At 71.1% G+C, this 57,522-nt stretch carries 47 protein-coding genes and 2 pseudogenes (2 of these 49 only partly in view); 31 read left to right on the top strand and 18 right to left on the bottom strand.

Going from position 1 to position 57,522, the window contains the following annotated elements; genetic code table 11:
- Both ACZ5GP_RS09600 and rfbB read left to right on the top strand, forming a co-directional pair.
- Positions 1-573, top strand: partial view of a glucose-1-phosphate thymidylyltransferase gene (locus tag ACZ5GP_RS09600; protein WP_468750292.1) — the 3' portion only. The gene continues 495 nt to the left of window position 1, outside the view; only the last 573 of its 1,068 coding nucleotides appear in the window; its start codon lies off the left edge, out of view; the stop codon is at positions 571-573.
- A gap of 332 nt (positions 574-905) precedes the next feature.
- Positions 906-1,871, top strand: coding sequence for a dTDP-glucose 4,6-dehydratase (gene rfbB, locus ACZ5GP_RS09595; RefSeq protein ID WP_468750717.1), 966 nt, complete (start codon positions 906-908; stop codon positions 1,869-1,871).
- Between the two features lie 10 nt (positions 1,872-1,881).
- On the opposite strand, the gene ACZ5GP_RS09590 is transcribed toward rfbB, so the two are convergent.
- Complete coding sequence (locus tag ACZ5GP_RS09590; RefSeq protein ID WP_468750291.1) at positions 1,882-2,919, bottom strand: LacI family DNA-binding transcriptional regulator; 1,038 nt, start codon at positions 2,917-2,919, stop codon at positions 1,882-1,884.
- Positions 2,920-3,256: 337 nt separating this feature from the next.
- Here ACZ5GP_RS09590 and ACZ5GP_RS09585 point away from each other — a divergent pair, with 337 nt between their 5' ends.
- From ACZ5GP_RS09585 to ACZ5GP_RS09545, 9 genes and pseudogenes are all read left to right on the top strand, one after another.
- The gene (locus ACZ5GP_RS09585) at positions 3,257-4,528 is read left to right on the top strand and encodes an extracellular solute-binding protein (RefSeq protein WP_468750290.1); all 1,272 of its coding nucleotides are present in this window, start codon (positions 3,257-3,259) and stop codon (positions 4,526-4,528) included.
- Positions 4,529-4,566: 38 nt separating this feature from the next.
- Complete coding sequence (locus ACZ5GP_RS09580; RefSeq protein ID WP_468750289.1) at positions 4,567-5,595, top strand: carbohydrate ABC transporter permease; 1,029 nt, start codon at positions 4,567-4,569, stop codon at positions 5,593-5,595.
- The gene (locus ACZ5GP_RS09575) at positions 5,589-6,479 is read left to right on the top strand and encodes a sugar ABC transporter permease (RefSeq protein WP_468750716.1); all 891 of its coding nucleotides are present in this window, start codon (positions 5,589-5,591) and stop codon (positions 6,477-6,479) included. The genes ACZ5GP_RS09580 and ACZ5GP_RS09575 overlap by 7 nt, the downstream gene beginning before the upstream one ends.
- A 94-nt stretch (positions 6,480-6,573) precedes the next feature.
- A complete protein-coding gene (locus ACZ5GP_RS09570) occupies positions 6,574-8,265 on the top strand; it encodes a glycoside hydrolase family 13 protein (protein WP_468750288.1) in 1,692 nt (563 codons plus the stop codon).
- Positions 8,253-9,320, top strand: a complete 1,068-nt coding sequence (locus ACZ5GP_RS09565) for a LacI family DNA-binding transcriptional regulator (protein WP_468750287.1) — start codon at positions 8,253-8,255, stop codon at positions 9,318-9,320. Before ACZ5GP_RS09570 ends, ACZ5GP_RS09565 begins: the two co-directional genes overlap by 13 nt.
- A gap of 383 nt (positions 9,321-9,703) precedes the next feature.
- Positions 9,704-11,101, top strand: a pseudogene (locus ACZ5GP_RS09560) (alpha-amylase); the annotation flags it as partial.
- Between the two features lie 291 nt (positions 11,102-11,392).
- Positions 11,393-14,101 (top strand): pullulanase-type alpha-1,6-glucosidase, encoded by a 2,709-nt coding sequence (pulA, locus tag ACZ5GP_RS09555; RefSeq protein WP_468750286.1) that lies wholly within the window; start codon positions 11,393-11,395, stop codon positions 14,099-14,101.
- Positions 14,102-14,194: 93 nt separating this feature from the next.
- Complete coding sequence (locus tag ACZ5GP_RS09550) at positions 14,195-14,938, top strand: alpha/beta fold hydrolase (protein WP_468750285.1); 744 nt, start codon at positions 14,195-14,197, stop codon at positions 14,936-14,938.
- Complete coding sequence (locus tag ACZ5GP_RS09545) at positions 14,935-15,486, top strand: hypothetical protein (protein WP_468750284.1); 552 nt, start codon at positions 14,935-14,937, stop codon at positions 15,484-15,486. Before ACZ5GP_RS09550 ends, ACZ5GP_RS09545 begins: the two co-directional genes overlap by 4 nt.
- Positions 15,487-15,554: 68 nt before the next feature.
- On the opposite strand, the gene ACZ5GP_RS09540 is transcribed toward ACZ5GP_RS09545, so the two are convergent.
- Both ACZ5GP_RS09540 and ACZ5GP_RS09535 read right to left on the bottom strand, forming a co-directional pair.
- The gene (locus tag ACZ5GP_RS09540; protein ID WP_468750283.1) at positions 15,555-15,692 is read right to left on the bottom strand and encodes a hypothetical protein; all 138 of its coding nucleotides are present in this window, start codon (positions 15,690-15,692) and stop codon (positions 15,555-15,557) included.
- 258 nt (positions 15,693-15,950) lie between these two features.
- Positions 15,951-16,793: a calcium-binding protein gene (locus ACZ5GP_RS09535; RefSeq protein ID WP_468750282.1), complete on the bottom strand. Its 843-nt coding sequence runs from the start codon at positions 16,791-16,793 to the stop codon at positions 15,951-15,953.
- A 389-nt stretch (positions 16,794-17,182) separates the two neighbouring features.
- Between ACZ5GP_RS09535 and ACZ5GP_RS09530 the strand changes: the two genes are divergently transcribed.
- Complete coding sequence (locus ACZ5GP_RS09530) at positions 17,183-19,054, top strand: protein-arginine deiminase domain-containing protein (RefSeq protein WP_468750715.1); 1,872 nt, start codon at positions 17,183-17,185, stop codon at positions 19,052-19,054.
- An 84-nt stretch (positions 19,055-19,138) separates the two neighbouring features.
- Entirely contained in the window at positions 19,139-19,528 is a 390-nt protein-coding gene (locus ACZ5GP_RS09525) for a cupin domain-containing protein (protein ID WP_468750281.1), read from the top strand.
- 87 nt (positions 19,529-19,615) lie between these two features.
- Here ACZ5GP_RS09525 and ACZ5GP_RS09520 read toward each other — a convergent pair whose 3' ends face one another.
- Positions 19,616-20,056 (bottom strand): MarR family winged helix-turn-helix transcriptional regulator, encoded by a 441-nt coding sequence (locus tag ACZ5GP_RS09520; RefSeq protein ID WP_468750280.1) that lies wholly within the window; start codon positions 20,054-20,056, stop codon positions 19,616-19,618.
- 92 nt (positions 20,057-20,148) lie between these two features.
- Between ACZ5GP_RS09520 and ACZ5GP_RS09515 the strand changes: the two genes are divergently transcribed.
- The 7 genes from ACZ5GP_RS09515 to ACZ5GP_RS09485 all read left to right on the top strand — a co-directional run bounded on the left by ACZ5GP_RS09515 (position 20,149) and on the right by ACZ5GP_RS09485 (position 28,428).
- Positions 20,149-20,790 carry a maleylpyruvate isomerase family mycothiol-dependent enzyme gene (locus ACZ5GP_RS09515; RefSeq protein ID WP_468750279.1) on the top strand — a complete coding sequence of 214 codons (642 nt, stop codon included), beginning with the start codon at positions 20,149-20,151 and terminating at the stop codon, positions 20,788-20,790.
- 133 nt (positions 20,791-20,923) lie between these two features.
- Positions 20,924-22,429 (top strand): MFS transporter, encoded by a 1,506-nt coding sequence (locus ACZ5GP_RS09510; protein WP_468750278.1) that lies wholly within the window; start codon positions 20,924-20,926, stop codon positions 22,427-22,429.
- Positions 22,430-22,713: 284 nt separating this feature from the next.
- Positions 22,714-23,187 carry a MarR family winged helix-turn-helix transcriptional regulator gene (locus ACZ5GP_RS09505; RefSeq protein WP_468750277.1) on the top strand — a complete coding sequence of 158 codons (474 nt, stop codon included), beginning with the start codon at positions 22,714-22,716 and terminating at the stop codon, positions 23,185-23,187.
- A gap of 459 nt (positions 23,188-23,646) precedes the next feature.
- Complete coding sequence (locus ACZ5GP_RS09500) at positions 23,647-23,805, top strand: azolemycin family RiPP peptide (protein ID WP_468750276.1); 159 nt, start codon at positions 23,647-23,649, stop codon at positions 23,803-23,805.
- A 266-nt stretch (positions 23,806-24,071) separates the two neighbouring features.
- Positions 24,072-26,273 carry a YcaO-like family protein gene (locus tag ACZ5GP_RS09495; protein ID WP_468750275.1) on the top strand — a complete coding sequence of 734 codons (2,202 nt, stop codon included), beginning with the start codon at positions 24,072-24,074 and terminating at the stop codon, positions 26,271-26,273.
- 146 nt (positions 26,274-26,419) lie between these two features.
- A complete protein-coding gene (locus ACZ5GP_RS09490; protein WP_468750274.1) occupies positions 26,420-27,631 on the top strand; it encodes a SagB family peptide dehydrogenase in 1,212 nt (403 codons plus the stop codon).
- A 143-nt stretch (positions 27,632-27,774) separates the two neighbouring features.
- A complete protein-coding gene (locus ACZ5GP_RS09485) occupies positions 27,775-28,428 on the top strand; it encodes a DUF6629 family protein (protein ID WP_468750273.1) in 654 nt (217 codons plus the stop codon).
- 223 nt (positions 28,429-28,651) lie between these two features.
- Here ACZ5GP_RS09485 and ACZ5GP_RS09480 read toward each other — a convergent pair whose 3' ends face one another.
- Complete coding sequence (locus tag ACZ5GP_RS09480; RefSeq protein WP_468750272.1) at positions 28,652-29,080, bottom strand: hypothetical protein; 429 nt, start codon at positions 29,078-29,080, stop codon at positions 28,652-28,654.
- Between the two features lie 251 nt (positions 29,081-29,331).
- On the opposite strand from ACZ5GP_RS09480, the gene ACZ5GP_RS09475 reads away from it, so the two are divergent.
- Positions 29,332-29,571, top strand: a complete 240-nt coding sequence (locus ACZ5GP_RS09475; RefSeq protein WP_468750271.1) for a hypothetical protein — start codon at positions 29,332-29,334, stop codon at positions 29,569-29,571.
- A gap of 251 nt (positions 29,572-29,822) precedes the next feature.
- Here the strand turns inward: ACZ5GP_RS09475 and ACZ5GP_RS09470 are convergent, their stop codons facing one another.
- Entirely contained in the window at positions 29,823-30,449 is a 627-nt protein-coding gene (locus ACZ5GP_RS09470) for a TetR/AcrR family transcriptional regulator (RefSeq protein WP_468750270.1), read from the bottom strand.
- Between the two features lie 113 nt (positions 30,450-30,562).
- Between ACZ5GP_RS09470 and ACZ5GP_RS09465 the strand changes: the two genes are divergently transcribed.
- The 3 genes from ACZ5GP_RS09465 (at position 30,563) to ACZ5GP_RS09455 (ending at position 34,733) form a co-directional block, all read left to right on the top strand.
- On the top strand, positions 30,563-32,119 hold the full coding sequence (locus tag ACZ5GP_RS09465; RefSeq protein WP_468750269.1) for an acyl-CoA synthetase: 1,557 nt from the start codon (positions 30,563-30,565) through the stop codon (positions 32,117-32,119).
- Between the two features lie 12 nt (positions 32,120-32,131).
- Positions 32,132-33,301: an acyl-CoA dehydrogenase family protein gene (locus tag ACZ5GP_RS09460; RefSeq protein WP_468750268.1), complete on the top strand. Its 1,170-nt coding sequence runs from the start codon at positions 32,132-32,134 to the stop codon at positions 33,299-33,301.
- Positions 33,302-33,425: 124 nt separating this feature from the next.
- Entirely contained in the window at positions 33,426-34,733 is a 1,308-nt protein-coding gene (locus tag ACZ5GP_RS09455) for an MFS transporter (protein ID WP_468750267.1), read from the top strand.
- A gap of 109 nt (positions 34,734-34,842) precedes the next feature.
- Here the strand turns inward: ACZ5GP_RS09455 and ACZ5GP_RS09450 are convergent, their stop codons facing one another.
- The 4 genes from ACZ5GP_RS09450 to ACZ5GP_RS09435 form a co-directional block, all read right to left on the bottom strand.
- Positions 34,843-35,700, bottom strand: a complete 858-nt coding sequence (locus ACZ5GP_RS09450) for a glycoside hydrolase family 16 protein (RefSeq protein ID WP_468750266.1) — start codon at positions 35,698-35,700, stop codon at positions 34,843-34,845.
- Between the two features lie 426 nt (positions 35,701-36,126).
- The gene (locus ACZ5GP_RS09445) at positions 36,127-37,092 is read right to left on the bottom strand and encodes a YihY/virulence factor BrkB family protein (protein ID WP_468750265.1); all 966 of its coding nucleotides are present in this window, start codon (positions 37,090-37,092) and stop codon (positions 36,127-36,129) included.
- A gap of 149 nt (positions 37,093-37,241) precedes the next feature.
- Complete coding sequence (locus ACZ5GP_RS09440) at positions 37,242-37,508, bottom strand: hypothetical protein (RefSeq protein WP_468750264.1); 267 nt, start codon at positions 37,506-37,508, stop codon at positions 37,242-37,244.
- A 262-nt stretch (positions 37,509-37,770) separates the two neighbouring features.
- Positions 37,771-38,367, bottom strand: coding sequence for an NAD(P)H-dependent oxidoreductase (locus tag ACZ5GP_RS09435; protein WP_468750263.1), 597 nt, complete (start codon positions 38,365-38,367; stop codon positions 37,771-37,773).
- A gap of 378 nt (positions 38,368-38,745) precedes the next feature.
- On the opposite strand from ACZ5GP_RS09435, the gene ACZ5GP_RS09430 reads away from it, so the two are divergent.
- On the top strand, positions 38,746-39,354 hold the full coding sequence (locus tag ACZ5GP_RS09430) for a hypothetical protein (protein WP_468750262.1): 609 nt from the start codon (positions 38,746-38,748) through the stop codon (positions 39,352-39,354).
- Between the two features lie 630 nt (positions 39,355-39,984).
- Here ACZ5GP_RS09430 and ACZ5GP_RS09425 read toward each other — a convergent pair.
- Complete coding sequence (locus ACZ5GP_RS09425; RefSeq protein ID WP_468750261.1) at positions 39,985-41,508, bottom strand: chitinase; 1,524 nt, start codon at positions 41,506-41,508, stop codon at positions 39,985-39,987.
- 668 nt (positions 41,509-42,176) lie between these two features.
- Between ACZ5GP_RS09425 and ACZ5GP_RS09420 the strand changes: the two genes are divergently transcribed.
- Entirely contained in the window at positions 42,177-42,893 is a 717-nt protein-coding gene (locus ACZ5GP_RS09420; RefSeq protein WP_468750260.1) for a DUF5995 family protein, read from the top strand.
- A 182-nt stretch (positions 42,894-43,075) separates the two neighbouring features.
- Positions 43,076-43,961 (top strand): annotated as a pseudogene (locus tag ACZ5GP_RS09415) (transposase); the annotation flags it as partial.
- Positions 43,962-44,022: 61 nt separating this feature from the next.
- Here ACZ5GP_RS09415 and ACZ5GP_RS09410 read toward each other — a convergent pair.
- From ACZ5GP_RS09410 to ACZ5GP_RS09400, 3 genes are all read right to left on the bottom strand, one after another.
- Positions 44,023-44,622 carry a hypothetical protein gene (locus ACZ5GP_RS09410; protein ID WP_468750259.1) on the bottom strand — a complete coding sequence of 200 codons (600 nt, stop codon included), beginning with the start codon at positions 44,620-44,622 and terminating at the stop codon, positions 44,023-44,025.
- A gap of 15 nt (positions 44,623-44,637) precedes the next feature.
- The gene (locus ACZ5GP_RS09405; protein ID WP_468750258.1) at positions 44,638-45,042 is read right to left on the bottom strand and encodes a DUF6192 family protein; all 405 of its coding nucleotides are present in this window, start codon (positions 45,040-45,042) and stop codon (positions 44,638-44,640) included.
- Between the two features lie 608 nt (positions 45,043-45,650).
- A complete protein-coding gene (locus ACZ5GP_RS09400; RefSeq protein ID WP_468750257.1) occupies positions 45,651-46,250 on the bottom strand; it encodes a TetR/AcrR family transcriptional regulator in 600 nt (199 codons plus the stop codon).
- Between the two features lie 178 nt (positions 46,251-46,428).
- Between ACZ5GP_RS09400 and ACZ5GP_RS09395 the strand changes: the two genes are divergently transcribed.
- Positions 46,429-47,355: an NAD(P)-dependent oxidoreductase gene (locus ACZ5GP_RS09395; protein ID WP_468750256.1), complete on the top strand. Its 927-nt coding sequence runs from the start codon at positions 46,429-46,431 to the stop codon at positions 47,353-47,355.
- 291 nt (positions 47,356-47,646) lie between these two features.
- Here the strand turns inward: ACZ5GP_RS09395 and ACZ5GP_RS09390 are convergent, their stop codons facing one another.
- Both ACZ5GP_RS09390 and ACZ5GP_RS09385 read right to left on the bottom strand, forming a co-directional pair.
- Positions 47,647-48,102, bottom strand: a complete 456-nt coding sequence (locus tag ACZ5GP_RS09390; protein WP_468750255.1) for a response regulator transcription factor — start codon at positions 48,100-48,102, stop codon at positions 47,647-47,649.
- Positions 48,099-48,725, bottom strand: coding sequence for a helix-turn-helix transcriptional regulator (locus ACZ5GP_RS09385; protein WP_468750254.1), 627 nt, complete (start codon positions 48,723-48,725; stop codon positions 48,099-48,101). Before ACZ5GP_RS09385 ends, ACZ5GP_RS09390 begins: the two co-directional genes overlap by 4 nt.
- A gap of 333 nt (positions 48,726-49,058) precedes the next feature.
- On the opposite strand from ACZ5GP_RS09385, the gene ACZ5GP_RS09380 reads away from it, so the two are divergent.
- The 3 genes from ACZ5GP_RS09380 to ACZ5GP_RS09370 all read left to right on the top strand — a co-directional run bounded on the left by ACZ5GP_RS09380 (position 49,059) and on the right by ACZ5GP_RS09370 (position 55,603).
- On the top strand, positions 49,059-52,292 hold the full coding sequence (locus tag ACZ5GP_RS09380; RefSeq protein WP_468750253.1) for a type 2 lanthipeptide synthetase LanM family protein: 3,234 nt from the start codon (positions 49,059-49,061) through the stop codon (positions 52,290-52,292).
- Between the two features lie 70 nt (positions 52,293-52,362).
- Positions 52,363-52,590 (top strand): hypothetical protein, encoded by a 228-nt coding sequence (locus tag ACZ5GP_RS09375; protein WP_468750252.1) that lies wholly within the window; start codon positions 52,363-52,365, stop codon positions 52,588-52,590.
- Between the two features lie 94 nt (positions 52,591-52,684).
- On the top strand, positions 52,685-55,603 hold the full coding sequence (locus ACZ5GP_RS09370; RefSeq protein ID WP_468750251.1) for a helix-turn-helix transcriptional regulator: 2,919 nt from the start codon (positions 52,685-52,687) through the stop codon (positions 55,601-55,603).
- 62 nt (positions 55,604-55,665) lie between these two features.
- Here ACZ5GP_RS09370 and ACZ5GP_RS09365 read toward each other — a convergent pair whose 3' ends face one another.
- Entirely contained in the window at positions 55,666-56,928 is a 1,263-nt protein-coding gene (locus ACZ5GP_RS09365; RefSeq protein WP_468750250.1) for an MFS transporter, read from the bottom strand.
- Positions 56,929-56,987: 59 nt separating this feature from the next.
- Positions 56,988-57,522 carry the final stretch of a cytochrome P450 gene (locus ACZ5GP_RS09360; protein WP_468750249.1) on the bottom strand. It continues 809 nt past the right edge of the window, so the window shows 535 of its 1,344 coding nt (coding positions 810-1,344); its start codon lies off the right edge, out of view; it ends in the stop codon at positions 56,988-56,990.

Raw genomic sequence — 57,522 nt, 5'->3', positions numbered from 1 at the left:
CTCGCCCTCATCGGCGTCTACGCCTTCGGGCCGCAGATCCACGCGGCGGTCCGGGCGATCAGCCCCTCCGGCCGCGGCGAGCTGGAGATCACCGACGCCGTGCAGTGGATGATCGAACAGGGCCTGCGGGTGTCCGCCGAGACCACCGAGCGGCCCTGGCGCGACACGGGAAGCGTCGAGGACCTCCTGGAGGTCAACCGCCAAGTGCTCGACGGCATGACGGGCCGCGTCGAAGGCAAGGTCGACCCGGACAGCACCCTCGTCGGACGGGTGCGGGTGGCCGAGGGCGCCGTCGTGCGCGGCTCGCGCGTGGTGGGCCCGGTGGTGATCGGCGCGGGCACCGTCGTCAGCGACTCCAGCATCGGCCCCTACACTTCCATCGCCGAGGACTGCCGGATCCAGGACAGCGCCATCGCCCACTCCGTGCTGCTGCGCGGAGCGCACGTCGAGGGCGCCTCCCGCATCGAGTGCTCGCTGATCGGGCGCGGCGCCGCCGTGTCCCCGGCGCCTCGGCTGCCCGGCGCCCATCGGCTCGTCATCGGAGACCACAGCAGAGTGCAACTGACCTCATGACCCCGACCCGCTTGGCGGCCACCCCCGCCTCCCTGCCCGCCGACTCCGCTTCCCCGGCCATCGGCTCCCGCCACGGCTCCCCGACTGCCGGCGCTGATGCCGACTCCTCACCCGCCGGCCCCGACCACGGCTGTGCCACCATCACCGCCGGCCACGGCACCCCGGCCAACGGCACCGGCTCCCGGTTCGCCGTCACCGGTCGCGGCTCGGCAACCGACAGCACCGGTCAGGGATCCCCGCCCGCCAACTCCGGCCATGGCGCCCCGACCCCCGGTCCCGGCACCCCGGCCCCCAACACCGCCCCCACCGCCGGCCCCCGCCGAGGCCCCCGCATTCTCGTCACGGGCGGCGCCGGCTTCATCGGCTCCGCCTATGTCCGGGCGCTGCTCGGGCCGGCGGGCCAGGCCGCGGCCGTGACCGTCCTGGACAGTCTCACCTACGCCGGCAGCCTCGCCCGGCTCGACGCGGTGCGGGACGACCCCCGCCTGACCTTCGTGCGCGGCAGCGTCTGCGACGCGGAGTTGGTCGACGCGCTCGTCGCCGACCACGGGCAGATCGTGCACTTCGCCGCCGAGTCCCACGTGGACCGCTCCATCGCGGACGGCACCGATTTCATCCGGACCAACGTGCTCGGCACCCAGACCCTGCTCGACGCCGCGCTCCGGCACGGCGCGGGCCCCTTCCTCCACGTCTCCACCGACGAGGTCTACGGCTCGCTCCCGCACGGCGCCGCCACCGAGGAGTCCCCGCTCGCGCCCAACTCGCCCTACGCGGCGTCGAAAGCGGCCGCCGATCTCGTCGCCCTCGCCCACCACCGCACCCACGGCCTGGACGTCCGGATCACCCGCTGCTCCAACAACTTCGGACCCCACCAGCACCCCGAGAAGCTCATTCCCCGCTTCCTCGCCGCCCTGCTGGAGGGGGAGAACGTGCCGCTCTACGGCGACGGACTCCAAATACGGGACTGGCTGCACACCGAGGACCACGTACGCGCACTGGAGCTGGTGCGCGCCGCGGGCCGGCCCGGCGAGATCTACAACATCGGCGGCGGCACCTCCCTGACCAACCTGGAGCTGACCCACCGGCTGCTCGCCCTGTGCGGGGCCGGGGCCGACCGCCTCACCCACGTCACCGACCGCAAGGGCCATGACCGCCGCTACGCCGTGGACCACACCAAGATCAGCACGGAACTCGGCTACCGCCCCCGCGTCGACTTCCACGAGGCCCTGGCCCGAACCGTCGGCTGGTACCGCGAGAACCGCGCCTGGTGGCAGCCGCTGCTGATCCGCCCCCGCTAGTCAGCGCCCGTCAGGCGGAGCGGCGGTCTTCCTGCCGCCCCGAGGCGGTCGACTCGCGTACGACCAGCTCGGGCAGGAACACGAACTCGTTGTGCGGGGCGGGCGTGCCGCCGATCTCCTCCAGGAGCGTGCGGACCGCGGCCTGGCCCATGGCCTGGACGGGCTGGCGGACGGTGGTCAGCGGCGGATCGGTGAACGCGATGAGCGGGGAGTCGTCGAAGCCGACCACCGAGATGTCCCGGGGCACCTCGAGACCTCGCTCGCGGGCGGCCCGCACGGCGCCGAGCGCCATCATGTCGCTGGCGCACACGATCGCGGTGCAGCCCCTGCCGATCAGGGTGCCCGCGGCGGCCTGACCGCCTTCCAGGGAGTACAGGGAGTGCTCGACCAGCTTGTCGGAGTCCTCGGCCTGCATCCCGAGACGCTCGCGCATGCCGAGCTGGAAGCCCTCGATCTTGCGCAGCACCGGCACGAACCGCCGGGGGCCCACCGCGAGGCCGATGCGGGTGTGGCCGAGTGAGGCGAGGTGGGTGACGGCCAACCGCGCCGCGGCCCGGTCGTCGGTGGAGACGAAGGGCGCCCGCACCTTGGGGGAGAAGCCGTTGACCAGGACGAACGGCACGCCCTTGCCGCGCAGTACCTCGTAGCGCTCCATGTCGGCGGTGGTGTCGGCGTGCAGCCCGGAGACGAAGATGATGCCGGAGACGCCCCGGTCCACCAGCATCTCGGTCAGCTCGTCCTCGGTGGAGCCGCCGGGCGTCTGGGTGGCGAGCACGGGTGTGTATCCCTGACGGGTCAGGCTCTGTGCGATGACCTGGGCCAGGGCCGGGAAGATCGGGTTGTCCAGCTCGGGAGTGATCAGACCGATCAGGCCGGCGCTGCTGCGCTGCCGCAGCCGCGAGGGACGCTCGAAACCGAGCACGTCGATCGCCGCGAGGACGGATTCCCGGGTGGCCGCTGCGACACCGGGCTTGCCGTTCAACACCCGGCTCACGGTGGCTTCGCTGACCCCTGCCTGCGCTGCGATGTCGACGAGCCGTGCGGTCATGGGGGGACTGTACCTGTCATCCGCGTGATTGCACACCAGCGGTGCAAGCTTGCGGAAGGCAGCCGTTCCTGCAAGGAACTTGCAGAGTTCACGGAGTGACCGACAGGGGATGAAGCCTCCTCACAGCGGTGTCAAGCATCCTGACGGCAACCGTAAGGACACACGGCAGTAACGATCAGCAGGTCTTGCAGAAATCTTCCGCAAGCTCTTTCGGTCGCTTTTCAATCCTGTTACGTTCCCTGGCAACCCGGCGCCGCGTCCAGTGCGGCTCACCGGAGGCGCACCCCGAGCGAGGGGCTCCGCCTCCCCTTTTCCGGGATCAGTCGAAGGAGTTCACATGCGGCGTGGCATAGCAGCCACCGCGCTGGTCGCGGCCCTGACCATGACGGCGGCGGCGTGCGGTGGAGACGACGGTGACAGCGGCAGCAAGGGTTCCGGCAAGCTCTCCGGGACCGTCACCTTCTGGGACACCTCGAACGACGCGGAGAAGGGGACCTACCAGAAGCTCGCCAAGGGCTTCGAGAAGCTCCACCCCGACGTCAAGGTGAACTACGTGAGCGTCGCGTTCGGCGAGGCCAACGCCAAGTTCAAGAACGCCGCGGGCGGCAACTCCGGTGCCCCCGACGTGATGCGCACCGAGGTCGCCTGGGTCGCCGACTTCGCGAACCTCGGCTACCTCGCCCCGCTGGAGGGCACCGCCGCCCTCGACAAGCCGGACGACTACCTCCCGCAGGCCGCTGCGAGCACCAAGTTCAAGGGCAAGACGTACGCCGTCCCGCAGACCATCGACAGCCTCGCCCTCTTCTACAACAAGAAGATGCTCAAGGACGCCGGCGTCAAGGTGCCCACCACTTTCGACGAGGTCAAGACCGCGGCGAAGAAGATCAGGGACAAGTCCGGCAAGACGGGGTTCTACCTGCGCGGCGACGACCCGTACTACTACCTCCCGTACCTGTACGGAGAGGGCGGCGACCTGCTCGACACCAAGAACAAGAAGATCACCGCCGACGACCCCGAGGGCGCCGCCGCGTTCAAGGTGATGAAGGACCTGGTCGACTCCAAGGCCGCCACCACCGACGCGAGCGACGGCTACAACAACCAGCTGAACGCCTTCAAGGACGGCGAGGTCGCCATGGCGATCGACGGCCCGTGGTCCATCGAGGGCGCCCTGCAGGGCAAGCAGTTCAAGGCGGACAAGGACAACCTCGGCGTCGCCCCGGTCCCCGGCGGCAGCGACCGGCAGGCCTCCCCGCAGGGCGGCTGGAACCTCGCCGCCTACGCCGGTTCCAAGAACCTCGACGCGAGCTATGAGTTCATCAAGTACATGAGCTCGGCCAAGGTGCAGCAGCAGACCACCGAGCAGTTGAGCCTGCTGCCCACCCGCAAGTCGGTCTACGACGTGAAGTCCGTCAAGGACAACCAGATGGTGCAGTTCTTCAAGCCGGCCGTGGACAAGTCCGTGGAGCGGCCCTGGATCCCCGAGGCCAACTCCCTCTTCGAGCCGATCCGCCTGCAGATGGGCAAGGTGCTCAGCGGCAAGGCATCGCCGCAGGACGCTGCGGACGGTGTCGGCGACGCCTACGGCAAGCTCCTCAAGGACTACAAGTAAGCAGCGGGAACGGGAAGAAGAGGAGGGCCGAGCGCCCCATGGCTGTCGAGAGCGGCCAGTCGGTGGTGAAGGCCGCGGGTGCCACGAGCATCCGCGGCCGCGGCCACCGCACCGGCAAGAACCACCGGACCGGCAAGACCCCGGGCCGCCTGCGCAGGGCCCTGTCCACCCACTGGTACGCCTGGAGCATGGTCGCTCCCGTGGTGATCGTGATCGGCGTGATCGTCGGTTATCCGATGGTGCGCGGCCTCTACCTGTCGACGACCGACGCCAACGAGGCGAACGTCGAGCGCACCATCGGCGTCAACCACATCCCCGCGACCTACGAGTCCGTGGGTCTCGACAACTACACCGCGATCCTCTCCGACGGGGTCTTCTGGGACCGGCTCACCTGGACCGTCATCTGGACCGTGTCCTGCGTCGCGCTCTCCTTCGGGCTCGGCCTGGTCCTCGCCAACATGCTCAACCGCAAGCTGGCCGGTCGCTCCTTCTACCGCATGGCGCTCATCCTGCCGTGGGCGGTGCCCGCCTTCGTCTCCGTGTTCACCTGGCGGCTGATCTTCAACGAGAAGAACGGCATCCTCAACAAGCTCCTCGCCGGCGGCGGCATCGACGCCATCCCGTGGTTGAACGACCCCACCTGGGCCAAGCTCTCGGTGATCACCGTCAACGTCTGGCTCGGCGTGCCGTTCATGCTGGTCGCCATGCTCGGCGGACTCCAGTCCATCCCGGGGGAGTTGTACGAGGCCGCCGAGATGGACGGCGCGAGCCCCTGGCAGCGCTTCCGGCACATCACCCTGCCCGGCCTGCGGTCCGTCAGCAGCACGGTGATCCTGATCAGCAGCATCTGGACGTTCAACATGTTCCCGGTGATCTTCCTGCTCACGCGGGGCGGCCCGGGAGACGCCACCGAGATCCTGGTGACGTACGCCTACCGGCTCTCGTTCGTCGTGAGCCCCCGCGACTTCGCGGGATCCGCGGCCTGGGGCGTGATCATTCTGTTGCTCCTTTCGCTCTTCGCGGTGGTCTACCGCCGCGCGCTCCGCAAGCAGGGAGAAGTCTGGTGACGACCGTGACGAACCGACCGACCAAGCCGGGCGCGGCGCCGAAGGCGAAGGTCAGGCCGCGCGGCGAGCGCGGGCGACTGGCCTCGGTGGGGCTGCACGCGACCCTGCTCATCGCCTCGGCCATCGCGGTCCTGCCGCCGCTGTGGCTGCTGGTCACCTCGTTCAAGCCGCAGAGCGAGGCGTTCTCCACCGCCCTGGTGAAGGACTTCACCTTCGGCAACTACGACCACGTCCTCAACGACACCGAGTTCCCGAGCTGGGTCGCCAACTCCCTGCTCGTCGTCGGTGTGACCACCGTGATCGGCGTCCTCATCTCCGCGACCACCGGCTACGCGGTCAGCCGTTTCCGCTTCCCCGGCATGCGGCCGCTGATGTGGCTCCTGCTGATCACGCAGATGTTCCCCGTCGCGGTGCTCATCGTGCCGCTGTACAACCTGCTCGCGAACCTCGGCCTGCTCAACCAGCCCATCGGTCTCGTCGTCACCTACCTGACGATCGCGGTGCCGTTCTGCGCCTGGATGATGAAGGGGTACTTCGACACCATCCCGGTGGAGATCGACGAGGCCGGCCGGGTCGACGGGCTCAATCCGTTCGGCACGTTCTGGCGGCTCATCGTGCCGCTGGCCAAGCCGGGACTGGCCGTCACCGGCTTCTACACCTTCATCACCGGCTGGGCCGAGGTGGCCTACGCCTCGGCCTTCATGACCGGCGAGGAGAACCTCACCCTCGCCGGCGGCCTGCAGACCTTCGTCAACCAGTACACCAGCGACTGGGGTTCGCTGACGGCCGCCGCGGTGATCGTCGCGGCTCCCGCCGCGGTGATCTTCGGCTTCGTCCAGCGTCACCTCGTCGCCGGACTGACGGCCGGCGCCACGAAGTCCTGACCGCCCGGCGCACGGCCCACCGCCCTGCGCCCCCTCCCGCCCCACGCAATCTCCCGGCCCATCGATCTCTCGATCTCTCGATCCCAGGGAAGACATGACCCAGCATCTCGCTGCCCCTGCCGCCCCCGCCGCCGGCACCCACACGGACTGGTGGCGCGGCGCGGTGATCTACCAGGTCTACCCGCGCAGCTTCGCCGACGGCAACGGCGACGGCATGGGCGACCTGGCAGGCATCCGTGCCCGGCTGCCCTACCTCAGGGACCTCGGCGTCGACGCCGTCTGGCTCAGCCCGTTCTACTCGTCCCCCCAGGCCGACGCCGGATACGACGTCGCCGACTACCGCGCGATCGACCCGATGTTCGGCACCCTGCACGACGCCGACGCCCTGCTGCGCGACGCCCACGAGCTGGGCCTGCGCGTCATCGTGGACCTGGTGCCCAACCACTCCTCCGACCAGCACGAGTGGTTCCAGCGCGCCCTGCGCGAAGGCCCCGGATCACCGCTGCGCGAGCGCTATCACTTCCGCCCCGGCAAGGGCACCGACGGCGAACTCCCGCCCAATGACTGGGAGTCCATCTTCGGCGGTCCCGCCTGGACCCGCACCCCGGACGGCGAGTGGTATCTCCACCTCTTCGCCCCCGAGCAGCCCGACTTCAACTGGGAGCACCCGGCCGTACGCGACGAGTTCCGCTCCATCCTGCGGTTCTGGCTCGACATGGGAGTGGACGGCTTCCGCGTCGACGTCGCCCACGGCCTGGTCAAGGCCGCGGGCCTGCCCGACATCGGCCGCCGCGACCAGCTCAGGCTCCTCGGCAACGACACCATGCCGTTCTTCGACCAGGACGGCGTGCACGAGATCTACCGGAGCTGGCGCGACGTCCTCGCGGAGTACGCGGGCAACGCCCTCGGGCCCGCCGGCGCGGCCGCGCGGGAGACGGGCGGACGCATCCTCGTCGCCGAGGCGTGGACGCCCACCATCGAACGCGCCGCCGCCTACGTGCGCCCCGACGAGATGCACCAGGCCTTCAACTTCCAGTACCTCGGCACCTATTGGGACGCCGCGGAGCTGCGCGAGGTCATCGACTCCTCCCTGGCCGCGATGCGCCCCGTCGGCGCCCCCGCGACCTGGGTCCTGTCCAACCACGACGTCACCCGCCACACGACGCGGTTCGCCAACCCGCCGGGACTCGGCACCCAGCTGCGCACCGCCGGCGACCGCGAACTCGGCCTGCGGCGCGCCCGCGCCGCGACGCTGTTGATGCTCGCGCTGCCCGGGTCGGCCTACGTCTACCAGGGCGAGGAGCTCGGCCTGCCCGACGTCACCGACCTGCCCGACGAGGTGCGCCAGGACCCCTCGTTCCTCCGCGCCAGCGGGCAGGACGGGTTCCGCGACGGCTGCCGGGTGCCCATCCCGTGGACCATCGAGGGACCGAGCCACGGTTTCGGCGCGGGCGGCAGCTGGCTGCCGCAGCCCGCCGGTTGGGGCGAGCTGAGCGTGCAGGCGCAGAGCGGCGACCCCGACTCGACCCTGGAGCTGTACCGGCGGGCGCTGGACATCCGCCGCACACAGCCGGGCCTCGGCGCGGGTGACTCGCTGGAGTGGCTCGACGCCCCCGAGGGTGTCCTCGCCTTCCGCCGTGAGTCCTTCGTGTGCACCGCGAACACGACCGGCGCGACGGTGCGGATACCGGCTCCCGGCCGGGTCCTGCTCGCCAACACCCCTGTGGAGGTGGTGGACGGCAAGGCCGAACTGTCCGCCGACACCACCGTCTGGTGGGCGGTGTGACCCTCTCCCCGTCGCAAGCCTCCGACTGGGCGGCCCGCGGTGCTCCGCGCCTCGCGGACATCGCGGTCCAGGCCGGGGTGAGCGAAGCCACCGCCAGCCGGGTGCTCAACGGCAAACCGGGGGTGGCGACGGGCACGCGGCAACGGGTGCTCGCGGCCCTGGACATCCTGGGCTACGAGCGCCCGCTGCGCCTGAAGCGGCACAGCGCCGGCCTCATAGGGCTCATCGTCCCCGAGCTGAGCAACCCCATCTTCCCCGCGTTCGCCCAGGTCATCGAGCAGGTGCTCGCCGGGCACGGCTACACCCCGATGCTCTGCACCCAGATGCCGGGCGGCGCGACGGAGGACGAGCTGGTCGAGCAGTTGGAGGAACGCCGCGTCAGCGGCATCGTGTTCCTCTCCGGGCTGCACGCCGACGCCACCGCAGACCCCGCGCGCTACCTGGAACTGGCGGGCCGCGGGGTGCCGTTCGTACTGATCAACGGCTACAACGAGCACATCCCGGTGTCGTTCGTCTCGCCCGACGACCGGGCGGCGGCCCGGATGGCGGTGCGCCACCTGGTCGACCTCGGTCACGAGCGCATCGGCCTGGCCATCGGCCCCACCCGGTACGTCCCCTCACGCCGCAAGGCGGAGGGGTTCACCGGGGCACTGCACAGCCTGCTCGGCCTGTCACAGGGGGAGGCCGAGCAGCTCGTGCAGCGCACTCTGTTCACGGTCGAGGGGGGTTACGCGGCCGCCGGCGCGCTCCTGGACCAGGGGTGCACGGCGATGGTCTGCGGCAGCGACATGATGGCGCTCGGCGCGGTCCGGGCGGCGCGCCGGCGGGGGCTCTCGGTGCCGGGGGACGTCTCCGTCGTCGGATTCGACGACTCGCCCCTGATCGCGTTCACCGACCCGCCGCTGACCACGGTGCGCCAGCCGGTGCAGGCGATGGCGACCGCCGCGGTGGGCGCCCTCCTGGAGGAGATCCAGGGAAACCCCGTACAGCACACGGAGTTCCTCTTCCAGCCGGAGCTGGTCGTGCGGGGTTCCACGGCGCAGTCGCCGCGCTGAGACAGGCTCTGGAGGGAGAGCCCCGGCGCCGGCCCGGTCGGGGCAGCGGGGAAACGATGTGGCCCCGGGGCCCCCGTTCCAGAGACCCGGCCCGAACGGCCGGGCGCGTGGGGCCCGTTGCTCAAGGCCCCCGGCTGCTCGGACCGGAGTCGTGGTTGAACGTAACACCGTCGCAATGTCTTGCGAAAGGTCTTGCGGCGAATGAAGTCCCGGGAACCGCAGCGTGACACCCGGTTGTGCCGGAAGGGTTGACCATGGTTCCGCGGGACCGTACGGTCCTGACCGAAATCGGCGTTGAAATGTTGCTGCAACATCCTTCAACGGCCTTACGGGCACGGCGCGTTGCCGGACAAGGCCATCCCTCACTGACGCAGGAGGCCGCCATGGCTGCCCGGAAGACCACAGTCCGCAGATCGCTCGCCGCCGCCCTCGCCCTCACCGCCGGAGCCGCCGGCAGCCTCGTCGCGGGAGCCCCGCAGGCGCAGGCCGCCCCGCCCGGCGGCAAGGACGTCACCGCCGTCCTCTTCGAGTGGAAGTTCGAGTCGGTGGCCAGGGCGTGCACGGACCAGCTCGGCCCGGACGGATTCGGCGCCGTCCAGGTCTCGCCACCCCAGGAGCGCCTCCAGGGTGAGGCCTGGTGGGCGGCGTACCAACCCGTCAGCTACCGGATCGGCACCCGGCTCGGCGACCGCGCCGCGTTCCGGGACATGGTCCGAACCTGCCACTCCGCGGGCGTCAAGGTCATCGCCGACGCGGTGATCAACCACATGACGAACGCCTCCGGCACCGGCTCCGCGGGCTCCCGCTTCACCAAGTACGACTACCCGGGCACGTACTCGGCCGCCGACATGAACGACTGCCAGGCGTCCATCAGCAACTACCAGGACCGTTGGAACATCCAGAGCTGCGAGCTGGGCGGCCTGGCGGACCTCGACACCGGCGAGGAGTACGTCCGCGGCAGGATCGCGACCTACCTCAACGACCTGCTCTCCCTCGGTGTCGACGGCATCCGGATCGACGCGGCCAAGCACATCCCCGTGGGCGACCTCAAGAACATCAGGTCGCGGCTGACCAAGCCGGACGTCTACTGGAAGCAGGAGACGCTGTACGGTGCGAACGAGGGGGTCTCCCCGAGCGAGTACACCGAGACCGGTGACGCGCAGGAGTTCCGCTACGCCTGGGACCTCAAGCGCGTCTTCAACGACGAGAAGCTCGCCTACCTGAAGAACTACGGCGAAGGCTGGGGCTACCTGCCCGGCTCCAAGGCGTCCGTCTTCGTCACCAACCACGACACCGAACGCCACGGCCAGACCCTCAGCTACAAGGACGGCGCGAAGTACACCCTCGCCCACGTCTTCATGCTGGCCTGGCCCTACGGCTCCCCGGACGTGCACTCGGGCTACGAGTTCAGCAACCCGGACGCGGGCTCGCCCGACGGCGGCCACGTGAAGGCCTGCTACAGCGACGGCTGGAAGTGCCAGCACGCCTGGCCCGAGATCCGGAGCATGGTCAAGTTCCGCAACGCCGCGCGCGGCACGGGCGTCACCAACTGGTGGGACAACGGCGACGACGCCATCGCGTTCGGCCGCGGGAGCAAGGCGTACGTGGTCATCAACCACGAGGGTGCCACCGTCGACCGGACCTTCCAGACCTCCCTCGCCCCGGGCAACTACTGCGACGTCCAGAGCGGCAGGAACGTCGTGGTGGACGGCTCGGGCCGGTTCCGGGCCGCCGTCGCGCCGGACACCGCGCTGGCCCTGCACGCCGAGGCCAGGAAGTGCTGACCACCACAGCCCCCGGTACGGCACCGCCGGCCGCCCTTCGGCACCGCTGACCGCCGCCCGGCGCCGCTGATCCACGCCCGATCCCTCGATCCCTGCGACACGGGTCGCCCGGCCCCGACCTCCCCGGCCGCCGGGCGGCCCGTCCGCTGCTCCAGGGCTCCACCCCGGACCCCGCCCCGCGGACGAAGCGGAGGCGTGCGGCATGTCCGGCGCCCGTTCCACGCATCCCGCACCTGTGATCCGCCAGCCGCAACTCCTGACCAGCCGCAACTCCTGAGGAGAAGCCCCTTGACCGGCTCCCCGCGCCGCACCCTCGCCACCGCGGCCCTCGCCCTGCTCGCCGCGCTCGCACCCTTGACGCCCTCGGCCGCCGCCTCACCCAGAGCGCCGGCCACCACCGCCGAAGCGCCCGACGAACTGGACCTGACCAAGGCCCGAGCCCAGTGGATCGACCGGAACACCCTCGCATGGGACCTTCAGGGCACCGCCGCGACCCACGAGCTGGTCTCCTCGCTCGACGGGCACCTCGCCGTGCGGGACGGCCGGCTCTCCGGCGAAGGCCGCCGCATCCGCCTGACCCCGACCCCCGGCGGCCTCACCGACGCGCAGCGGAAGAAGTACCCCCACCTGAAGGAGTACGAGGCCTTCACCGTCGACCCGCGCGACCGCGAGCGGATCCGCCGGGCCCTCACCGGACAGCTCGTCGCGGTCCGCGAGGACGCCGACGGAAAGCTGCTCACCGCCACCGGCGTCCAGACCCACGGCGTGCTCGACGACCTCTACGGCGCCACCGCGACCAAGGCGACGCTCGGTCCCCGCTTCCTCCACGGCCGCACCTCCCTCGCGGTCTGGGCCCCCACCGCCCAGTCCGCCGCCCTCGAACTGGACGGCAGGCGCGTGCCGATGCGGCGCGACGACGCGAGCGGCGTCTGGTCCGCGACCGGCCCCGGCGCCTGGGCGGGCAAGCCCTACCGGTACGTCGTCAAGGTGTGGGCGCCCAGCGTGCGCGAGGTCGTCACCAACAAGGTCACCGACCCCTACTCCACCGCCCTGACCGCCGACTCCGGGCGCAGCCTCGCCGTCGACCTCGGTGACCCGGAACTCGCCCCCAAGGGCTGGGACCGCCTCAGGAAACCCCGGGCCACACCCCTGCGCGACGCGCAGATCCAGGAACTGCACATCCGCGACTTCTCCGTCGAGGACCGCACGGCGCGCCACCCCGGCCAGTACCTCGCCTTCACCGACACCGCGTCCGACGGGATGAAGCACCTGCGGGAACTGGCCCGGGCCGGCACCTCGTACGTCCACCTCCTGCCCGCCTTCGACATGAGCACCGTTCCGGAGCGCGCGTCCGAACAGGAGCGGCCGCCCTGCGATCTGAAGGCGCCGGCTCCCGACTCCGAGGAACAGCAGGCGTGCGTGGCCCGGAGCGCCGCGAAGGACGCCTACAACTGGGGCTACGACCCGCTGCACTACACCGTGCCCGAGGGCAGCTACGCGAGCGACCCGGAAGGGCCCCGGCGCACGGTCGAGTTCCGGCGGATGGTCCAGGGCCTGAACGGCGCGGGGCTGCGGACCGTGATGGACGTCGTCTACAACCACACGGTGGCGAGCGGACAGGACGACAGGTCCGTCCTCGACAAGATCGTGCCGGGCTACTACCACCGGCTGCTCGCCGACGGCACCGTGGCCTCCTCGACCTGCTGCGCCAACACCGCGACCGAGAACGCCATGATGGGCAAGCTCGTCGTCGACTCCCTGGTCACCTGGGCCAAGGAGTACAAGGTCGACGGCTTCCGCTTCGACCTGATGGGCCATCAGCCCAAGGTCAACATCCTGGCCGTCAGAGCAGCCCTGGACGCACTCACGCCCGACCAGGACGGCGTGGACGGCAAGAAGATCATCCTCTACGGGGAGGGCTGGAACTTCGGCGAGGTCGCCGATGACGCCCGCTTCGTCCAGGCCACGCAGAAGAACATGGCCGGCACGGGCATCGCGACCTTCTCCGACCGCGCCCGCGACGCCGTACGCGGCGGCTCACCCTTCGACGGGGACCCCGGCATCCAGGGTTTCGCGAGCGGCCTCTACACCGACCCCAACGCCTCGCGGGCGAACGGCACCCCCGCCGAGCAGAAGGCCCGGCTCCTGCACTACCAGGACCTCCTCAAGGTGGGCCTCACCGGCAACCTCGCCGCGTACACCTTCACGGATTCCGCCGGCCGCGAGGTCAAGGGCGCACAGGTCGACTACAACGGCGCCCCCGCCGGATACGCGGCAGCCCCCGGTGACGCGGTCTCCTACGCCGACGCGCACGACAACGAGTCCCTGTACGACGCCCTCGCCTTCAAGCTGCCCCGGGACACGACACCGGCCGAGCGGGCCCGCATGCAGGTGCTCGCCATGGCGACCGCCACCCTCTCGCAGGGCCCCTCGCTCTCCCAGGCCGGCAGTGACCTGCTGCGCTCCAAGTCCCTCGACCGGAACTCCTTCGACAGCGGTGACTGGTTCAACGCCATCCACTGGAGCTGCCGGGACGGCAACGGCTTCCGCCGCGGGCTGCCGCCGGCCGCCGACAACAAGGACAAGTGGCCCTTCGCCCGACCCCTCCTCGGCTCCGCCGCCCTGACCCCGGGCTGCCGGCAGATCACCGGCACGTCGGCCGCGTACCGGGACCTGGTGAGGCTGCGCGCCGGCGAACCGGAATTCTCCCTCAAGACGGCGGGCCAGGTCCAGTCCCGCCTGTCCTTCCCGCTCTCCGGCACCGCCGCGGAGACGCCCGGCGTGGTCACCATGGTCCTCGGCGACCTCGTCGTCGTCTTCAACGCGACGCCAAACGCGCGGACGCAGCGAGTGGCGGACGTCAAGGGCACGCCCTACCACCTGCACCCCGTGCAGGCGAAGGGCGCCGACGCGGTGGTCAAGGCGGCCTCGTACCAGCGCGACACGGGAACCTTCGAGGTCCCCGGCCGCACCGTGGCGGTCTTCGAGCGCCGCTGAACCAGCCGCAACACCGTGGGGGCCTGTTGCGCGCCCCGTGTGTCGGACGGGGCGCGAAGTGGTGCGTGGGCCGATGGTGGGCAGGTGGATCACATGACTGACGTCGGCTTTTTCACCCGCCGGTACGGGCCCCCACCCCGCACGGACCGCCCCGCCGCGGTGCTCGTACACGGACTCGGACTCTCGGGGCGCTACTTCGTGCCGCTCGCGCGCAGGCTGGCCGCGAGCGGCACGCCCGTGCTGGTGCCCGACCTGCCGGGCAACGCGCGCTCACGGGCCGCCGTACGCCGCGCCCCCGAGATCGGCCGGCTCGCCGACGCCCTGGCCCGCCTGCTCCGGCAGCAGTCCACGGGCCCGAGCACGCTGGTCGCCAACTCGGTCGGCTGCCAGGTGGTCGCCGCCCTGGCCGCCCGTCACCCGCATCTGGTGAGCCACCTGGTGCTGATCGGCCCGGCGCTCGAACCCGGGGTCTCGGGCCCGCGCCAGTTCGGCCGGCTCGTCGCGGACGCGCCCAGGGAACCCCTGGGCCTGATCGCCCTGGCCGCGTTCGACTACCTGGTGACCGGCCCCCTGCGCTGCGCCGCCTCCTTTCGCCACGCGCTGCGGGACGCGGCCGAGTCCTTCGAGACCAACCTGGCCCAGGTCCGCGCGCCCACGCTCGTCGTGCGAGGGGCGGGTGACACCATCGCCTCCGGCGCCTGGACGCGGCGCGTGGCGGGCCTGGTCGCCGACGGACGCGCGCGGGACCTCGCGGGCGCGGCCCACGCGGCCCACTATGCCGCGCCGGACGCCATGGCCGCACTGATCGAGAAGTTCACGGCGGGAGAGCACGGATGAAGCCCTCGAAGACGACGCCCTCGAAGCCGGGGTCCTCGACGCCGAAGACCTCGAAGACGGCCGACCACGCGGCGTCCGGGCACGCGGGACGTCCCTCGCCCTGGCTGCGCCTGCTGCCGGGCATCTCCCCGAAGCGGCGGGGTTTCATCCTGGCGTGGTGGGGGTTCACCCTCACGTTCGGCGGGATGCGCCTGCTGACCTGGCTCATCCACATCGACGTGGCCGGGGTCGGCGACATGCAGGCGGGCGGGGTGCACCTGCACCACTACGTGTGGGGCATCGTGTTGCTCATGGTGGTGGGCGGGGCGGGCCTGGCCGAACGCTCGGCACGGGCACGCGCCTGGATGGGGCTGGCCTACGGCGTCGGCCTGGCGCTCGTCATCGACGAGGCGGCACTGCTGATCAGCCTGGAGGACGTGTACTGGGACACGGAGGGCGGAGTCAGCATCGCCCTGGCCATCGCCATGATCGCCGTGGTCGGCAGCGTTCTCGCGGTCACCCGCGGACGGCGCGCCTTCGCCGACGATCAGAACGACGACGAGGACTGAGCACGAAACGCGGGCACGGGCCGTACGAGGGACCGGCCCGCGCGACCGGCTCCGCTCAAGGTGATCGGCTACCGGGCGAGGCGGTACCGCAGGAGGCGGGACCTTGCGTCCGAGGGGGACACTCCGAGCGCCTGCCCGAGCGCCTCGTCCGAGGGAGCGTCATTCTCTGCGTACAGCGCGGCGACGCGGGCGACCTGCTTGTGCATGGTCTCCAGTAGGGCGACGGCCTTGAGGGCGGCGAGCGGAGCGTCCTCCGTACGAGCCTCTACCTCGCCGATGTGCCGGTCCCAGGCCGCGCGGGGCCCGGCCGAGGGAAACGCCGGAGTGAACCCGTCGATCTCTCGAACTCCGGACCGGCCTGTGGAGCGATTGACGGAGATTCCTCCTCCTGCCCTCGGACTGCCCTCGGACTGCCCTCGGGCGGAAGGAGGAACCTTCGTGGTCCACGTGGACCGGGGGAGTGGTCAGTCCTGATGGAGTTCGTTGCGGCCCGGACCGCCGGAGAGCTTGTCGGTCCCTGCGCCGCCCCACAGGATGTCGTCACCGCTGTTGCCCCACAGGGTGTCGTCCCCCGCCTCGCCGTACAGCTTGTCGTCGCCCTTGCCGCCGTAGAGGACGTCGGGACCGCCCTTGCCGCGCAGGACGTCGTTGCCGTCCTCGCCGTGCAGGGCGTTCGCCTCGCCGGTGCCGGTCAGGGAGTCGTTGCCGGGGCCGCCGAAGCAGTCCTGGCCGCAGTGGGTGAGGGTGTCGTTCCCGGCGTCGCCCCACGGCCCGAAGCCGAACGGGCCCCCGCCGCCGTCGAGGCGGTCGTCGCCGTCACCGCCGTGCGGGAGCGCGGACCGCGACGCCTTGATGACGTCGTTGCCCTTGCCGCCGTAGATCCCTGCCCAGGCCTGGCTGGTCGGCGCGAGGGTCGCGGTGTCGTTCTCGTCGCCGAGGTCGATGTCGTAGCTGTCGGAGTCGTCCGAGTTCTCCGGGATCTTGACCGCGCACCGCACGGCGGTCCGGTCGCCCTCCTCGGGGTACGCGCATTCGTCCCACTCCGCCGCGTCGGCGGAGATGGTGATGTCGTACCGGTCGTGGAAGGTGAGGACGTAGAAGGAGTCGTGCTCGCCGCGGTGGTCGATCTCCTCGTCGACCGTCACCTCGTTCTGCTGGCCGGGCGCGGCCTTGTACCAGAGCTCGCCGTCCGCGACGACGAGGGAGGCCGTGGCCGGGGCGGCCTGGGCGGTCGACGCCATTAAGCCGGTCGCACCGAGACTCAGGGCAAGGGTGGCGAGGGCTGCGGTGTTCCGGTGAATACGCATACGAAGATGCCCCTTCCGGGTGTGCGTGAGCAGTGATGTTCCTGGTCACCCGGTGAGACAAGAGGCCCGAGAAGGGCGTTGCCCGGCGGCACATGAACAGTGACGGACAGCCCGGTGACCGCTATATGACCACCACACCGCTGCTTCCGCCGGAACAGAGGGGACGCTCGGCCGGCCGGGGCGCCGACCACCCGGATCCCGGACGAATCCCGATGCCCTGACAACCTCACCGGTCCCATATGCCTCCTTAACGTCAACGGCCCTCGCTGACTGATGACCTGACCAGAGGGCCGGGGACAAGGAGGGGAACTGTGCGTACGCACAGATGGACGAGCGTGGCTGTCGCGACCGGCGTGGCCGGAGTGCTCGCGGCCACGGGAGCCACGGCCATGGCGGAGACCGGTGGCCCGGAGGCACCGCTGAACGTGCCTGATCTGCGCGCCGATGTGAACCGGGACGGCAGCGTCGATGTGGAGGGGACGAGCGACTCGGCGGGCGAGAACACCTGGACGGCGCGGCGCGGAGCGATCGTCCTGCCGAACATCGACGACGACGCGAAGCGCTGTCCGGTCAAGGACGCCCACGGCAGGCCCCTGCCGGACGCGAAGCTGGCCCGGTGCAACGACGGGTCCGACACCCAGGTCAACGGCGCGCGTGACGCGGACGATCTGGCCCGCCTGAGGACCGTGCCGCTGAGCGGGGCCCCGGCGGGCAGCCACGGCACCGTCAAGGCGATCGGCGCGCACGCCGAGAAGTCGCACCTGTTCATCAAGCGTGCCGGCCGCTGGTCCCCGCTGCGTCCCGCCGACCGGCTCTCCGCCGAAGAGCTGCGCACGGGGGTCGAACTGGGCGTCGAGGCCACGGACGTGGTCCGCGACAGGCAGAAGTGGAACGGAGAGGTGAAGGTCCGGTTCACGCTCACCGGCGGCCGCACGTCCCGCTCCGACGACGTCGTACTGCGCACCGCCCCTGTCCTGACCCACCATCAGCTGCAGCGCGCCGAGGAGGTCCTGGTCACCAAGGTGAAGGGCGCCGGTGCCTACGGCCGTGACCAGCGCAAGTTCGTGGCGGAACTCGCCAAGCAGGTCAAGGACGCCGGCATCGCCAAGCCGCTGACCACCTTCACGAAGTACGGCGACCCGTGGGCGCAGGACTTCGTCGAGCCGGCTTACGCGAGCATGCCGGGCCCGGACGGCGGGCAGCACACGATGCGGGTCATGATCCGGTCGGCGCAGCCCGACCGGGACGCGGGCCGTGAGCTGTTCGAGAAGCTGCGCGGCCCGGACGTGGGCGTGGTCCAGGTCGGCAAGCCGACGGTGCGCGAGGAGTGGACGCTCAACTCCATGGGCAACCTGGAGACCATTCCGCCGTACACGCTCAACGGCAAGAGCTACCCGGCGGGCCGCATCATCCAGGGCTACCGCGCCGACTCCGGCTCCAAGCCCGCCAAGTCGATGCGTACGTTCCTGTCCTCGCAGGGCGTGCAGGCACCACTGCTGCTCGACACGTCGTGGCTGGCGGTCGGGCACGTGGACGAGTTCATCCAGTTCCTGCCCGCCGACACCGAGCGCGGCTGGCGCATCGGTGTCGCCGACCCGGCCGCCGGGGTGGAACTGCTGCGCAAGGCGAAGCGGGACGGACACGGCGGCTCGAAGATGTTCTCCGTCCCGCGCGGCAGCGACATCCCCGCACCCAAGGAGACCATCGACCAGGTGCTCGCCAAGGCCTCGTTCCACGCCGACAACAAGCTGGCGGCGGCACGCATCAAGGCCAACCTGGACATCCTCAAGCGCGAGACCGGCGTCACCGACGCCGAGATGGTGCGGGTGCCCGGCCTGTATACGCGGGACTCCGACGAGGGTGCGGGCCTCAGCGGCAGCCGCAAGCTGCGCCGCATGGGCCCAGAGGCCCTGGAGAAGTTCAGCCAGCTGCGCGGCGCCGACCAGAGCCCCCGCGCCGGGGATGCCGCAGGCGGTGCCGGAGCCGGCGCCACCGCCGTCCGGCCGAACAGCGCTTACATACCGGGCGCGGTCAACGGCGTCCTGCTGAGCCCGACCCGCTATCTGGCACCCCGGCAGTGGGGGCCGGTCATCGGCGGCCGGGACATCTTCACCGAGGCGGTGAACTCCGTCTACGCCAAGGCGGGATTCACCACGGCCTACATCGACGACTGGTACACCTACCACCTCGGCATGGGGGAGGTGCACTGCGGCACCAACACGCTGCGGGACGCCCGCGCGCCGTGGTGGCCGACGGCGTAACGCCTTCGGGCGGGGCCGGTACGCCCACACGGGTGCCGGCCCCGCTCCCACGCGGGGCCCCTCTCTCCGCTAGCGTCCGACGACGTGAAGGACAGCGTGTACGTGGGCAACGCGGGCAAGGACGCGGCACTGGACCGGGGATGGCTCCTCGGGCACTTCAAGGACGCCGACGACCCCCGTCACAGCGAGGCCGTGGAGATCAAATGGGGTGTCCACCCCCGCGCCGACGAGCGCGCGCAGTGGGTGAAGGGCGAGGAACGCACGGCTCTGCTGGTGCTCATCAGCGGCCGCTTCCGCGTCGAACTGCCCGGCCGCAGCGTCCTCCTCCAAGAGCAGGGTGACTACGTCCTGTGGGGGAGCGGGCTCGATCACTCGTGGTTCGCGGAGGAGGAGTCGGTGGTGCTGACGGTTCGGTGGCCGTCCGTACCCGGCTACGCGGTGGCGGAGAGAGCCCCGGCGCACTTGCGGGGCTGACACGCGAAGGCGAGGGTCCCAGCAGCTGCGGGCCCGCTCGGGAACCGGGGCGTCCGGCGGGCCGATGTCCGACCGCCCGACGGGCGGTCACGCCCAGGGGTCGGTGATCTCGCGCAGTGACGCCAGCGACTCCCGCAATTGCTTCATGCGCCGCTTGCCGAGATGCGCCTCCCACTCCTGTTCCACCTCGGCGACGACCGCGTCGGCGACCCGCTTCGCCGCCCACGCCCTGTCCGCCCCGCACACCAGCCGGGCCCGCTTGTCGGTGGGGTCCGGCACCCGCCGCGCGTAACCGGCCTTCTCCAGCTGGTCGACCAGGAAACCGGCCGTCTGCTTCGTGATCTGGGCCTGGGCGGCCAGTTCCGTCAGCCGGGTGCCGTGCGGACCCACCCGCTGCATGACCCTCGCCTGAGCGGGCGTGAGGTCATCCAATCCGGCCGCTGCGAGCGCGGCGAAGACACGGTCCTCCAGAGCCCGGTACGGGATGAACAAGAGCACGCCCGTATTGAGCTCGCTCTCCTCCGCCATCCTCGACTCACCCCCGGTTGTGAACGGTCGTACCCTTGACTTAAGTAAGCTTCTCTGACTAATTTGGTCAGGGAAGCTTACCACTCAAGTGGGTGATCCCCGTGACCGCTTTCCTCGGGACCGACGAGCGCTGGCAGATCGTCGACCGCGAACGGACAGGTTTGGCGGAACTGCTCGAAGGCCTGAGCCCCGAGGAGTGGGAAAAGCCCACCCAGTGCGGGGATTGGCGCGTGCGGGACGTGGCCGCGCATCTGACCGTCGCGGCCCGCTCCACCTACCGCTGGGCGCTCCGCGAGTTCGTGCGCGTCCACGGCGACATCGACCGCATGATCCACGACTCCGCGATCCGCGAGGCCGAGCGACCCACCGCCGACATCGTGGCCGACCTCCGCGCGACCGTCGGCTCTCGCCGCCTCGCGCCCGGCACCACGCCTCGCGAGCCACTGCTGGACATCCTCGTCCACGGTCAGGACATCGCTCTCGCCCTCGGCCGCGACCGCCTAATGCCCCCACGCGCCGCCCGTGACGCCGCCGAACGGGTGTGGACCATGCGCTTCCCGCCCCGTCTATGGCCCCTGCCGAAGGCCCGGTTGATCGCCACCGACATCGACTGGACTCGCGGCCAGGGAGAGGAGATCCGCGGACCGATCTGCGCCCTGCTCCTCCTGCTCACCGGCAGGGCAGCAGCAGTCGAGAGCCGACTGGAACGCACCCCGCTGCGACCGGCCTCCTAGCCACCGCACAGGGCGGGTCCGGCACCGTCTCCACGGTCGCGGAACGGTGACTTCAGGGTTCGATTGACATCTCCCAGGCGCTGGTTACTCTCAATATTGCTAATAATATTGGTAACCAAGGGACTGAGGTAAAATGAGTGCCGACGCGACCACCGAGCCGTACCGCTGGAGATGGCTGATCCTGGTGGTGATGATCGTCGCGGAGGTCATGGATCTCCTGGACGCGTCGATCGTCAACGTCGCGGGCCCCGCTCTGGAGGAGTCCCTCGGCGCCGGTCCCGTCGCTCTGCAGTGGGTGATCGGCGGCTACGCCCTCACGCTGGGAGCCGGTCTCGTCCTGGGCGGCCGGCTCGGTGACCGCTACGGGCGGCGCCGGATGTTCCTGAGCGGCCTGGCGGCCTTCACGCTGAGCTCCCTGCTGTGCGCGCTGTCGCCGAACATCGAACTGCTGATCGTCTTCCGGCTGCTCCAGGGCGCCGCGGGCGCGATGCTGCTCCCGCAGGGCCTGGGCCTGCTGCGCGAGAACTTCTCCGGCCCCGAACTCACCAAGGTCTTCGCGATCTTCGGCCCGGTGCTCGGCCTGGGCGGCATCATCGGCCCGGTCCTCGGCGGATTCCTCGTCGAGGGCGACTTCTTCGGCCTCGGCTGGCGCTCGGTGTTCCTGGTCAACCTGCCCATCGGGCTCACCGCCCTCACCATCGCGGCGAAGTTCGTGCCCAAGAAGCAGGGCGACCGCACCGTGCGGGTCGACATGGCCGGCGCGGGCCTGGTCGTGGCGTCCTGCGCGCTGTTGGTGCTGCCGTTGAACCAGGGGCAGGAGGACGGCTGGCCACTGTGGACCTGGCTGTGCATGGCCGCCTCGGTCATCGGATTCGGCCTGTTCGCGCTGCGACAGCGCCGCACCGCAGTGGCGGGCCGGGAGCCGCTGGTGAGCCCGGCTCTGCTGCGCAAGCCCGCCTTCACCGTCGGACTCGGCGGTATCGCGCTGTTCTTCGGCGGGCTGATCGGCACGCAGCTCGTCCTCACGCTGTTCCTCCAGATCGGCCGGCACTTCAGCGCCGGGGACGCGGGCCTCGGCAACCTGCCGCTCGCGGTGGGTACGGCGATCGGCGGCGCGGTCAGCGGCGCGTTCCTCGCCGACAAGATCGGCCGCAAGGTCCTCCAGGTCGGACCGTTGGTCCAGCTCGCCGGCGCGGCGCTGCTCTGGTTCGAGCTCGACGGTCTGAACGCCGCTTCGTTCTCGATCCGGGACATCGCCCCGGGCGTGACGGTGGCCGGTATCGGAGCGGGCTTGGTGATCGCCGCCCTGTTCAGCTTCATCCTCGCCGCGGTCGACGACGCCGAAATCGGCTCCGCCTCCGGCGTGCTGTCCGCGGTGCAGGCCATCGGCGGCTCCATCGGCGTGGCCATCTTCGGCTCGGTGTTCTTCGCGCAGGCCGAGACGGGCGACTTCACCGCGGGCTTCCACCACGCGTTGATCGTCCAGGCGGGTCTGCTGACCGTGTTCTTGGCCATCACCTTCCTGCTGCCGAAGAGGGCCCGACCCGAGCAGGAGCAGCACGGCATCACTCCCTCCGCACCCGGCACCGCCGACAGCGGTGCCGCCGACCCCCTCACGCGGCGGGACGTCGCCGTGTGAACTCCGGACCTCTCGCCCCTGAGCGGCATGGGTGCCAGCCGCCTTCACCGGCGCGTTCGTGGTGGCCGCCTCGTGGAACTCGCCCACCCTGGCCAGCACGAGCAGGCGTTCACCCACTATGGGGAGCTCCTGCGCCCGTTCGCCGAGCGGGCCCGGACCCCACCGCCCGGCATGCCCCGCGTCCCGCTCGCGCGACACCGCCGCCCTGCCCTCCTCCTCCCTGTAGGTCTCCCGCATCATGGGTTGTCCACGCCTTCAGCGACCCAGGAAGCAGCTCCCACGCCATGACCACTGCCGACCAGCCCCTCGAACCCCGGCCCGCGGCCCCGGCGGAGGGCCCCATCCGTGACCGGCTGCGGAATCTGACCCGCCGCCAGCAGCGGTTCGAGCGGTACCTGGGCCGGCAGCTGCACGTGGATCCCGCCGGACTCGCGGTGATGGACCACCTCGTCACCGCCGGACCGGCGACGCCGAGCGAGCTGGCACGCGAACTCAGCACGTCCACGGCGGCGATGACGCTGGTGATCGACCGCCTGGTCGAGGGCGGGCATGTGAGCCGTCGGCCGCATCCCAGCGACCGGCGCAAGGTGCTCGTCACGCCCGCGGAGCACTGGGAACAGGCCGCCTTCGAGCACATCGAGCCCCTCGTGACGGGCATCGCAGAGATCACCGGGTCCATGACAGCGGAGGAGCAGGCCACGGTGGCGACGTTCCTCGAACGGGCAGTGGCCGCCTACGACCGGGCGACCAAGATGTAGGTGCGTTGCCCTGCCCTGCCCCGCCCGCGTATCGCTCGGGGTCTTGCTGTACCGAGATCCCGGGGCCGTGCCCAAAAGGGTGCACCAATACCCTCGATGGCACATGCACCCTTGTCAGAGGGCATACGGAAAATTCGCGCCCTTGATCAATTCCGGGGCGGCGTCGGTGGGGGTGCAGCAGCTTCCCTCCCGCCGCCGGCTGCAACCGTGACGCCGCTGACCATACGAGGCGTACCGACCGCTCAAGAAAGCTTTCGTGGCCACATGGTTGCGCCCCCCGACTCCCTCGTGCGCCGCGGAAGCTTCTACATCACCTACTAGGTGGGTTATTCCGTCATCCCCTTGTGTTTCCGTCCCCGACATCCTGCAATGAAATAGCCGAACCGCCCCCGTGGCGGTTTCGCAGTGCAGTGCTCAACGAAAAGGAAAAAGAGACACGCGAGCGAAAGGGCGGAAATAATGCAACAGGCGAACCAGCCCATCGAGATCGACGGCGAATCGCTGTTCGAAGAAATGGCGATTTCGGAGTCGGAGGAGGCGTTCGCGGGCCACAGCTGCCTGTCCTGGGCGGCCCCGAACTCCATGGACGTGCTGACCACCACGTCCGGGGGCTCCTGAGGCTCCGCGCCCCTGGCCGCACGCGACGGCGGCCAGGGGCACTTCGCGCGCGACGGCGACAGCGACGCTTCGAGCCCGCGACGCCGGTCAGCAACTCTTCGCGGCCGCGACGCCGGCTCATGCCACTTCGCGCCCGCCACGGCGACCAGTGATGGTTCGCACCCACCCCCGCCGCCAAGGACGCTTCGCGCACAGCGGCGCCTGACGTGGGCGCTCCGCCCGGCGCCGAGCCGAGCGTGTCTTCTCACCCCCCGGAAGGCGGTCCCATGGATGCCCATGCCCCCACCGAGCTGCGGCCCGACGTACGCCTGGTACCGCGCGGCGACCACCTCTACGTCTGCGCGAGCACCGGAACCCTGCGTGTTCCCGTCCGCGTGCCCGCTCCCGGGACGGGCAGCGACGCCCTGCGGGCGGACGCTGTTCCCGAGCAGGTGGTGCACGGCCTGCGCTCACGCGGGCTCGCACACGAACGCGGGCAGGTCGTGCATCCGCTGTACGGAGAGATGACGGCGCTCCGCACGGGCAGGCCCGTCGCCGTCACCCCACGAGGGCTGGGCGCCGAGGTGGGAGCGCTGCTGGCGCGCGCCGGCGTGTCGACGGTGCCCGACGACCAGGCGCCGCGGGTGGCCGTCGCGCTCCTGCCGCTCTCGCTTCCCGAGGAGCACCTGGTGCGGCGCGTCGCCTCCGCCCTGGAAGCCGGTACGCCGCTGGTCACCTACCTCGACACACCCACCCGGCTGTTCTACGCCACCCTCAACCCGCCCCACACACCCTGTCCGGTGTGCCTGGTACGCCGACTCCGCGCCAACCACATCTGGCAGCCCATCGCCGACCTCCCCCTGGACATCCTCTTCGGCGAACTCGGCGAACTCGGCGGAGGTGACGAACCGGACGCCGGCGCATGGCCGAGCACGGCGGTCTCCTCGGGGCTGCTCGCCCACGAAGTACTCACCCTGATGTGCCCCGGAACCCGGCACGAAGAGGCAGCGGAACACGGAAGGCCACCGGAAGACGAGCACACGCAAAGGCGCGCCACGCTGACCGAGATCGAGCACGGCTCCCTGGCGCGCACCGACCACGAGCTGTTCCATTTGCCGGGCTGCCCCGCCTGCGCCGCACACGCCGTGCCGCCCCCACGCAAGGGCGAGCCGACGGAGATCGACAACACAGTCAGTTGGGAACGCATGCGCGGCGCGGTGGACCCCCTCACCGGAATGGTGCTCCGCCTGCTCGTGGACGAGCGGGACGACGCCCTGGGAGAGGCGACATACGCCCGTACGGCCGGGATGACGAAGACGCACTGGTTCTCCCCGGTCACGGCCGAGGCGCGAGGCGGCGCGGTCAAGAACGACCCGGTGACGGCCCGCGTGTGCGCCGTGGGCGAGACCCTGGAACGGTATGCGGCAGGCGTCTACGACCCGCGCAGCCTGGTGCGCGCCCGCGCCGCCGCCTTGGGCGAGGAGGCGGTCGATCCCCGCACCCTGCCCCTGGGGTCGACGGCGGAGTACGCCCGGCACACCCGTCTGGCCCCGTGCGATCCGGACACCGAGATCGACTGGGTGCCGGGCCGCTCGCTGCTCACCGGCCGCACCCGGTACGTCCCCGCGTGCGCGGTCTATCTGCCCTACCGCTTCCCGCCCGGCCACCGGGCCTGGTACGACCCGATCTCCACCGGCCTCGCGGCGGGCGGCAGTTACCACCACGCCGTGCACGGCGGTCTGATGGAGGCCGTCGAGAGGGACGCCTCCGTGATCTTCTGGGAGAACCGGCTCGTCCTGCCCACCCTCGACCTGGACGGCCTGCCGGAGGGGCCGGCCCGGCGCATCGTCGAGCACATGCGCGCCCAGGGCGTGACGGTCACCGCCAAGGACCTGACCACCGACCTGGGCATCCCGGCGGTGGGCGTGCGCTTCCTCCGGCACACCGAACGCCGGCCCGTGGTCACCCACGCCGCCCGCGCCGATCTGGACCCGCACGCGGCCCTGCTCGGCGCCCTGGAAGAGGGCTGTCTGGGCTGGGCAGGCGCCCGGCTCTGGCAGGAGAATCTCGACGCGGGGGAGTCCGTCCCTGAACCGGGCGACGTGCTGACCACACTGAAGGAATTCTCCCTCTTCTACTGGGCGCCCCACCGGCTCGCACACCTGGCCTTCTGGGACGAGGGACCGCTGCGCCCCGTCGCGGCCCCGCGCCCCTCCGCGGGACTGCCCGCCGACGTCACGGAGGCCGTGCGGCGACTCGCGGCGCGCGGGCACGAGGCGATCGCCGTGGACATCACCCCGATCGACGTGGCCGAGTGCGGCGTGACGGTCGTCAGGACGGTCGTGCCCGGACTGTGCCCGATCACTCTGCGCAGCGACTTCCACCGCCGAGGCGGACCACGGGTGTTCGAGGCGCCGCTCGCCATGGGCGTACGCGAGACACCGCTGACGGAGGGACAGCTCAACCCACTCCCTCTGCCGTTTCTGTAAGGCGCGACCTCGGTGAGCCGTAAGCCGTAAGCCGTGACGGCCCCCTCGCCCGCAGCCGCGCCGCGTCCACCGTCTCCGAAGCGCCGCCTAAACCGCACACACTCACCACCACCGACAGACGACCCACGGAGAGGCGCCGAGGAAGCGTGAAGCCCCGTGCCGCAGAAGCCCCCACACCCCCGACACACCGCACAGGCGCGAGCGGCGTCGACGACGGAAGCGCGCCCCACCCCGTGCGCTACCGGCGCAACCCCGACCTGCTCCTCGAATGGCAGGACGAGGCGGGGCCCGTCCTCGTCGACTGCCGCCGGTGGCGCAGGTTCACGGCGCGCCCCCGACTCCTCGCACTCCTCGACCAGCTGGACCGCCCGCTCACGGCCGAGGAGGCCCACGCACGATGGCGCGGGCCCGCCCCGAACGGCGACGGGAGCGGCGCGGCCGATCTCGCGGCCACCCAGCGGGCCCTGGACCAGCTGGCCGCCGCCGGAATCATCCGCTCCTCGGCCCACCCGGCCCCGACGGCCCAGGGGTTGACGCCCTACGAACTCGCCGCCCACGCCCGCGCCGGACAGGGGCCCGCCGCGCACACACAGCAAGGCTCCCCGCCCCCTGCCCGGCTGCGCCACCCCGAGGCGGCGGAGACCATGCGGCTCGCCGACCACGACGAGCTGCCCAGCCGACCGCTGCGCGAGGTACTGACCGAACGGCGCAGCGTCCGCGCCTTCGCACCCTCACCGCTGCCTCTCGGTCACCTCGGGGTGTTCCTCGCCCGCTCCGCCCGCGTCCGAGCCCCCCTTGGCCCCCTCTGGTTCCAGCAGACACAGCGCCCGTCCCCGTCCGGCGGCGGACGGCACAGCCTGGAGGCGTACGTGATCGCCCGGAAGGTGTCCGGACTGACACCCGGCGCCTACCACTACGACCCGTTCGACCACACCCTGCACCGGCTTGCCCCTTGGGACGACGAACTGGCAGCCGTCCTGAACACCACGGTCACCACACCGGCCTACATGGAGCAACCGCCGCCCGCGAGCCTCCTGCTCGCCTCGCATGCCGCCCGCACCGGATGGAAGTACGAGGGTCTGGCGCTGAGCCTCATCTACCGGGACACCGGGTGCCTGTTGCAGACGCTGTGCCTGACGGCGACCGACCTCGGCCTGGGCGCCTGCCCCACCGGCACCATGCGCCCCACGAGCCAGATCGCCTTCCTCAAGGGCCGGCACGAGGAGTTGCTCCACGTCGGCAACCTGGCCCTGGGACTCCCCGGTCCCGCAAGCGACGGCGAGACACCGGCGCCGAGCCGAGAGACAACCGAAAGCGACCAGGGAATCAGGGCACATGGTTCGGTGAATGGGGGGTAGAGGGCGGAAGTGAAGTCGGGGAGAACCGTGACACCTGGGGAGGTCGAACGGTTCTCCTCGAATTTTCTCGGACCAGGCTCGGTGTACCTGCGCGGGCCCCACCCGACGCGCCCCCGCATGGAATCGGCCGTAGCGTTTCAGTCATGTGCTGGAGTGCGACGGCCGACCTGGTGGCGGGCACGGGTATCGCCGCCGTAGGGGTAGCCGGTGTGACCCTCGCGGTCAGGCACCCCCGTGACCTGCCGCTGGCCGCGCTTCCGCTCCTTCTCGGCGCGCATCAGATCATCGAGGCCGCGCTCTGGCGCAACGGCGGCGGGACGGGCCCCGCCACGCTCGCCTGGGCGGTGATCGCGCTCCCGCTGCTCGCGCTATGGGTTCCGGCGGCGGTCCTGTGCTCGGCGCCACCTGACGCCCGACGCCGCCTGCTGATCCCCCTGGCCGCGGGAACTGCGACGGCGGCCGTACTGGCGTACACACTGGCCACTCGTACGGTGACGGCCGAGATCCGTGGCCACACGGTCGGCTACTCCCTCGGCCTGCCGAGACCGGGACTCGTCGTCGCCGGCTATCTGCTCGCCACCATCGGCTCCCTGCTCCTGTCGGGCGACCGGGGCCTCGTGCTGTTCGGCGTACTGGTCGCCGTCGGGGCCGGTGGGTGCGTGGTGCTGTGGCGACAGGAGTGCATCTCCACGTGGTGTGCTTTCGCCGCCGTGTGCTCGGTGATCCTGCTGCTCTGGGTCAACAGGCGTCGTCCACCGGCCACCCGCCCGCCAGGTCGAGGCAGCCGAGCAGCTTGACCTCGTCCCACCCTCCCGGCCGAGGTTCGACCTCGCTGGTCCGCTCCGCGTGCGCCGAGGAGGTGTCCGGGTCCGAGCCATGGGGGAGTGGTGAGCCGGTCAGGGGTGACCGGCGTTCAGGGCGCGGTGCGCCCCCGCGCTGCCGTTGCGCGGAGTGAGCAAGAACGCCAATGAGCCCCTGGCGCCGCCTTTCTGCGGCACCAGGGGCTCAGTCGTGACCAGTTCAGAGAACTCCGCGCGTGGCGCGGGTCAGCGGACCCTGGGCACGCCTCACGTTGGCGCCTCCCAGTGCGTAGGCGCCGGCCAGCATGGCGACGGCACTACTGCCGACGCCCACCGCGATCGCCTTGCGGTTCTTGAGGACCGTCCACGTCGTCGTCGCCGCTTGCAGCGTCTTTCCCGGTACGTTGGACAGGAGTTCGCCTCCCGCCTTCGCCTTCTCACCGAGCGTGGCGCCGAAAGACGCCGCGCCCTCGCCGGCCTCGGCGACCGAAGACTTGACGCCTCTGGCCGCGGAGCCGGTCTTGGTGGCCGCTCCAGAGGTGGCCTTGGACGCGGAACGGGCCGCGCCTCCTGCCGCCTTGGCCGTCGTGGCCTTGGCATCCTCCGCCTTGGACCGGTCGGCCTTGCCGCCCGCCGAAGCGTTACTCACAGGGCTGGTTCCGTTCTTCGCCGATTCACTCATGCCCTCCGTCTGACCCCGTCTCATTGTTCGAAACAAACACGTACTCGCTTGACGCTCACCGGGCCTCGGCAACTCCTCCGCACCGCGAGGTCGGCCAGGCCTCACACGGTCGGCCGCCCGGCCCCGGGGAGGGCGGCCGACCGAAGAGCCGCGTGCATCTGGCCCCCTTTCGCACATGTCGCGGCCAGTGTCCTGCGCTGTCTGCTTAAGATCGGATCGTGGCTGACATCACCGATGCTCTGATCAAGCTGGAACGTTCCGCAGAGGAAGAACGCGCTCGACTCGCAGGCCTCGACGGCGACGAGTACGCAGCGCAGTGGCGCCGCTGGGGCGAAGCGGCAGAGAAGTTCCAGACGGCCGTCACGGCGCACGCCGAGGCAACGGGGCAGGCACGCCACGAAGTAGAGATCGCGACGAAGAAGGCCGCACGACACGCCGACGAGGACCCGATGGAGTAACGGACTGCACCCCCCGCCGGCCGCACTCTGACCTGTCCCGGAGCTGTACAGCGCCGTCGACCCGCGACGGACCCCTCGCCTCCCCCGCGTCAACGGCAGGGACTCCGGCGAACATGCTGAGGTGCCGTCCGACGTCCGCCCGGCCCCAGAGCGTGACCCAGCTCGCCTCATCTCGTTACCGTACACGCTGTGCCGTAAGTTGACGGACGCGGGAAACGGAAGCCCCTGGGAGACGCGGAGGAGACAGGGGTTCAGGAGGCGGAATCAAGGGCCCCCGGCGCATCGGACGGTGCGAGCCCCGTGGCCCAGACGCGCCCGTACACCGAGAGATCGCGCAGATGCGCGGTGATCTCGGCGGCGCTGTACCCGGTGTCGTTCTCGACCCACCAGGTCAACAGGCCGATGAGTTCACCGGTCCAGGCCCGGGCGACGATGTCGAGGGGGATCCGCGGTGTCACCGCGAGCTGCTCGGTCCGTGCGCGGAAGGCCGCTTCGGCGTGCGTACGGATGAGGTCCGTGAACTCTCGTAGCGCCCGGCCGTCGCCCTCGCCTCGAAGGACGACCTGGTAGACGGGCTTCTCCTGCTCGGCGTGTTCGAAGATGTACTTCACCGGCAGTCCGGTGAACCCCTCCGCGTGCGCCTGCTGAACCGCCGGCAGCAGGCGGTCCCGGTCCTCGGCGAGGTCACGGACGATACCGACCAGGAGGTCCTCCTTGTCGCGGTAGTGCGCGTAGAAGGTGGCCCGGCCGACGTCGGCGCGCTCGGTGATCTCCTCGACCGTGATCGCGTGGAACCCCCTCTCCAGAACCAGTTCGACCAGGGCCTGGCGCAGTGCGGCTCGTGTCCTACGGACGCGGCGGTCTCCTGCGGGCTTCATGTCCACTTCGTTTCCTTCTCGTCCCGACTGTTGACCTGACACTAACGCTGCCCTTACGTTGCCGCACACCAAGCTTGGTACCGGACACGATGTTCGGAAACTCTGGAGGTGCCATGAACTTCGGGCGGTATGTGCGCCGGACCGCCGGTCACCAACCCGATGCCGAGGCGGTGGTCTGCGGCACCGTACGGCTGACGTACGCGGAACTCGACGACCACAGCGACCGGCTCGCGACGGCTCTGCGCGCCCTCGGCCTGAACCGGGGGGACCGCGTGGCGACCCTCGCCGGCAACCGCGCGGAACTGGTCGTCACGGAAGTCGCCCTCTACAAGGCCGGCTTGGCCCGGGCGCCGATCAACGCCAGGCTCGGTACCGCCGAGGTGGCCCACCTGCTCGCGGAGTCCGACACACGGGTGCTGCTGACGGACGCCGCCCACCTGGACACCGCCCGCGCCGTCGTGCCCGGAACGGGGGTCAGGACGGTCCTCGGCTACGACGGTCCGAGCGATCTCGGCCCCGGCTATGCCGAGACCCTCGCGGGCACCGTGCCCGAGCCCGTCGAGACGGAGTGCGACGAGAACGACATCGCCGTACTGCACTTCACCTCGGGTTCCACCGGCAAGCTCAAGGCGGCGGTCCAGACCTACGGCAACCGGCTTGCCCTGATGCGCAAGTGCGTGATGAGCGCCGATACCCGGGTGGGCCCCGGTGACCGGCAGATCCTGGCCGGGCCGGTCACCCACGCCTCCGGCATGCCGCTGATGGGCATCTTCTTCGCCGGCGGCTGTGCGATCGTGCTGCCCCGCTGGGACGCCGAGGAGTTCCTCGCCACCCTTCAGTACGAGCGCGCCACCCACGCCTTCGTCGTGCCTACCATGATCAACACCGTCCTCGCGCTGCCCAACGCCCGCGCCTACGACCTCTCCGCGCTGCGCCGGCTGATCTACGGCGCCGCGCCGATGTCACCGGCCCGGATCAGGGCGGCCTGGGACCTCTTCGGACCCGTCCTCTCCCAGGGGTACGGGTGCGGTGAGACGACCTCCGGCGTGCTGTTCCTCTCCGCGGAGGACCACCGGCGGGGGATCGAGGGCGAGGACGAGGAACTGCTGCTGTCCTGCGGCCGCCCGCTCACCGAGGCCGAGGTCGCCATCGTCGACGACAACGGACAGCCCGTCCCCGACGGAGACGTCGGGGAGATCGCCGTCCGCGGCCCCGACGTCGTCCCCGGCTACCACAACGAGCCGGACCTCACGGCGCGGACCTTCCGGGACGGCTGGTTCCTCACCGGCGACCTCGCCCGCCGACGCTCCGACGGCTACGTGTTCATCGTCGACCGCAAGAAGGACATGATCGTCTCCGGCGGCTTCAACATCTACGCCACCGAGGTCGAGTCCGTCCTGCACCAACACCCCGACGTCTACGAGGCCGCCGTCGTCGGCGTCCCGGACGAGCAGTGGGGCGAAGCCGTCAAGGCGGTCGTCGTGACACGCGACGGCGCCACCCTCACCGAGGCCGGCCTCATCGATTTCTGCGCCGAACACCTGGCCCGCATGAAGAAGCCCCGCTCGGTCGACTTCGTCACCGCCCTGCCCCACAACCCCAACGGCAAGATCGACCGCCGCGCCATCCGCGACCGCCACTGGGCGGGCGCCGAGCGCCGCGTCAACTGAACAGGACCCGGCATGCCCTTCACCCTGGAACCCTCCTACGACGACAATCCGCGCCTCCAGGACTTGGTCGTCCGGCTGCGCGCCTACCTGACCGACGAACTCATCCCCTACGAGTGTGAACACGGCATAACCGCCGAAACCAAGCTCGACCGCACCACGCTGGAACACGTCTGGAAGCGCAGCGCCGAACTCGGCTTCTACGGCATCAGTCTGCCTCCCGAACTCGGTGGTCAGGGCCTGAGCTTCTACGAACTGTGCGCCCTCAAAGAGGAACTGACCGCCTCCGGCGCCGCGCTCTCCCACTCCGTGCTCGGCGACATGGGTGGCCCGCTGCGCGTCGGCGCGATCGTCAAGTACGCCACCGAGGAACAGCGGGAGCGCTACTTGATGCCCGTCGTCCGGGGCGAGCGGGCGTGCTGCTTCTCCATCACGGAGGAGGACGCGGGCTCCGACGTACGCCGCATGACGACCACCGCCACCCCGGACGGGGACACCTACGTCCTCAACGGCAAGAAGGTCTTCAGCTCCGCGGCTCCCTTCGCCGACTTCGCCATCGTCGTCGCCCGCATGGCCGGCACCGAAGAGGCGTACAGCGCGTTCCTCGTCGACCTGGACACTCCCGGTTGCCGCGTCCTCGACGGCGAAGTCCCCATGTCGGGCCAGCAGATGGAAGGCGACCTCCTCTTCGAGGACTGCCGGATCCCCGCCGCGAACCTCCTCGGCGAGATCGGACAGGGCCTGCGCATCGGCATCGGCCGCATCACCCTCAACCGCCTGCTGCACTGCCCCTCCCTCATCGGCGCCGCCCGCCGCGCCTGGAACCTTTCGATCGAGTACGCCATGAACCGCGTCGTCTTCGGCCAGCCGCTCCTCGCCCATCAGGCCATCCACCACAAGATCGCCGAGATGGCCACCGAGATCTACGCCGCCCGCGCGATGGTGATGACCACCGCAGCGAAGGCCGACCGGGGAGACAACGTCTCCGTCGAGGCCAACATGTGCAAGCTCTTCACCTCGGAGGCGTCCTTCCGCGTCGCCGACCAGGCGGTCCAGATCCACGGCAAGGCCGGGCTGACCCGCGGCCACGAGGTCGAGCAGATCTTCCGCAGCCTGCGGATGTTCCGGATCGTCACCGGGACCACCGAGATCCACAAGAACGCCATCGCCAAGGGCCTGCTCTGACCGACCCCTTGGTGCCCAGGGCGGTACCGCGGGCTCCCGTTTCCACGAGCGGGCCCGCGGCCTCGGGGGACAACCGCCCACCCGTACGACCCCCTGCTCCACCCGCACCCGCAGGAGTCGCCCCATGGCACCCCATACCGCCACCGCGCAACCCCAGGACATCAGTGCCCCGGCGCCCGACCGCCGCAGAGCCTGGCTGATCATGGCGATGATCGTGGCCTTCATGGTCGTGAACTTCGCCGACAAGTCGGTCCTCGGCCTCGCCGCCGTCCCGATCATGGAGGAACTCGGCCTCAGCAACAGCACCTACGGCCTGATCTCCAGCTCCTTCTTCTTCCTGTTCAGCGTCTCCGGCCTCCTCGTCGGTCTGCTGTCCACCCGCATCTCCAGCCGAGTTCTGCTGTTCGTCATGACCGTGGTGTGGGCCGTGGCCCAACTCCCGGTTCTCGTCGTGGCCTCCGTCCCGACCCTGATGGCCGGCCGCATCCTGCTCGGTGCCGCCGAAGGGCCGGCGGCACCGATGTCGATGCACGCCCTGTACAAATGGTTTCCGCCCGAGCGCCGCGCCCTGCCCTCCGCCCTCCAGATCGGCGGCGCGGCCCTGGGCACACTGATCGCGGCACCCCTGGTCACCTGGCTGATCGACGGCTTCGGCTGGCGTTCGGCCTACGCCGTCCTCGCCGTCGTCAGCGCCTGCTGGGCGCTGCTGTGGTGGCGTGTCGGCCACGACGGCCCGTACGACCACAAGCACGCGGCCACCGGATCCAGCGGGATGCGGCTGCCGTTCCGCAAGGTCCTGCTGACCGGCACCGTACTCGGCAGCATCACCAGCGCCCTCGGAGCGCAGTGGGCGCTGTCCCTCAGCCATGCGTGGCTGCCCGCCTACTTCCGGACGCAGATGGACATGTCGGCGGCCGCCGCCGCGACCGCCATCAGTGTGGTGTCCGGCTTCGGCCTCGTGCTGCTGCTGGCGGTCTCCCCGTTCGTGGACGCGCTGAAGTCCCGCGGCGTGAGTAGCCGTTGGTCGAGCGGGGCGACACAGAGCATCGCCGTGTGCGTGGCCGGGTGTGCGATGGCGGTGTTCCCGTTCGTCGACGCCTCCGCTCCGCGGCTCGCACTGATCGCGCTGGCCTTCGGTGGCACCTCGATCGCCGTGCCCCTCCACTACATGACGACCGCCGAGGTCGTCCCTCCTGGCCAGCGCGGCGCCGTCTTCGGCGTCGTCGCCGGTATCGGTACCCTGCCGGGCCTCGCGGCGCCGTTCCTGACCGGCCACCTCATCGACACGGCCGACTCCGCGGCTGCCGGCTACACCATGGCCTTTCTCGTCGCCGGCGCGGTCATGCTCACGGCAGGCGCCTTCGCTCTGACGGCCATCCGCCCGGAGCGGGACGCACGACACCTGGGGCTCGACGCCGGGACTCGGCCCTGATGCGTGCAGCAGAAGCTCGTATCCCTGGCGGCCGCCGGCCAGGCGACCCGCGTCCCGCTCCCACAGCGGGCAGGCCGTCGCTTTTCAGCGCGGCGGCGCGGTCCGGGGGTTACACCTTGCCCTCGCCGTAGAAGCGTACGTAGTCGACCGTCATCCGCGCGGGCGACGGCGTGGAGGCATCGGGAGGGCCGGGCCAGTCGCCTCCGACGGCGACGTTGAGCAGCAGGTGCATGTCCTGCTCGAAGACCCAGTCGCGCTTCGCGGGCAGCTTCGCCGGGGTCAGGGTGAAGTATGGCTCGCCGTCCACGGACCAGGTGATGCGGTGCGGTCGCTTGTCGATGGCGTAGGTGTGGAACGCCCGTGACGCGTCGGCGGGGAGCGTGGTGGAGCCGCCGATCCCCTTCTCGTTGTAGTAGGTCGGCCCGTGCGCGGTGCCGTACACCGTCCGCGGTTCGCCGCCGACCACCTCGCAGATGTCGATCTCACCCTGTCCGGGCCATTCGACTCCGTTGTCCCCCAGCATCCAGACCGCCGGCAGCAGTCCCGTGCCGGTGGGTATCTTGGCGCGGATCTCCACGCGTCCCCGGGTGAGTGCGACCTTTCCCTCCGTGGTCAGACGGGCCGAGGTCCATGGACAGTGCTTTCGCGTGTGGCACGGGAGCTTCGCTCCGGCGGGGGACGGCCGCGCCGAGATCACGAGGTGCCCCGAGCCGTCGAGTGCGGAGTTGGCCGCGTCATCGGTGTAGTACTGCAGCTCGTTGTTGCCCCACCCCTCGGCGTCCCGGTTCCCGATCTCGGTGTTCCAGAACTTCTCCGAGGGCCGGACGGCTGCGGCCCCATCGAACTCGGCCCGCCAGAACGGCTTGTCCCCGGACGAGGGGGCGCCCCCGCCCACCGGGGCGGAGCCGCATCCGGACAACAACCCGCCCAGCGCCAACAGAAGGGCCAGACGGGTACGTCGGTTCATCACGCTGCTCCTGAAAGATCGTGCGTACCGCACGAACCTTACAAACTCAAGAGCCGCAGTGCGCTGAGAGTGTCCCGCCGTGGGGCGGCGTACGCCAAGAACATGCCCCCGGCGTCCCATTCCGCCGGGCCAGGGCTGCCACAACACCGCCGGTCAGAACCTGGTCCGGCGTTCGAGCGTCGCCGATCGCCCGATTTCGCTGGCCGACGGGACGGAGCCCCCATAAGACTCTGGGCGCTTCCGATCTCTGAACGGAGAGACGCATCATGCGGCTACCACCGGTGCCACGAACCAGCACCACGTCCCGATCCGGCCCGCGCGCTCAGGGTGGGCAGCGACCCTCACCGCGCTGCTGGCCGTAGGCCTGTTCGCAGAGCGCCGTGGGGTTGTGGGCTCCACGGCCATCGAGCCGGTTTGGCCAGTGGGTCAGGGCCCGGAACCGGGGTCTGGGTGCACGGGCCTGGTGATGCCGGCTCGTACGGCCTCCAGTTGGGCCGCGAAGGCCACACCCAAGAAGAGCGCGACGCCGGCCAGATTGGCCCAGAGGAACAGGGCCATCAGGGCGGTCAGCGGCCCGTACAACGAACCGAAGGACCCGCTGTGCCCCACGTAGAGGGCCAGCAGCCAGGTAGTGGTGATCCATAGGACGAGCTGTACGGCGGATCCGAACGCCAGCCAGGTGTAACCGGGTTGGTCGCGCCGGGGCGCCCACCGCAGGACAACAGTCGACGCCAGGCAAGCGAGCGCCACCCCCACTGGGATCTTCCCCCAATCCCACCAGCTCAGCCACGCCCCGGGCCAGCCGAACACCTCCGCCAGCGCCTTGCCCACCGCCCCGCCGGCCACCGTCACGAGAAAGCCGAGCACCAGCGGCCCGCCCGCGCCGACCGCCAGCAGCAGGCTGCGGCCGTACTTCTCCAGGAAGGGCCGGTCGCGTTCGATCCCGTAGATGCGGTTGCACCCCCGCTCGACCTGGCCCATGGCCGATGCGAGGTTCAGTACGGCGAAGGCGAGGCCCAGCCACATGGCCACGGTGCCCGCCGTGCCGGCACCGGCGTGCGTGCGGGTGGCCAGCAAGCCTTCGCGCACGAGCTCGTGGCTGGCCGTCGGAACGATCTCGCCCAAGGTGAGTTCGATCAGCCGTCCGACGCTTTGTGTGTGAACGGCCGCAGAGACCCCGACCAGGGCGATGGCGAGCGGCACCATCCCGATGACCAACTGGAAGGCGAGGGCCCGCGCGAAGCTGAATCCGTCGGCGTAGCGGAAGCGCAGGAACGCGTCGGTCACCAGTCGGCGGCCCCCGTAGCGGCGCAGAGCGCTCCAGGCTTCGTCTCCGGACAGCTCGTCACCGATCATGTCCCTCGTCTGCGGTACGTGCACCACGGTTCCCATGCAGGAGATGTGCTCCGCCGGCCCGTTTCCATGCGGCCGGGGCGCCATCGTCGAAGCTCCGTCGTATGGAGGGAACCGGGAAGGTCACCTCCGCGACGGAGCTTCGTTGCGCGGACACGCATTCCTTACGATGATCCAAACGAAACCGCTTAACTGGCGACGATGGCACCGAGGATCATTCCGCCGATCAGTCCGACGGCGCCGACTATCAGGGCGATGGTGGAGAGCCGTTCGTGTCGAGCGAATTTGGCGATGGCGGCCAGGATCAGCCCGCCCAGTCCGAACACGATCGGCAGGAAGAGGAAACCGATCGCGCCCAGCACGATCGCGATGATGCTGAGAACGTTCTCGCTGGCACCGCTCTTGGCCGGGGCGTGGTGCTGCCCGGCGGGCTGGTTGCCGTACTGCGTAGTCATCTCTCGCTCCTTCGAATCGGTCGCTCCTGGAACCGGCCTCGGTCGGCCTCCTATCGCTCGATTGCCCCGAAATCCCGTCCGCAGACGCCGAGTTGACCACGTAGTTGTCCACTCCACCCGGAGTGCGGCCAACGTGTGGAGCCGGTGGGTGTGTTCACCGTTCACTGCCACCGTGAGGGTTCGGCGGGTGTCGGGGCAAAGCTGCTTGCGGCGTTCGTGCGCCCGCTCGGTAAAGGCGACCGTGCACAGCGCGCCGTGCGTGTCAGGCCAGCAGTGCCGCGGCGCGGCACCGTGCCTGGTGCAACCAGGAGGCGCGGGTTTCGTCGGAGGAGTCGGTGAGTGTTCGGAAGACGACCCGGCGAACGTCGGCAACTCCTGCGTAAGGCAGGATGCATGACGCCCAGATCCTTTGCAGCGGGTCTCCGAACTCGGCCTCTTCGCGGTCGGCGGGTGTATCGGAGGTGTTCAGGACGAGGGCTCGGCCGGCTCTCAGTAGCCCTTCGGGCTCCCCTTGGGGGGTTCCCAGTTTGTAGGCAACGCCGGGCGCGAGGACACGCTGCACCCAACCTGCAAGGACAGCGGGTGGCATGCCCCACCAATTCGGATGTACGAACACCAAGGCGTCAAGTGTGGCCACCTCCGCCCGATGAAGCGCCACCTGCGCATCGTGAGTGCTGGTGGCAGACCGGACTGTGTCCGTCTCGTCGGCGGTCAGCTCAGGTACGAATTCCTCAGCGTAAAGATCATGCGCGAGGACCTCGCATCCGAGGTCGCGCAGGTGTTGCACAACGGCATGGAACAGTGCGTGGTTGAAACTGCCAGACCGTGGGTGCGCGAGGTAGACCCCAATACGCGGCATTCGTCCCCCAAATAGCATCGATGTCGTCAGTCGAGCGGGGGAGTGCAGGCGGTCCCGCCCGGCTGATCATCATGGTCGGTGAGGACTGCTCATGGAACTGGTTGACAAGATCCGGGTGGAACACATTCGCCCGTATCCGCCGACAAGCCGTCCACCCCGCGGGAGCAGGCTGCCACCGAGCAGCAGACCAGGCAGAAGGTTGCGTTCCTCCGTGCCAACCTGCGGCTATGGGTGCGTACGTGTTCCCCCCTCGTGCGAGTTACTGATGTCGAGGGAACGGGCAGCCAATCGTGGTGGTGCACGTGCGGGGCAGCCCATGATGAGCACGCACGAACACACACCTGAGCCACAAGGCTCACCTGATGGAAGGCAGCTGTTGTGAAGGTCCAGCCGAGTACCACCGGAGTTCAGGCCGGCTATGTCACCCAAGTAGCCGCGGATCTGGAAACCAACCTCAAGGAACAGGAACGCATCGGGGCTGAGGTCGCAGCGCTGCAGGAGCAGTTGCAGGCGCTGGAGAGGGATCAGGCAGTGTTGCTCAAGGTGCAGCAGGCACTGGGCTCCTCGGAGGTACCGGCGCGTGCCGCGAAGAAGGCGTCGGCCCGCAAGAAGCAGGTGCCCGCACCACGGGCCGGCGCGCGCAAGTCCGGAACGACCCGGGCGAAGGACAAGGGGCCCGAGCAGATCGGCAAGGCCGCCTCGAAGAAGCCGGCGCAACCGGCAGCGGGGCCGACCCTGGTCGAGCTGATCGGCGACTATCTGCGCACGCAGAGCGAGCCGCGCTCGGCGGCCGAAATCACCACTGCCCTCGCTCAGGCTCACCCCGACCGGCTCATCAAGCCCGGCGTCGTGCGAACCACGGTCGAGAACCTGGTCGCCAAGGGCCGGGCCGAACGCGCCAAGCAGGGCTCCTCGGTGTTCTACACCACAGTCGCCCCGGCCGCAGTGCCTTCCGGTACGCAGCAGCCCCAGACATCCACCGACTGAGCAACGGTTCGGACGTCCGCGTCGCCGGCGTTCTCGTTCGCCTGGCCAAGGCCGGCCTTATAGGGGTAGCGCAGCGGGCGCCGGGGCCGAGGTTGAGGCCGGTGAGGCGGCCATCTCGGTGGTTGTCGCTCGTGGTGGGCATGTCGGGCTTGGCGAGTGCTTGGCCGATGTACTGGGCCTGCGGGTCGCCCCCGGCCGGGGCGAGGTCGTCGAGACGGTCCTGTGCCGGCGGGGGCGGCCGGACGCTCTCCACGAGCGTGCTCGCCGGCGTGACGGTGGGCGCGGTGACAGCGCGGGCGGCGGCATCGGTGAGGGGGCGCCACGGTCCGACGGGAAGCACGGCGCCGGGTTCGTAGGCAATCGGCCCGGGGCTCGTGGACGGTGGTCGGTCCCTGTGGTGGGTTGAACTCCGGCGCCGGTCCTGATCGGTCCGTGCCGGGGCACCTTCGGCCGACGGTACTCACGCACCACGCAAGCCCCGGGTGACGGCCCGGGGCGGTTGCCGCGCGCACTCCCACCTGGGGCGAGGGGGAAGAGGAACGGCGAGGGGAGCCGGGCCGCAGCGGCCCGGCTCCCCTCTCAACGGCTTCCCGACCCCCGGTCGTACCGGGGGTCGGGGAGGGGTGGGTGTCAGCAGGCGCCGAGGTCCTGCCAAGCGCCCCATTGACCGGTGGTGCCGGGCTCCTCACCCGTCGTCCACCATTTGGCCTTCCAGGTGTGGCCCTTGTGGGAGACCTGCTGACCGCCGGTGTAGACGGTGCTCTTGGCCCAGGCGTCGATCGTGCACTGGCTGCCGCTGCCGCCGGTGACGGTCAGGGCGTAGGTCGCCGAGTGGCTGCCGGTGGTGCCCGCTCCGGTGACGGTGACGGTGTAGGTGCCCGAGGCGGCTGCCGAGGTGGTGGCGAGGGTGAGCGTCGAGGTGCCGCCCGCCGTGACGGACGCCGGACTGAGGGAGGCGGTCACGCCGGCGGGGGCGCCGCTGACCGACAGCTTCACCGGCTGCGCCTGACCGGCCGTGACGGCCGTCTTCACAGTGGCGGTGGCGGACTGGCCGGCCGTCACGGAGCCCGAGGCGGGGCTGAGCGCTACGGAGAAGTCGTTGGCCGGGGTGCCGGTGCCGCTGGTGAAGGGGGCGAAGATGTGGCTGAAGTCCCAGGTGTTCTGCTGGATGCCGGAGCAGTTGTCCGCCGCGGCCCCGCCCGGGCAGCTGCCGTTGTCCCGCTGCAGCGCCCAGAAGGACAGGGTGTTGATGCCCTTGGCGACCGCCCAGTCGTAGACCGTACGGGCGTTGGCCAGGGTGAAGGTCTCCGCCGGGCCGAAGTCGTCGACACCCGGCATCTCGGTGATGCCGACCATGTTCCACAGCTGGGCCGGGGTCTTGCTCGGGTACAGCCCGGCGAGGAAGTCGTACAGGCCCTGGGCGGCGGTCTGGGTGTCCTTCGCCATGTCATGGGTCTGGTTGTCGTAGTAGTCGAACGTCATGAGGTTCACGACGTCGACCCGGGTGCCGTTGCTGACGGCGTTGCGCAGCAGCGCCTTGCCGTTGTCCGCGAGGCCGTGCGTGGTGGTCGGCAGGGTGTAGGAGATCTCCACCTTGCGCCCGTTGGCCGCCGCCCAGTCCTGGACGATCTTGATGGCCTTGTTGCGCCGGTCGATGCCCGCCGTGTTGTCGAGCGAGTCGATCTCGATGTCCATGTCGAGCCGCGAGATGTCGTAGGTGGTGATGACCTTCTCGTACGCGGCGGCGATCTGCTGGACGTCGGTGCAGCTGTCGGCCAGTTCGGTGCCGGTGGTGTCGGCGGTGTAGCCACCGAAGGAGGGGATGACGTCGCCGCCGTTGGCCTGGATGGTCTTGATGTCGCTGCCGAACGTGGAAGCGGCGACCGGCATGGTCGTGTCGCCGTTCCAGTACGGAGTGCAGGAACCCTTCGTGGCCGTCTGGAGGAAGGCCATCGTCAGGTGCTTGGCGCCGGACTGCGCGGCCAGGGCTGCGGGGCTGTCGCCGGTCCAGGCCTCGAAGTAGGGGGCGAAGACGTGGTTCGGCAGGGGTGTCGCGGCCTGGGCGGTGCCGGTTCCCGTGAGGGCGAGGCCCAGCGCGGCCGCCGTGGTGGCGGCTGCGGTGACGGCCGCGCGGAAGGGAAGCGCGAATCTCATGTCAGTCCCGGAGTGTGGTGGGGGGGAAGCCGATGTCCGTGCGGGGGAAGCGTGGTGCCGAGTAATGGATAGCGCCCGCCCGACCACGGGTCAATGGTCTGGACCAAAGAGGGACTAGACCAATCCGGGGTCCCCGCATGGCCCACCGCTGTACAGGGCATCCAGTAGTGGGCTGGACCAACGTTCAACTTCCAGCGAGGCGCGTCGCCCCGCGGGTCGGGACGGACCGATGGACGAAGCCTTCCGTCCATGGCCCAAGTGCGCGCACCGAAGTCAGTGGCGTACGGGCGGCCCTCAGTTTCCCGGGGGGGGGCGACGCGGCGATTGGCGCCAGGTGGCCGTCGGGGCCTGTGCCTCGTGGTTGGGGAACACGGGTCGGCAGGCGTGCGCCGCATCGGTATCTGTTCGCTGTCATTTCCCCGGCAACGTCCAGTGCCGCGACGTGCCCAAGTCACCGTTACCCCCTGTCCCTCCGGTCGTTTCCTTCTCAAGGGCGGAAGCGGGACGTGGAAAGGGGTGCGAGGTGGCGGTCGGTATCTCGCCTGTACGGGCATGGTGTGCGGTGGTGCTTTCAGCGTGGCTGTGCGCTTCAGCGGCCATTCCGGCGAGCGCTGCAGGGGGGGGCCACACGAGGTGAACTTGGCTGCCATGGGCCGGTGGTGGGCTGTGTGGCTGAGGCACAGGAGACGCTGCGGCAGGTGCGGGACGAGCTGGGGTGCGACCACCGGGCGCCGTTCCCGGCGATCTACGTGCACCTTGAGCAGTCCCTCAAGGACGCGGTACGCAACCCGCGCGCGTTCGACGAACCGTCCTGGCTGGCGGGCGACCTCAACACCGGGTTCGTCAACCTCTACCTGTCCGCCCGGCAGGCCGACCAGGACGGCCGCACCGTTCCTGCCGCCTGGGGCATCGCCTTCGCGGCGGCCCGTGCCGACGGCGTCACCGCCGGGCAGGACGTACTGCTCGGTGCCAACGCCCACATCCAGCGCGACATGCCCTACGTGCTCGCCCGCCTGGGACTGCGCAGCCCCGACGGTTCCTCACGCAAGGCGGACTACGACCGCTTCCAGACCGTTCTCGACCGCGCCTATGGCCCTGCGGTACGCGACGTCGCCGCCCGCTACGACCAGATCGTGGCACTCGCCGACGACCAGTGGAACCCCATCGCCGGCCTCACCGCCTCCCAGCTCTTCCGCTCCTGGCGCGAGACCGCCTGGACACACGCCCGGCAACTCCGCGACGCCCCTGACGAGAGTGCCCGCCGCAACGTGGTGCGCTCCATCGAGGCGAACGCCGAACGCTGGGCCGCCCGGTTGGCCGCACCCCGCATCCCCGACTACCGCCGCATCCGCGACCGTTACTGCGCTGCCCACAATCCTTCGTGATCGCTGAGGCCCGCCACCGGGTCACGCGGCCTCGGCGGGCCCGTTCGCGCTCACTGAGCTTGTTCTTTCTTCCAGCCTCGAACGGTGTCTCGCACCGAGTCGCTCACCTGAGGTTTGCCGGACGTGAGGGCGGCCTTCGTCTGATCCTGTGCTCCGACCAAGGTGCACGTGACCGAGACGAAGGCCGGGCGAAGACGGCGTCGCAGTTCATCCCGGGCTGGCCCTGCTCCTTCGTCGCCGTCCTGGAGCCGGGCGCCACCTCTTGGACCGCCATCCTGGACGCGGTCCGGCTCGGCCCGGTGGACGACGCCACCGCGGTCACCGCCGCCCAGCTGCGGGGAGTCGTTGAACGGCTCATCGCCGTAGGTCAGTGGCGGGCCGGGGGCCCGGACATCGCGACCGTCAGCAATGCCGGCTACGACGTCACCCGCCTGCCCTGGGGCCAGCGCGATCTACCGGTCGAGGTGGTCGGTCGGGTCCGCTCCGACCGCGTCATGCGACTGCCGGAGCCGCCTCACGCCTACGACCCGAAGGGCGACCGGTCGCCTAAGCACGGCCCGGAATTCCACATCGCCAAGCCGGAGACCTGGCCCGAGCCCGGGATCACCACGGTCACCGCAACTAGCAACTAGCAACTAGCAACTAGCGACTACGGCAAGGCCGAGGCGCAGGCATGGGACCGGGGCCACCCACGGCTCACCCACCGCTCCTCATGGCTCGACCACGACGGCGAACTTCGCCCCATTGGGGGGCACGTTGATCCGGTTGAAGGCCGAGCATCCATCGAAGGACCGTGATGCCCCGCCGGTATGGTTATGGTCCTCCAAGACCGGCGTCACTCCGGACGACGTGGACCGCTTCTGGCAGGCTCGGGTCCGCCGGAGGTTCAGGAACACCCGCGCTCACCTCGCCTGTTCGACCCGTGTTCCCCAACCACGAGGCACAGGCCCCGGACGACCACCTGGCGCCAAGAACAAACACCGGGCACCCCGCTACGAGGTCGGCAAGACCGTCAAACGCCCCGAGACCGTCAAGGCCATCGGTAAGACTGGCAGGCCTGGTAGATAGAGAACAAGCTCAGAGCCTGTCTTTGAACCCCCGCCGCTTCGCAGGGGGCAAAGACAGGCTTCTAGAGGGTGTCCGGGGAGTGATTCTCCGTTTCCACTTCCGCCTCCAGCTCGTCTCTGATCGCCTCATCGAGTTCACGCCGAAGCGGCGCCACCACCTCGGCCCAGTAGCGTGGAGCATCCGCCGCGCTGATCGAGGAGCGCGCGTGCCGGGGCCAGATGATGCCCAAGGCCACGTACGTAACGCTGCGAGCCAGGGTTGCGACGCTTCTACTTACAGCATGAATGGCGAGTGCGTGTTCCGCCCGATGCACTTGGCTTCCGGCTGCTCTGACCTGCAACTGGTCGAACGGTTCAGCGAACACGGCCTCCCGCATCTCCGACAACGCATTTTGCATGCCCATGTACCTGGCGTGCCGTTCTTCACGTTTCCGGCGTTCCGTCTCCGCTCGGTTCTGGCGGCGCAGAACTTCCAAGGCGCCTTGGTGGGTCTTCTCCGCGACCTCCATCGCAGTTCGATGGGCGGCTTCTGCTTGTGCCATCGCCGTTCTGTGTGCAGCCTCGGCCTGTGCCAGCACAGCCCGCTTCTGCCAGTGCCCCACCAAGGCGGTAACGGGGATGCCGGCAAGGGCGATGATCGCCACGAGGTTGCCTAGGTCCATGCTCGATACCCTCCGTCATATGGGACAGCTCATGCCCCAGCATGAGCTGTCCCGGGGACCGGGAAGGGAGTTCGAGCAGAAATTGACCTGGTGGCGGGCGGTGTCGTCGGTCATGGCCTTGCACGCCACCGACGGTCGGCGCAAGAGATCCGTCGCCACTTTCGTGGCCACCTGCTTGTCGGCGACCAGGTCGTGCGCGGCCTCGATCTTCTCCTGCACGCTCTCCGGGCCTGGCCCGTGGTAGCCGACCCGCTGCCGCGTTGTCTCCGGTGTCCACCGCCGTTTCCCGGTCCGCTCGTCCAGCGGCGGATTCTTGCTCGCCGCCCACCGTTCCTCGTAGTCGGAAATCCCCGCGAGGATCTGGTGCGTGCTGAAAGCAACCCCCGCGCACCGGTGCCGCTCCGGAAACCGGCTCGCCACCACCGGTACTCCTTGATCGCGTTGTACGGGACGTTGATGTCCTCCGACAACCGATACGGCCACGCCGAGACGCCGAACAGGTCATCACGGAAGGACCGACCGCTGTGCGGCTCGGCCATGGGCACCACATGGCCGCGAAGAAGGGGAACTTCAGCCCACTTCAACTAGCGTGCGGGTCAGCCCTTTTCGCGGCGACTTCGCACGTCATCCTGCGACGATCACTGAGGTGCGTGCCTGAGGAGGTCGGCCGGGGGACGACAGGTCGCTCGCACCGGAACACCGATCCGCTACGGCGGTTCGCGCCTGTCGCCCGGTCCCGCTGGTGCGGTCGTCGAGGGGCGGTGGTCGCGCGCCGCGGGCGGCTCCCCCGCCCGTTCCTCCAGGCCGGCCGGGACTCCGCCGCCGACGGCACCGGCGCCCACCACCTCGACGGCGACATCGACGAGGTGCGCACCTGGGCGGGGCCCTCTCCGAGGAGGAGATCAGGACGGTGGCGCGGGAAGGGGAACACTCCGGGCCGTGGCCGAGCGCGGGCCGACCCGGATCCTTCTCGCACCTGAAACCCTCTCGGGGTCGCCGTGCCGCCCCACGGGGTGCTTGCGGCGCGCTCAGTCGCCCTTCGTGCCGACCGCCGCGTCGAGGAGGGGGCCCAGTTCGCGGACCACGGTCGTCAGAGCACGGACGTCCCGTTCGGCCCGGGCGAGAAGCACGGCCCCCTCCAGGCTGCTGACCATGAGGGTGGCCAGCCCACCGGCCCGCTCCTCCGGCACGCCCATCCCGGTCAGAGCCTCGGCCACCGCTCCGGTCCATGTGCGGAACGCGGCGGCCGCGGCCTGCCGGGCGGAGGGGACCGATTCCGCACAGTCCACCGTGGCGGCCGCCACCGGACAGCCTCCGGCGAAGCCCGCCGTCTCGTACTCGTCGGTCCACTGGCGCACCATCGCGGCGAACAGACCGCTCGGCGTCGGCTCGGGCAGGGCGGCCAGGAAGCGGGCGACCCGCTTCGCCGCATAACCACCCGCCCAGCCCACCGCCTCCGCGACCAACTGCGCTTTCCCGCCGGGAAAGTAGTGCTGGAGCGAACCACGAGGCGCCCGGGCGTCGGCGGCGACCTCGCGCATACCGGTGGAGAGGACTCCCTCGCGCCGGATGAGCTGCGCGGCGCTGAAGACCATCCGTTCGCGCGGCCCCCGTTCCACCTCGGCCATCGCCGCCCTCCGTCATCTCAGTCGTAGGTGTGTTGCCGGCTCACCCTACGACCGCCCTCACCCTCTGACGGTCGTCACCATATGACGACCGTCATAATCCCCGCTACCATGACCGCTGTCATAGTCGGAGGTCTCGGCGGCCGCCCGGCTCTCGGGCGGGCGGAAAGGGCGGTACGTCATGGGCGTCGGCAGCGTCGGCTTCATCGGCCTGGGAGTCATGGGACAGCCCATGGCGCTGAACCTGGCCCTTGCCCCCGGGACGCGGCTCGTGGTGTGGAACCGCACGGCCGAGCGGTGCGAGCCGCTGCGCGCCGCGGGCGCCGAGGTCGCGGCAAGCGCCGAGGAGGTCTTCCGCCGGACGGACACCGTGTTCCTCATGCTGGCCGACGAGGCCGCCGTCGACACGGTCCTCGCGCGCGGCACCCCGGCTCTCGGCGCACGTGTCGCCGGCCGCACCGTCGTCCACATGGGCACCACCTCGGCCGAGTACTCCCGTAGCCTGCAGGACGACATCCGGGCCGCGGGCGGACGGTACGTCGAGGCTCCCGTCTCCGGGAGCCGGGTCCCCGCCGAACGGGGCGAGCTGGTGGGGATGCTCGCGGGGGACGAGGACGCCGTGACGGACGTACGGGCGCTGCTCGCCCCGATGTGCCGCGAGACCTTCCCCTGCGGGGCCGTCCCGGGGGCGCTGCTCATGAAGTACTCCGTGAACCTGTTCCTGATCACCGTGGTCACGGGACTCGCCGAGTCCTTCCACTTCGCCGACCGGCACGGCCTCGACCAGGGCCTGCTGCGCGCTGTGCTGGACGCGGGCCCCCTGGCCAGCGCCGTCTCACGCGTCAAGGCGCCGAAGCTGCTCGACCGGGACTTCTCGGTCCAGGCGGCCGCCGCGGACGTCCTGAAGAACAATCGGCTGATCGCCGAAGCCGCCCGCGAGGCCGGTCTGGCGTCCCCGCTCCTCGACGTCTGCCACGCCCTCTACGACGAGACAGTGCGCCGGGGGTACGGCGGCGAGGACATGGTCGCGGTGCTCCACGCGATCGAGGCCCGGACCGCCGGGGCGACGACACGGACGACACCGGCGACCGCGGAGCGGACCCGGTAGCCCGCGAGCGGCCCGCGGCGGGCGGCCGACGGCCACCCGACGTGACGACGGCCGACGCCACCCCGTGCCGGCGCAGCCGCACCAGCAGCCGCACCAGCAGCCGGTCGGCTCCGGGTATTCGGCTCCGGGGAGGCCCCGGGCCGGATGCGGGTCTCGGGTTCGTGTGCGGTGTGCTGTCCGTTTCCGCACCTGGAGTGCCGTGTGGTCAGGTTCCTGGGACTACTCCAAGGACGGCGGCTCCTCAAGGGCTGTGTCACCACATACAGGAGCTACTTCGCCGACCGCGCACGTTCAGATGAGGCTGTAGTGGACCGCGCAGGCCACCGCGTGCGAGCGGTTGCGGGCGTGCAGGCGGGACATCATCTCGTAGATGACGTTCTTGACGGTGTGCTCCGAGCAGGACAGGGTGCGCGCGATCACCGCGTTGCCGTGGCCCTCCGCCATCAGGGCCAGTACCGACGTCTGGCGGGCCGTCAGCTGAGGCGTGACTGCGGCCGGTTCGGGGCGCGGGGCGGGCAGTGCGGTGTGACCGCCGAGCAGCCGGACCAGGTCCGGGTAGGGCATCTCGACGGTGTCCGGGGCCGGTTCGGGGGCGGGCGCGAGACCGGTGGCGACCTGGGCCAGCATCCGGCTCAGCCGGCCCGCTTCGAGGGCCGCTTCGAGGGCGGGTTCCCTGGTGGCCGGGCGGGTGGTCGGGCGGCCGGCCCCGCGGGCGGACGAGCGCGGCGGTGCGGCGACGGCGCTCACAGCATGCCTGCCCGGAGGGCGTAGGCGACCGCGTGGGCGCGGTTGCGCAACCGGAAGCGCTGGGTGATGTTCTGGACCACGGTGGTCACCGTCCGCGGTGAGTAGCAGAGCCGTTCGGCTATCTCGCTGGTCTCGTGTCCGTCCGCGACCATCCGCAGGACCGACCGCTCCCGGTCGTTGAGCCCGGCCGCGTCCCAGGGACCGGCCACCGCGTCGGCCGCCGTGCCCCGGCCGCCGGCGTGTTCCAGCAGCAGGTCCAGCAGGTCCGGCGGCAGCGTGCAGTCACCGCGGGAGGCGGCCCGTACGGCCCGGGCGAGACGGACGGGATCCGCCTCGCGGCGGCGCAGCAGCCCCCGGGCCCCCGCCGCGATGGCGTGCAGGGCGTCAGTGGGCTCCAGCTCCCCCGCCACCAGCACCACGTCGGGCCGGGACGGGGTCTCCCGGATCGAGCGCAGTACGTCGAGTTCCGTACGGCCCACCTGGTCCACGGTCATGACCACGACACGGGGTCCGCCACCCGGGGCGGCCAGGATCACCTCGGGGCAGGCGAGCAGGGCGCTCTTGGTGCCGGCTTCCAGCACCGGATCGAGTGCGACGACGTTGACAGGGACGGGTTCTCCCACCGGATCCTCCGAAAGTCATCCGCCTACCGGGTGTCGGGCCGGCGGAGGGGGCGCTGGTTCCCAGAGTGGGGGGCAACCGTGCGGCGGGGCATCGGGCCCCCGCCCCCACATTTGTGAAGACCCGGCGTCACGAGCGTCGGATCCGGTGAAGGGCGCCGCCCGGCTCACCCCCGGCGGGCGTCGCGGCGGGTCGGAGGGGGTGCGCGCGCCGGGGCCGGGCACCGCGGCGGCGGGTGCCGGGCGGTGCGGACGGGGGGTGGTGGGGGCCGCCGCGGGGAATATGGGGGACGTGCCCCCATGTGCGGGGCGGGCGTCTCTGCGAGTCTCCTTCTCGTGACTGACACCGCCGCCGCAGAAACCGAGGTCAGCGGCCTGACCCACTCCTGGTGGGCGCAGGCCCTGAACCTACGGGAGCGGCTCGACGCCCCGGGTGCCCCCGCACCCGCACGGCCCGCCGCCCCCCACTCCCGGCCCGCCTCCTGGGCCCTGGGGGACCCTGAGGGCTTCGCGGCCCGGATGGCGAGCCTGGGGGCCACCGAGGACACCGGGTACGCCCTCGCGGCGGAGCGGTCCTGGCAGCTGGCCGCCCGCGCCGGGAAGCCGGAGTGGGCCGACTACATCGAACGCATCGTGGCCGCGGCCCCGGCCGGGCGCGAGGCAGGCACCGCCGCGCCGGCGGCCGGCTCCGAAGAGGCGGACGGCGCCGCGGTGTTCCTGCCCGCGCTGCGCCCCCTGACCGAGGCGGCCTGGACGGAGGCGGCCGCGCGGATCGAGCTGTCGGAGTCGGAACTGGTCCCGGTCCGCACCGCGTTCGAGGGCTGGCTCGGCGACCGGCTGATCCGCCAGAGCGCCCGGACCCTGGTCAGGGAACTGCACACGGCGCGTGCCGCCGGGCAGTTGGCGGGGGCGACCTCGCGGGAGCGGTTCGCCGACTTCCTCGGCCGGCTCGGCACCCGGGACGGCCTGGCCGCGCTCTTCGCCGGCTACCCGGTACTGGCCCGGATGCTGGCCCAGTCCTGCCTCCACGCCACGGACGCGACGGTGGAACTGGTCCGGCGCTACACCGCCGACCGCGCCGCTGTCGTCCGCGGTCTGCTCGGCGGCACCGAACCCGGAGCGCTGGTACGGATCGACCTCGGCCGCGGCGACGTCCACCAGGGCAACCGGGCGGTGGCCCTGCTGCGCTTCGCCGACGGCGCCACCGTCGTGTACAAGCCCCGCCCGCTCGACCAGCACGTCCTCCTCGGCCAGGCGGTCGCCTGGACGAACGACAAGGTCGCCGGCCTCGGCCTGCGGACCCCGCGCTCGGTGCGCCGGCCGGGATACGGCTGGCTGGAGTTCATCGAGCACGCCTGGTGCACCTCGCCCACGGAGCTGGACCGGTTCTACCGCCGCCAGGGCGCGCTGCTCGCCCTGCTGTACGCGGTGGACGGCGTGGACATGCACTACGAGAACGTCATCGCCTGCCGGGACCAGCCGGTCCTGGTGGACGCCGAGACCCTGCTCCACGCGGGTCTGTCCGCCGCCGTGACCTGCGGATCCGACCCGGCCGCGGCCGCCCTGTCCGCCTCCGTCCACCGCACCTGCCTGCTGCCCAGCCTGCTGATCGGCGAGCACGGCGCCATGGACATCTCCGCCTTCGGCGGCGGCGACGGCGGTTCCTACCCGAGCGAGGGGATGAGCTGGGAAGGCGCCGGAACGGACGAGATGCGGGTGCGGCGCGGTCGCGTCGAGACCCCGGCCGGGCAGAACCGGCCGGCCCCCCGGGACCCGGCCGCCGGTCACGGCGACCACCGGGCCGCGCTGCTCGAAGGCTTCCGGGCGGGCTACGACGCGATCGTCGCGCACCGGTCCGAACTCCTCGGCGAAGACGGGCTGCTGGTCCGCTGGGCCACCAGCCCGGGCCGACTGATCGCCCGCGCCACCCGGCTCTACACGACCCTCCTGGAGGAGTCGACGCACCCCGACGTGCTGTGCGACGCGCTGACCCGGGACGCGCTGTTCGCCGTCCTGTGGGCGGAGTCCGAGAACGACCCGGCCCGCCGGCGCCTGATCGAGGACGAGACCGCCGATCTATGGGCCGGTGACGTGCCGCTCTTCTTCCACCACCCGGCCGACACCGTGGTGCGGACCTCGCGGGGCACGCGCGTCGAAGGGGTGCTGCCCGCGCCGAGCCTGCGGACGGCGCTCGACAAGATCGCCGCCATGGGCGAGGTGGACCGGCACGACCAGGAGTGGATCATCTCGGCCACCCTCGCGGTGACCGGCGCCAACCTCACCGGGGGCCGCCCCCGTTCGGCGCTGGCCGGGCACCCGGCCCCTGCCGTCGTGCCCGAGCCCTCCCGGCTGCTGACCGCGGCCTGCGGGATCGCCGACGAGATCGCGGCCCGCGCCGTGCACGGGGACGGCCGGGTCAACTGGCTCGGCCTGGAGCAGGTCGCCGGGGAGCACTGGGCCGTCCTGCCGATGGGCGGCGGACTCGCCCAGGGCTACTGCGGAGTGGCCCTCTTCCTGGCCCAGCTCGGCGCGCTGACCGGCGCCGGACGCTATACCGCGCTGGCCCGGCAGGCCGCCGCCCCGCTGCCGGAGCTGCTGGCCGCGCTGGCCGCCGGCCCGGCGCTGAGCGCCGCCGTGGGGCCGGGCGCCCTGCACGGACTGAGCGGCATCGTCTACACCGTGGCCCGGCTGGCCGTCCTGCCGGGCGACGGGGACGCGGCCGCGAGCGGGGGCCGTACCGGGGCCGGCCCGCTCCGGGCCGCCCTGCCCGACGCGCTCACCGCCCTCGCCCTGGCCGTCGAAGCCGACCCCGAAGGCCCGGCCGGCCTGGCCGACGGCCTCGCCGGAGCGCTGGCCGCCACCGTCGCCGTGCACCGCCTCACCGGGATGCCGGGCGCCGCCGCCCTCGCGGGTGCCTTCGCCGACCGGCTGCTCGACCGAGCCGCACGGCGCCTGGCCGCCGGAGCCGGTCCTGCGGATCCCGGCTTCGCCCAGGGCGACGCGGGCATCGGCTGGGCCCTGCTGCGCTACGCCGCCGCCGAGGCCGAGCGCGGCCCCGCGGCCACCGCCGCGCGGGCCGCGGAGTGCGCCCGAACCGGCGCCGCGCTGCTGCGCCCCGCGCTGGACGCGGCGCTGAGCCACCCGGCCGACCTCGGCTGGTACTCCGGTCTTGCGGGCACCGCGCTCGCCGCGGCCGACGCACTGGCCCGGGCGGGCCAGCCGGTGCCCCAGGCCGAACTGACCCGGTGCGCGGCGCTGCTGGGCGATCCCGCCGAGGCCGGCCAGTCCACGGAGGGCGCCGAGTTCGACGACCTCAGCCTCGGCCACGGCACGCTCGGCTCCCTGGAACTGCTCAGCGTCCTCGCCGCACAGGGCCACGCCGGCGCCGCCACCGCCCTCACCCGCCGGGCCGGTCAGGTCCTCGGCCGCCTCGAAGACCAGGGCCACCGCTGCGGCACCCCCGACCACGTCCCCTCACCCGGACTCCTCACCGGTCTGTCCGGCATCGGCTACGCCCTGCTCAGGCTGGGCTTCCCGGGGACGGTCCCGTCCGTCCTCCTGCTCCACTGATCCATCCCGTCCCCACCGCCGTTCCGAGCGCCACACTCCACTTCAGGTTCCGAGAAAGGGACTCACCACCATGCGCGAGCTCCAGGTCAACGCCACCGCCGCGGACATCACCACCGACGCCGTCGACACCACCACCGCGGTTCCCGCCGGGGACCCCGCGGGCGGCATCACCCTGTCGGGCCGCAACAGAGCGTGCGCGCGGGCCCGCGCCCTGGCCGGTCTCGTGCTCACCAGCGGACTCGTGGTCACGCTGAGCCAGATCGACACCAGCGTCTCGGCCCCGAACGTCACCTGGTAGGAGCCCTGCCCGCACCGCGATCGCGCAGGAGGGCGCGAGGGAGAGGCCGACTTCGGGTGCACGACCGACCTGGGCATGAACTAGATTTGCGCTCATGCCCCGTACGCGGTACATCATCGGTCGTGACACACACCTCGCGGAGATCAAGCAGGCGTTGACCGAGGCGAGGGACGGACGGGGCGGGGTCGTCTTCCTGGTCGGCGAAGCGGGCATCGGAAAGTCCCGGCTCGCCGCCGAGGCCGTCGGAATGGCCTTCACCGCCGGAATGCGGGCACTGCGGGGCCGGAGCAGCACCACCGGCCCCACAGTGCCTTTCCGGCCATTGACCGAAGCGCTGATGGCGCTGTTCCGCGGCGGGCCGCCCGGCGGCCCGTCCCTGGACGACCTGCCGCTCGGGCCCTACCGGCCCGCGCTGGGCCGGATCATCCCGGACTGGAGCAGCGACGCCCAGGACAACAGCTCGATGGTGATCCTCGGCGAGGCCGTGCTGCGGCTGCTCATCGCCACCGGCCGGGAGGACGGCCAGCTCCTCCTGCTGGAGGACCTGCACGACGCCGACCCCGAGACCCTCGCGGTCGTCGAGTACCTCGTGGACAACCTCGAATACACCAACGTCGTCCTCCTGGTGACGATCCGCACCGAATCCTGCGACGCCCTCGACATGGCCGAATCGGCGCGCCGCCGCGGGGTGGGAACCGTCCTCCAGTTGGCCCCGCTGACCCGCCCCGAGGTCCGCGCCGTGATCGCCGCGCAGCTCGACACCGAACCGGACGGCGTGCCGGAGGCGGCCCTCGACCGGCTCTGGGACGACAGCGCGGGCAGTCCCTTCCTCGTCGAGGAACTCCTCCAGGGCATGATCGGCAGCGGCGCCCTGGTCCGCGCCGAGGACGGCTGGCGGGTCGTCGGCGACCTGCGCAGCGACGTCTCCACCGCCCTCGCTCGCGGCATCCTGCGACGCGTCGACCGCCTCGCCCCCCAAGGCCTGACCCTGCTGTCCGCCGCCGCCGTCATCGGCCGCCGGTTCCCGCTGACCGTGCTCCAGCGGATGACCGGGATCGACGACCGCAGCCTGCTCAGCCACCTGCACGCGGGCGTCGCGGCGCAGCTCGTCGTGCACGACGAACCGGCCCCCGACTGGTACGCGTTCCGCCACTCGCTCACCGCCGAGGCGCTGCTGACCCAGCTCACGCCCACCAACCGGGCGGAGATGTCCGGGCGTGCCGCCGACGCGGTCCAGGCGCTCTATCCCGACCTGGAGGGCGAATGGTGCCCGCTGGTCGCGGAGTTGCGTGCGCAGGCCGGGGACGACGGGGAAGCGGGGCGGCTGTTCACCGTCGCGGGATTGCGGGCACTGGGCGCCGGGGCCATCGGCTCGGCGGTCACCCTGCTGGGCCGGGCCGAGCGGCTGCTCGCGGCCAGCGGGGACGCGGCGGGCCGTACCGCCGCCATGGAGGCCCTGCTGCCCGCCCTCGCCGAAGCCGGCGACTTCGCCCAGGCCTTCGGTTTCGCCGAGAACCTGCACACCCTCGGCGGCAGCGGCCTGAGCGCCGAGCGCCTCGCCGCCCTGCACACCCGGCTGGCGAAGGTCGCCCACACCGCCGGGCGCTGGGAGGACGGCAACCGTCAGATAGCCCGGGCCAGAGCCCTGCTCGGAGAGCAACCCGACGAGTGCGGCACCGCCTCCATCGACGTCACGGCCGCCTACCTCGCCCTCGACACCCCGGGCCCCGACCGCACCCAACTCGCCGAGAAGCTCGCCTACTCGGCGCTCCAGGCCGCCGAACGGCACAGTCTGCCCACGGTGGTCTGCCAGGCCTGGGAACTGCTCGCCACCCTCGCCCGCGAGCGCGACTTCGACGAGGCCACGGCCCTGCTGGAATCGGCCCTGCACACCGCGGAGCAGCACCAGCTGCCGCTCCAGCGGATGTACGCCCTCACCCGCATCGGCGGGAACAACTGGCTGACCGAGGGCAATACGATCCCGCTCCTCGCGGCCCGCAGCGAGGCCCAGCGGCTCGGCTCCGCCACCATCGTGTACACCATCGACGGCATCATGATCCTGGACGCGGCGCTGCGGGCCGAGTTCGCCGCCGCCGCGCAGGGCGCCGAGGAGTGCCTGGCCGTCGTACAGCGGCTGCGCCTGGCCCCCGTCACCCGCTACGTCCTGATGGCCAAGGCGACCCTCGCGGCGCACCAGGGCGACCGGGCGGGCATGGAACGGGCGCTCGCCGCCTTCGCCGAATGGGACGGCAGAGGTTCCCAGGAGGAGCCGCTGACCCGGGGCCTGGCCCGCGCGTTCTGCGCGCTGCTGGAGGAGGACCGGCCCGCCGCCGTCAGCGAACTGCGCACCGTGGCCGAGCTGGAGAGCACCAACCCCAGCACCTACTACCTCAGCGGCCGTTACGGCGTCGGGCTGCTCCTGGACGTGCTCTCCGGCGAGGCAGGCCGCGGCCCCTACGAGAACATCGCCGCCACCGCCCCCGGCCGGATGCGCTGGAACCGGCAGTTCGTGCACTTCGCGGGGGCCGTGCTGCTCGGCCGGGAGGGGAGACCCGACCTGGCGGCCGCGGCCGTCAACGAGGCCCTGCGCGCCGCCGAGCCGTACGCCACCGCCCTGCACCTGGGCCTGCGGCTGATCGCCGAGGCGGCCCATGAGGACGGCTGGGGCGAGCCGGTGGCCTGGCTGCGCCGCGCCGAACTCCACTTCCACCAGCAGTCGGTGGCCCCGGTCGCCCATGCCTGCCGGGCCGCCCTACGCCGGATGGGCGCCCCCGTCGCCCAGCGGCGCAGCGGCTCGGGCAACATCCCGGACGTCCTGCGCACCCAGGGGGTCACGGTCCGCGAGTACGAGGTCTTCCGGCTGCTCGCGGAGCGGCTGGGGAACAAGGACATCGCCGACCGCCTCTACATCTCGCCCCGCACGGTGGAGAAGCACATCGCCAGCCTCGGGACCAAGACGGGCCGCAGCAACCGGGCGGCCCTGTGCGAACTCTCGGCCTCCCTGCGGGCGTAGGGCCTGACGGGCCGCGGCGGGAGTCCGCCCCGGCCCTGTCCACCGCGCCCGGCGCCGCCCGCTCAGCGCATCCCCCGCACCGCCCGGGAGCTGAGCAGACCTACCGCCGTCAGGGCGAGGAGGGCGCCCGACACCGCGAACATCGGGCCGCTGCCGCCCTGGGCCAGGGCCCCACACAGGATCAGCGAGACGGGCGCGATGGCGTAGCCGAGGACCATGTCGATGGAGATCACCCGGCTGAGCACCGAGGAGTCGATGGTGCGCTGGATCCAGCTGAGGCCGAAGACGCCCTGGAACCCGATGCCGAAGCCCATCACCAGGACGGTCACGCACGCGGCCACCGTACTGTCCGCCAGCCCCAGCACCCCCATGCCCACCGCGAGCCATCCGGCGAGCGCGGCGATCAGCAGGCCCACCCGGGGCAGGCCGCTGAGTGATCCGCCGACCAGCGTGCCCAGCATCGCGCCGCCCGCCAGGGCGCCGTTGAGCAGGCCCAGGGTCGCGGAGCCGCCGTGCAGGTCCACCTTGGCGAGGGTCGCGAAGCCGACCGTGAAGGTACCGGCGTAACAGAAGGTCATCACCGTGTCGATGACCAGGATCGAGCGGATCCGCGGGTCCTCCAGGGCGTAGCGCAGCCCGGCCCGCATCCGGGCGAACAGGGAGTCCCCGGCCTCCGGCGCGGCCGGAGTCGGCGCCGCCGCCCCAGGCTCCTCCCGCGCCGCGGCCGTCCGTATCCGCGAGACGCACAGCCCGCAGAGCGCGAAGCACACTCCGTCCACGAGGAAGGCGACGGGCGCGTCCGAGAGAGCCACCACCATGCCGCCGACGGCGGGGCCCAGGACGGAGGACACCTTCGTGCCGACCGCCAGCAGCGCGTTGGCCGGGGCCAGCTGCTCCTTGGCCACCACCGAGGGCAGGATCGAGGCCCGGGCCGGCTGGAAGAACGCGTCGACGGCGCCGAACGCGGCGGCGGCGCAGCACAGCATCGCCACCGTCAGCGACCCCGTCATCCCGATCAGCCCGACGCCCCCCATCAGCACGGCCCGGGCCCAGCTGGAGAGCGTCATCAGGGTCCGCGGGGACCACTTGTCGCTGAGCGAGCCGCCGACCAGGGTCAGCAGCGCCCGCGGCACCGCCTGGAAGGCGAGGACGTAGCCGAGGGTGAGGGTGGACTGCGTCAGGCTCAGTGTGATCCAGGAGAAGGCGATGTAGCTGAAACCGTCCCCCAGCAGGGACAGCGACTGTCCCAGCCACAGCATCCGGAAGGCGGGCAGCTTGGCGGGTGCGCCCAGCCGCGTTCCCGCACTGGTCAGCGTGGTGGCCATGATCGGACCCTTCGTCGGGCCGCCGGGGCGGCCGCGGTGCGGTGGCGGACGGCCACGCGTCAGTAGTGGACGGGCAGCGCCGTCAGGGCGCGGTTGAGCAGGGACGGTTGCCAGGTGTGCCGGTCCGTGGCCAGGGCCAGGTCCGGGTACTCGCCGACGAGGACGCCGACCACCGCACAGGCCACCAGCCGGGCCAGCGCGGCCCCGATGCAGAAGTGCGCGCCGAAGCCGAACCCGAGGTGCGAGGCGCTGCCCCGCGCGACGTCGAAGACGTCCGGGTCGGCGAACCGCTCCGGGTCCCGGTTGGCGGCGGCCGTGACCAGGAACAGCCGGTCACCGCCGCGCACCGGGCGCCCGTCGAGGTCGAAGTCCCGCGCCGCGCTGCGGATGGACATCTTCGAGGGGCCGTCGTAGCGCATCGCCTCCTCGACGGCGAGCGGCACCAGGTCCGGATCGGCGCGCAGCGCCGCCAGCTGCCCGGGGTGGCTCAGCAGGGCGAGCACGGTGTTGACGATCAGGTTGCTGGTGGTCTCGCCGCCGGCGAAGGCCATCTGGGTCAGCATCCCGACGAACTCCTCCTCGCTGACCGACTTC

The sequence above is a fragment of the Streptomyces sp. NPDC031466 genome (assembly GCF_055581265.1).
Note: the sequence above shows the minus strand (reverse complement) of the source record. Positions and strands in the feature narration are given on the sequence as shown.

Excerpts from the sequence above, each read along its gene's own strand:
- ACZ5GP_RS09590 (WP_468750291.1), bottom strand. The coding sequence starts at position 2,919 with ATGACCGCACGGCTCGTCGACATCGCAGCGCAGGCAGGGGTCAGCGAA.
- ACZ5GP_RS09585 (WP_468750290.1), top strand. The coding sequence starts at position 3,257 with ATGCGGCGTGGCATAGCAGCCACCGCGCTGGTCGCGGCCCTGACCATG.
- ACZ5GP_RS09580 (WP_468750289.1), top strand. The coding sequence starts at position 4,567 with ATGGCTGTCGAGAGCGGCCAGTCGGTGGTGAAGGCCGCGGGTGCCACG.
- ACZ5GP_RS09570 (WP_468750288.1), top strand. The coding sequence starts at position 6,574 with ATGACCCAGCATCTCGCTGCCCCTGCCGCCCCCGCCGCCGGCACCCAC.
- ACZ5GP_RS09550 (WP_468750285.1), top strand. The coding sequence starts at position 14,195 with ATGACTGACGTCGGCTTTTTCACCCGCCGGTACGGGCCCCCACCCCGC.
- ACZ5GP_RS09545 (WP_468750284.1), top strand. The coding sequence starts at position 14,935 with ATGAAGCCCTCGAAGACGACGCCCTCGAAGCCGGGGTCCTCGACGCCG.
- ACZ5GP_RS09540 (WP_468750283.1), bottom strand. The coding sequence starts at position 15,692 with ATGCACAAGCAGGTCGCCCGCGTCGCCGCGCTGTACGCAGAGAATGAC.
- ACZ5GP_RS09535 (WP_468750282.1), bottom strand. The coding sequence starts at position 16,793 with ATGCGTATTCACCGGAACACCGCAGCCCTCGCCACCCTTGCCCTGAGT.
- ACZ5GP_RS09530 (WP_468750715.1), top strand. The coding sequence starts at position 17,183 with ATGGCGGAGACCGGTGGCCCGGAGGCACCGCTGAACGTGCCTGATCTG.
- ACZ5GP_RS09520 (WP_468750280.1), bottom strand. The coding sequence starts at position 20,056 with ATGGCGGAGGAGAGCGAGCTCAATACGGGCGTGCTCTTGTTCATCCCG.
- ACZ5GP_RS09510 (WP_468750278.1), top strand. The coding sequence starts at position 20,924 with ATGAGTGCCGACGCGACCACCGAGCCGTACCGCTGGAGATGGCTGATC.
- ACZ5GP_RS09505 (WP_468750277.1), top strand. The coding sequence starts at position 22,714 with ATGACCACTGCCGACCAGCCCCTCGAACCCCGGCCCGCGGCCCCGGCG.
- ACZ5GP_RS09500 (WP_468750276.1), top strand. The coding sequence starts at position 23,647 with ATGCAACAGGCGAACCAGCCCATCGAGATCGACGGCGAATCGCTGTTC.
- ACZ5GP_RS09495 (WP_468750275.1), top strand. The coding sequence starts at position 24,072 with ATGGATGCCCATGCCCCCACCGAGCTGCGGCCCGACGTACGCCTGGTA.
- ACZ5GP_RS09485 (WP_468750273.1), top strand. The coding sequence starts at position 27,775 with ATGTGCTGGAGTGCGACGGCCGACCTGGTGGCGGGCACGGGTATCGCC.
- ACZ5GP_RS09470 (WP_468750270.1), bottom strand. The coding sequence starts at position 30,449 with ATGAAGCCCGCAGGAGACCGCCGCGTCCGTAGGACACGAGCCGCACTG.
- ACZ5GP_RS09465 (WP_468750269.1), top strand. The coding sequence starts at position 30,563 with ATGAACTTCGGGCGGTATGTGCGCCGGACCGCCGGTCACCAACCCGAT.
- ACZ5GP_RS09460 (WP_468750268.1), top strand. The coding sequence starts at position 32,132 with ATGCCCTTCACCCTGGAACCCTCCTACGACGACAATCCGCGCCTCCAG.
- ACZ5GP_RS09455 (WP_468750267.1), top strand. The coding sequence starts at position 33,426 with ATGGCACCCCATACCGCCACCGCGCAACCCCAGGACATCAGTGCCCCG.
- ACZ5GP_RS09450 (WP_468750266.1), bottom strand. The coding sequence starts at position 35,700 with ATGAACCGACGTACCCGTCTGGCCCTTCTGTTGGCGCTGGGCGGGTTG.
- ACZ5GP_RS09445 (WP_468750265.1), bottom strand. The coding sequence starts at position 37,092 with ATGGGAACCGTGGTGCACGTACCGCAGACGAGGGACATGATCGGTGAC.
- ACZ5GP_RS09440 (WP_468750264.1), bottom strand. The coding sequence starts at position 37,508 with ATGACTACGCAGTACGGCAACCAGCCCGCCGGGCAGCACCACGCCCCG.
- ACZ5GP_RS09435 (WP_468750263.1), bottom strand. The coding sequence starts at position 38,367 with ATGCCGCGTATTGGGGTCTACCTCGCGCACCCACGGTCTGGCAGTTTC.
- ACZ5GP_RS09425 (WP_468750261.1), bottom strand. The coding sequence starts at position 41,508 with ATGAGATTCGCGCTTCCCTTCCGCGCGGCCGTCACCGCAGCCGCCACC.
- ACZ5GP_RS09410 (WP_468750259.1), bottom strand. The coding sequence starts at position 44,622 with ATGGACCTAGGCAACCTCGTGGCGATCATCGCCCTTGCCGGCATCCCC.
- ACZ5GP_RS09400 (WP_468750257.1), bottom strand. The coding sequence starts at position 46,250 with ATGGCCGAGGTGGAACGGGGGCCGCGCGAACGGATGGTCTTCAGCGCC.
- ACZ5GP_RS09395 (WP_468750256.1), top strand. The coding sequence starts at position 46,429 with ATGGGCGTCGGCAGCGTCGGCTTCATCGGCCTGGGAGTCATGGGACAG.
- ACZ5GP_RS09375 (WP_468750252.1), top strand. The coding sequence starts at position 52,363 with ATGCGCGAGCTCCAGGTCAACGCCACCGCCGCGGACATCACCACCGAC.
- ACZ5GP_RS09370 (WP_468750251.1), top strand. The coding sequence starts at position 52,685 with ATGCCCCGTACGCGGTACATCATCGGTCGTGACACACACCTCGCGGAG.
- ACZ5GP_RS09365 (WP_468750250.1), bottom strand. The coding sequence starts at position 56,928 with ATGGCCACCACGCTGACCAGTGCGGGAACGCGGCTGGGCGCACCCGCC.